Genomic DNA, 57671 nt, shown 5'->3' with positions numbered 1-57671 from the left:
GGTCGTCGTGTCCGTAGAGCCGAGCCGGACCGGCGTGGTTGGTACGGTGTTGTTTCGCGGCATGTGAGATGGTTTCATCTCTCGACCGGACGCCGAGATCTTGACGAGGGTCGCCGTCGCCGGCGCGACCTGCTCAAACACCACAACATCATCGAGCACCATCGGACCGTCCCCTGGTGATCGAGGAATTGCCTTATCGGAGGATGCTATGAGAGAGGCACCGATCTTGTCGGGTAGTGTCAGGGCTATGCTGCTCACGGCCGTGATGCTCGGTACAGCCGGCAGCGGCTGCGGCTCGAGCAGCGACGACAACTCGGGAGGCGGCGGCAGCGGCGGCGATAGCGCGACGACGACGACCACGACGACGACGACGGCTGGTAGCTCAACCACGAGCGGCCCCGGAGGCACCGGGGGGAGCGCGTCCGGCACGGGCGGCGCGGGCGGCGACGGCACAGGCGGCAGCGGCGGCACAGGCGGCAGCGGCGGCACAGGCGGCAGCGGCGGCGCAGGCGGCAGCGGCGGCGCAGGCGGCGAGGGGGCCGGCGGCACGGGCGGCGGCGGCGGCGAAGGTGCAGGCGGCAGCGGCGGCTCCGGCGGCACGGGCGGCAGCGGCGGCTCAGGCGGCGAGGGGGCCGGCGGCAGCGGCGGCTCAGGCGGCAGCGGCGAAGGTGCAGGCGGCAGCGGCGGCGCAGGCGGCGGCGGGCCCGATCCGTCGCTCGTCGTGCACTACATGTTCGACGAAGGGGCCGATCTCGTGGCCCACGACGCGTCCGGCAACGGGAATGACGCCACGCTCGTCGGGAGCGCTGGATGGACGTCGACGGGGCGAATCGGCGGCGCGCTCAGCCTGCAGGGCGCCGACCCCCACGTCGATCTCCCCGCCGGGCTCACCGACGACCTCGACGATCTCACCATCGCGACCTGGGTCAACCTGAGCAGCGTCGACATGTGGGCGCGCATCATCGATGTCGGCGGCAGCACCGGATTCATGTACCTCACCCCGCGCGAGGCTTCCGGCGTCCTGCGCTTCTCGGTCTACGCGGGCAACGAGGCGACCGTGCTGGGCGCGAGCTCGCTCCCCCCCAATGTCTGGAAGCACGTGGCCGTCACGATCTCGAGCGGCACGTACCAGATATGGGTCGACGGTATCTCCGTCGGGTCGGCCACTCCGGCGCCTCCGCACGACGTGAAGCCGTCCCAGATTGCGCCCACGGCGACCAACTACATCGGCAAGTCGCGATTCGACGATCCCTTGCTCAAGGGCTCTATCGACGACTTCCGGATCTACGACCGTGCTCTCTCGGCGGAAGAGATCGCGGCCCTCGCCGCGCCGTAGGAGCGAGGACGCGCCGGGGCCGCGATCGGTCAGGATCCCCGCGGGCCTCCGCAGGCAACCCTCCGGGGCGAAGGTCAGCCGGCACCCTCATCGCGGCGTCGAGGTGCTCGAGCACCTCGACGCCGGCGCCGGGCTCGACCATCGCCCGGATCGCCGAGTCCACCAGCCCGGGGGGACGTCTCGGCATAGGCCAGTATGCCTATGCCCTCGATCCACCGGTGTCGGGTATGAACTGGTTGTGGTCACCCCGGTGGGGTGATGCGAGGAGCGCTGACCCATGATGAACGCACGAACGAGTTTGCCAATGCAGATCCTGCTGTCAGGAGCGCTCGGTATCGCCCTCCTGGGCTGCGGCGGCGACGGCGACGGGTCCTCCGGCGGCGGCAGCGGCGGCTCCGGCGCCGATACAAGCGCGGGGGTCACCTCGGGCAGCACGGGTAGCTCCACGCCAGGGACCACGACGGGCTCAGCCGGCGGTGATGGCACCACGACGAGCACCACCACGACGAGCGGCACGGGGGACAGCGGCACCACGACGAGCGGCACCGGGGGCAGCGGCACCGGTGGAGACCCCACCGGGGGCGCGGGCACCGGGGGCAGCGACACGGGCGGCGGCGGTACCATCACCTGCCCGTCGACAGCGCTGCGGGCCGGCGACACGAACCAGACGGTCATGGTGGGCTCCAGGAGCCGCAGCTACGTCTTGCACGTCCCCCCCGCGTACGACGGCAGCAAGCCGGTGCCGCTCGTGCTGGACTTCCACGGCCTCGGCGGCTCTGGCCCGTCGCAGCGATCGGGATCGCCGTATCCGGCGCAGACCGACCCGGAAGGGGTGATCATGGCCTTTCCGAGCGGTCTGAACGGCCCGTCGGGCCCCGCCTGGAACGTGGGGCCGTGCTGCGTGGCCGACACCGACGATGTCGCCGTCGCCAAGGCGATCGTGGCCCAGATCCAGGAGACCGCCTGCATCGACCCGAAGCGCATCTATGCCGTTGGCTTCTCCATGGGGGGTGGGATGTCCCACTACCTCGCTTGCCAGGCGGCCGACGTGTTCGCGGCGGTGGCGCCCGCCGCCTTCGATCTCCTCGAGGAGAACGTCGGCGGCTGCAACCCGTCGCGGCCCATCTCCGTGATCACCTTCCGCGGCACCTCGGACCCGATCGTGCCCTACGCGGGCGGATATTCCTCGGTCGTGCCGGGCATGCCGATCACGTTCCTCGGCGCGAAGAAGGGCTTCGAGGCGTGGGCCGACATCAATGGATGCACCGGCTCGCCCTCGGCCGAGAACGGCGACGGCTGCTCGACCTATTCGGCGTGCCAGGACGGCGTCGAGGTCACCCTGTGCACGAAGCAGGGCGGCAGCCACGAGGCCGGCAACGCCAGGGTCGGCTGGCCCGCGCTGAAGCGGCACACGCTGCCCTGAGCCCACGCCTCTCTGCCAACCTGCCTGTCGGGCGCCGACACGCAACGCAGCGTACATCTGGCGCCGTTGCAAATATCTGGTCCTGACGCACCCGTGTCGTCGTCATCGCGGCTTCCGCCGGCGAGCGAGCGCGCGCGTTGACCGATGGCGCCCTGATCGTCCATACTGGCGAGCAATCCTTTGCAATTCTGCTTCTGCGCGACCTCATCGCGCCGTGGCGGGGGTTGACTCGCTCCTTCATGAAAGTCAGCGGCACCACAATCCTGACGCGGAAGGCATTGGTGAGTCGAAGGTTCGGCTCGGAGGCGTGGCGCGGCCTCTTTCGCGACGTGGCGACGACCAATCCGTGGTTTCGCCAGCCGATCACCGCCAGCAGCCTGGTCCCGCTGCCCGATTTCCTCGCGTTTCATGACGAGCTGGTCCGGAGGTTCTATCCGGAGGGCAAGGACGCGCTCCTCGAGCTCGGGGCCGAGTCGGCGCGCTGGGCGCTCGTCGACGGCCCGCTGAAGCGCTTCGTCCAGGATCCGGAGATCACGTCGCTGGTCGCGACCGTTCAGAACCTCTGGCACCGGTACTTCGCCGAGACGAGCAGCCGCTCCGAGGCGTCGCTGGGCGAATCGGGGGTCGAGTTTCGCGTCCGTGGCCTCCCGACCTGGCACCCGTACCTCGAGTATTTCGTGATCGGATACACGAAGGAGGTGCTCGAGATCCATTGCGCCAACCCGGTCTGGGCGCATCGCGTCACGGAGGGACACGGGACGGCGTATGACTACCTGCTCTCCACCGATCCTGTCCCGACCCACCCTCGGATCAGCGAGCACGCCGGCGCCGGGCGCGGCCGGCTCCTGCGGGCGCGCAAGGCGCTCACGGCGCGCGAGCTCGAGGTCCTGCGGCTCGTCGGCGCCGGCAAGACGAACCGCGAGATCGGGTGCGTCCTGCGCATCTCGGAGAAGACCGTGCAGCATCACGTCGCCCACGCCTACGACAAGCTCGGCCTCTACAGCCGCGCCGGCGCGACGCTGTGGCTGGCCGAGCAGGGGCTCCTCGGCTGACACGCCTCCCGCTGGCACGTCGCTCGCGCCCGCTGCCGCGAGCGCAGGAGCGGTGTCCCGGAATACCTGACAGGAGATGTCAGGATCCCCGTGCGACCCTCGCGCGTGCTGGCCAAGGAGGATCGATCATGAGCGGAGCACTTCAGGGAAAGGTGGCGCTGGTCGCGGGCGCGACGCGCGGGGCGGGCAGGGGGATCGCGGTCGCGCTGGGCGAGGCGGGAGCGACCGTGTACGTCACGGGCCGCACCACGCGCGCGCAGCGCTCGGAGATGGATCGGCCCGAGACGATCGAGGAGACCGCCGAGCGGGTCACCCGGGCCGGGGGCAGGGGGATCGCGGTGCAGGTGGACCACCTGGAGCGCGAGCAGGTCCAGGCGCTCGTGGCGCGGATCGAGCGGGAACAGGGGCGGCTCGACGTGCTGGTCAACGACATCTGGGGCGGCGAGCACCTGTTCGCCTGGGACAAGCCGCTGTGGGAGCACTCGCTGGACAGCGGGATGCGGCTGCTGCGGCTGGCCATCGATACGCACATCATCACGAGCCACTGCGCCCTGCCGCTGCTCATCAGGAGGCCGGGCGGCCTCGTCGTCGAGATCACGGACGGCACGGCCGAGTACAACGCGGGGCACTACCGCGTCTCGTTCTTCTACGACCTGGCCAAGACCGCGGTCCTCCGCATGGCGTTCGCCCAGGCCGAGGAGCTGCGGGCCCACGGCGGCACCGCCGTCGCGCTGACGCCGGGGTGGCTGCGCTCGGAGATCATGCTCGGGCACTACGGGGTCACCGAGGAGCGCTGGCGCGACGCGCTCGCGAAGCAGCCGCACTTCGCGATCTCCGAGACCCCCGCGTACGTGGGCCGCGCGGTGGCTGCGCTCGCGGCCGACCCGGAGGTGGCCCGCTGGTCCGGGAAGTCGCTGTCGAGCGGCCAGCTCGCGAAGGTGTACGGCTTCACCGACGTGGACGGCTCCCGGCCCGACGCCTGGCGGTACCTCGTCGAGGTCCAGGACGCCGGCAAGCCCGCCGACGTCACCGGCTACCGGTAGCCGCCGCCCGGGCGAGCGCTTCGCCGATCCAGATCGGCGCCCTCAGCCCGCGGCGCCCTGGCCGAGGAGCAGCACCCGGCCTTCCGCCCCGTCCACGACGATCTCCTGGCCGTCCGCGATCCGCTCGGTCGCCCCGGCGGCCCCCAGGACCGCGGGGATCCCGTACTCGCGCGCGACGATGGCCGCGTGCGACGCCGCGCCGCCGGCGTCCGTCACGACGCCCGCGGCGAGGGTGAAGAGCGGCGTCCAGGCGGGGTTCGTGTAGGGGCAGACAAGGATCTCCCCCGCCTTCAGCCGCTCGAACTCGCGCTCGTCGCGCACGATGCGCGCCTTGCCGCGCACCACCCCGGACGACGCCCCGCTGCCGCGGAGCTCGCTGCCCGAGCCCCCCGCGGCCGCCCGGAACGCCCGCTTCTGCCACCTGCCGTTGACCACCCCGTACGTCGCGCGCCGGCGTCGGACGAGCCGCTTCACCTCGTCGAGCGGCGGCGCCTCCCCGCGGATCCAGGCCCGGACCTCGGCGTCGGTCAGGTAGAAGATGTCATCGGGGCCCGGCAGGCGCCCGCGCTCCTGGAGGCGACGCGCGAGCTCGGCCACGATCGCCTGGAGCGCCGAGAACGAGCGCACCAGATCGAAGTGCGAGCGCTCCCGGAAGAGGATCGCGCGGCGCAGCCGCTCGAGGGTGCGGCGGAACGCGTCGGGCAGCCCCGGCACGAGGCGAAGCTTCCGGGTGACCTCCTCGAGCGCCGCCCGATAGCGCCTCATCCCGGCCTCCTCGGACGGCGGCTCGGCGGCGTCGAGCAGGCCGCGGAGGAGCCCCCACATCGGCGCGGGATCCTGCCGCCACGTCGGCGCCGAGAGGTAGAGGCCCTTGCTCTCCCGGTACCCGTGCTCGTCCAGGAAGGCCTCGACCTCGGCGAGGTAAACCCGCCCGGCCTCCGATCCCCGGAGCTCCTCCAGGCGCCCCTCGCGGACGGCGCGGGCCACCTCCGGCCCGGCGCTCGCCGCCCGGCGCGCGAGCTGGAAGAGCGCGACGTTGACGTCGGACGTCCGGGTGTGGAGGCCCGAGACGAGGTCGCCCAGGACGGCATCGGCCCGCTTCCTCCCCACGGCGAGGGTGACGGGGACCCGCAGCGCGACCGCGGCGAGCTGGCTGACGCTCCGCTCGAACCGCTCGCCGAGGACGTCCGTCGTGGTCTCCACGATCCGGTCGGCGCGGCGGAGGAGGGCGGCGTCGTCCATCGCGCGGAGATCGGCCGGCGCGCAGACCTCCTGGATCCGCGGGAACGCCTCGCCCTCCCACCACGCCAGCCCGTCGTCGCGCAGGCTGGCCGCGACCTTCTGCGGCAGCCCGAGCAGCCGGAGGGTGGGTCGCACCGGCGGCAGGACGAGGAGCTCACGCCACACCTGGTCGACCAGCGCGCGCTCTTCGGCCTCGTCCACGTGGAGCCCGAGGAAGCGCACCGCGCGGACGAGCGCGGGAATGGATATGCGGAAGCCCCATTGATCGAGCGGCCTGGGGGCGACCGGGAACCGATCGCTGTCGTTCGCTTCAGCCATCCTCCGCTGGAGGCGCGTGAGCGCCGGGAGCGGAGGGAGCGGCTCGATCTCGGCCGCGCCGAGCGTGGTGATCGGGCGCGACTGGAGGAGGTGGATCGAGCCGTCCGCGACGGCGAACTCCACGTCCTGCGGGCAGCCGAAGTGGGACTCCAGGCGGAGCCCGAGCCGGCCGAGCTCGAGCACCACGGCGTCGCTCGGCGCGGGGCGGCCGGCCTCCCGGAGGTCGCGGTCCTCGATCGCGAGGTCGCTCGCCCCGGGGTCCGGGGCGCCGTCCGGCCCGTCCGGGCGGAGCTCCGCGGGCCCGGCGAACGGCGCGCGCCGCAGGCGGTACACGTCGCCGGTCGTGTGGCCCGAGACGATGGCCTCGCCGAGGCCCGGCGCGACCTCCAGGAGCATGCGGTCGGCGCGCTGGGCGACCGGGTCGACCGTGAACAGGACCCCGGCGAAATCGGCCGGCACCATGCGCTGCACGACGACCGCGATGTGGACCCCGAGGTGATCCATGCCGCGCACCGCGCGGTAGCGGAGGGCCCTCGGGCTCCAGAGGGACGCCCAGCACCGCCGCAGCGCGAGGAGGAGCGCGTCCTCTCCGGTCACGTCGAGGTACGTCTCGTGCTGGCCGGCGAACGAGGCGTCGGCGAGATCCTCCGCCGTCGCCGAGGAGCGCACCGCGACCGCCGGCGCGTCGAGATCGCGGTAGGCGTCGCGGACCGCGGCCTCGATGTCGGGCAGCAGCTCGCCGCTCTCGAAGAGCTCCGCCACCTCCGAGGCCGCGGCCTTCCAGCCGCTCCTGGCGAGGTGCGCCGAGAGCCGCACGCCGAGCCCCCACGCGCGCGCTTGCTCCGCGTACGCCGCGGCGCTCACCACGAACCCGGGCGGCACCGGGAGCCCGAGCCGGACCAGCTCACCGAGGTTCGCGCCCTTGCCGCCGGCCGAGGAGAGATCGGCTCGGGACAGCTCGCTCAAGCGATGGACCAGCATCAACAAGCGTCTCCTTCGGACAGATAAGGTTGCTTCAGCGGCGCCCGCGCCGCGCGCGCCGGGCTCATGAACGGCTCTCCATCGACACGATAGGCACCGACCGCGTCCTCGTCAGCAGGGCGCCCATGGCGGCGCGTTTCAGCGCGCCGTGCCCGCGTCGGCGCGTCTGCCCACGACGATGTACTGATCGGGCAGGTCCTCCGCGACGACCTCGGGCGAGAGGCCCCCGGCGCGGAGCTCGGCGGCGACCGCCTCGGCGGCGATGCGGTGCTCCTTCGGGGGGCCGTGGGGCGCGGTGTCGGTGAAGTCGACGACGACCACCGCCCCGTCCGGGCGGAGCGCTGCGCGCAGCTTCGCCGCGTAGGCGGGGCGATCGGGGATGTGGTGCCAGGTGTTGACCACGAGGATGCGGTCGACCGAGCCGGGGTCGAGCCCGGGATCCGCGGGGCCGACCTGGCGCGCGGTGACGTTGGCGAGGCGCTCGCGGGCGGCGCGCTCGGTCATGTAGCGGACCATGTCCCGCTCGATGTCCAGGCCGACGACCGCGCCGGTCGGCCCGACGGCGCGCGACAGGTGCGGCAGGAAGTAGCCCGTGCCGGCCCCGAGATCGGCGACCCGCATGCCGGGCGCGATCCGCATCGCGGCGATGACGTCCGCGGGCTTCTGCCAGGCGTCGCGCTCGGGGCCCTCGAACTCGGGCACCCAGTCCTCGGCCCGCTCGAAGCGGTGCACGAGCGGCCCTGCGCCGTGGGCGTCCCCGCCGTGGTGGCCGGCGTGCGCTCCGTGGTGGCTGGCGTGGCCGGCGTGCCCTCCGTGGTCGCTGGCGTGGCCGGCGTGGCCGGCGTGCCCTCCGCTGCCCGGCGCGGCGGCGTCGGGCGTGGCGCTGCAGCTGGTGAGGAGCGCGGCGAGGGCGGCGCCGGAGGCGAAGGGGCGAGGGCGGCGGTGCATCCGCGCTCCCTACCACGATCGGCGAGCCGGAGTCCCCTGCGGGGCGCTGTCGCGCAGATTGCGCAACCTCCCGCCCAGTTGAGCAAGCGTCTGCCCGATCCGGGCGGCCCGGGCGCCGCGGAGCGGCGCGCGCGCCGCGAAAACCGCGTGGCCCGACTCCTGCCAAGGGGACTACGCCTCCGCAACACAGCGACGGACGCCTCGATGCCTCGTCGCCGAGGCGCCCTCGACGCGGCGATCGCCGCGTCGGTCATCGCCGCGGAGGAAGGTGCTCGTGCATTGTCATCGCCCCGCCGGGAGCGGCGAGGCGACATGGAGAGACATCATGAACGTTCAGGATCTCATCAAGAACCATCGTATCGCTTCCGCTCTCTGGCTCGCGCTCTCGATGGCCCCGTTCGCCGCGGGCTGTCAGGTGGAGGTGGCCGACGGCGACGCCGAGCCGGTCGTCTCCGAGGCGCAGGAGGTGAGGGGAGACATCAGGCTCCCCGGCGCCGTCTGCGGCGGCTTCGCCGGCCTCGCCTGCAAGCCCGGCTTCTTCTGTGATTACGAGATCGAGGCCATGTGCGGCGCGGCCGATCAGACGGGCATCTGCGCGCCCATCCCGGTGGCGTGCACGAAGCAGTACGACCCGGTCTGCGGCTGTGACGGCAAGACGTACGGCAACGAGTGCTCCGCGAACGCGGCGGGCGTGTCGGTGGCGTCGCGCGGCGCGTGCGAGACGCCCCGGGACGAGGCGTGCGGCGGCATCGCCGGCCTCGCGTGCGAGCGCGGGTATTTCTGCGACTACAGCCCGAAAGCGAGCTGCGGCGCGGGCGATCAGATGGGCACCTGCGAGGTCATCCCGGAGGCGTGCCTGCACATCTATGATCCGGTCTGCGGCTGCGACGGCAAGACGTACAGCAACGCGTGCTCCGCGAATGCGGCGGGCGTGTCGGTGGCGTCGTCCGGCGCGTGCGCCGAGCGCCTCTGAGAGAGCGCCTCGGGGCCCTCTGCCGCGCTGGCGGCGGAGCGGAATCATGCAATCGAGGCGGAAGGCGGAGGCGCGCGCGAGCGCCTCGTGAGCCCGCGTGTCGGCCCCTCGAACACCTCGCCATCGAGGGGCCGACCGCGCCTCGAACACCGCGGCGCGCGGCGCGGCGTTCGTCCACAGCGTGCGCATTTTGTGACCCAGCCGTTGCACGATCGTCATAATATCGCTCCCGGACTGCCGAGCTTAGGAGCGATCCATGAAAGTACGAATCCTGCATTATCTGTTGCCGTTCGCGGCGTTGGCTGCGGTGCCCCTCGCGGGCTGCGGCGACTCCACGCCCAGCTCGCCCTCCGGGACGACGGGCGGCGGCGCGGGCACCACGGGTCCGGGCGGCACGGGCGGCGGCGGCATGGGCCCGGGCGGCACGGGCGGCGGCGGCGGTGAGGACAATACTGTAAGGGAACAGCCCGATTACGCGCTCGCGTTCCCGCAGGACCGGGTTCCCCGCATCGACATCACCATCGCGCCCGAGCGGTGGCAGGAGATGCTCGACGACATGACGTCGATGATCGGCGAGTTCGGCGCGCAGGCCGGGGGGCCCGGCGGATTCGAGCCGCCGCAGGAGTGGGTCGAGGCCTGCAATGGGCTCGTGGTCGGCGACGACTGCACGATCGATCTCTTCGGCTCCCCCGCCGAGGGGACCTGCTCGGAGCTCCCCGGCGGCCTGACATGCCAGCCGAAGCCGCAGGATCCCGGCGATTTCGAGCCGCCGCAGGACTGGATCGACGCCTGCACCGGGCTCGCGGCGTCCGACCCCTGCACGATCGACATCTTCGGTACCGAGACCCAGGGGACATGCACCGAGCAAGAGGCCGGCCTGGCCTGCATGCCCGCCGGGCCGGGCGGGCCGGGCGGCGGCGATATCGGGCTCATCAGCAGCGTCGACCATTTCCCGCGCTCGCCGATGTACGTCGAGTGCGACGTCGCCACCGAAAACCAGAAGTGGCAGCACGTCGGCCTCCGCTTCAGGGGCAACGTCAGCCTGCTCACGCCCTGGATGACGGGTGTCTGGAAATTGCCGCTGCGACTCAATTTCGACAAATACGAGGACACCTACCCCGAGATCAAGAACCAGCGTTTCTACGGCTTCGAGGGGGTGGCGTTCACCAGCAGCTACCTGGATCCGTCGCTCCTGCGCGAGAAGCTCGGCACCGACATCTTCGCCAAGGCGGGGATCCCGGCGCCCGCGACCGCGTTCTACCGGGTCTTCATCGATCACGGGGAGGGGCCGATCTATTTCGGGCTGTACACAGGGATCGAGGTCCCGTCGGACGAGTCGTTCCTCGACAAGCATTTCGGCGGCCACAAGGGCAATCTCTACAAGCCTGACGGCACCGGCGCGCGGTGGGAGACCTGGGACCCCGAGTCCCTCGTCAAGGAGAACCACGAGGAAGAGGCCGACTTCTCGGACGCGCGCGCGCTCTTCGACGCGCTGCACGCCGACCGGACCGACGCCGCCGCCTGGCGCGCGGGGCTCGAGGCGCGCCTCGACGTCGACGGCTTCCTGCACTGGCTGGCGCTGAACGCGGTGATCGAGGACTGGGACGTGTACGGCCGCCTGCCGCACAACTACTACATGTACTCGGACCCGAACAAGAACGGGCAATTCACGTGGATCCCGTGGGACCACACGTTCGCGTTCATCGATGGCGACGCGGCCGGAGCGACCCCGATGCCGGCGCTGCCCCTCTCGATGGACGATGTGAACGAGCACTGGCCGCTCATCCGCTACCTGCTGGATGATCCGGTGTACCTCGAGAAGTACCGAGGCTACGTGAAGCAGGCAGCGGAGCAGGAGTACGAGCCGGCCGCCGCCGAGGCGTGGTTCAAGGCGGCGCACGACCTGATCGCGCCGTACGTCGTCGGGCCGGAGGGCGAGATCGAGGGGCACACCCACCTCGCGTCGCCCGAGGACTTCGACAAGGGCCTCGAGGCGCTGATCGCTCACGCCAAGGGGCGTCCGGCGGACGTGGCCGCGTACCTCGGCCAGTGACGCGGGCGCGCGGCGCGACGGCGGCCTGACCGGGCCGCCGCGCGGCGCTGCGTGTCACCGGTGGGCGGCGCTGACGACCTGGGGTTGCCAGGCCGCCCCCGTCTTGTTCGCGCAGAACCCGAACGAGGTCGACGCGCCGGGGTCGAGCTGGCCGTTGTAGGGCAGGCTCGCGGCGGTCATCTCGCTCCCGTCAACGGCGACGTCGGCGGACCAGCTCGAGATCACGGCCGACTGCCGTAGATCAATGACGGCCTACCAGGCGCCGATATCGAACCTGCGGCGATTGGTGACGTCGACGCTGGCGCAGTAGCCCGTATCCCAGCTCGAGTTCACCGTGACGCTCGCCGTGACGGCCCCCGGGTTGGCTGGGACCTCGGGGATGTCGGTGCGCCAGGTCGTGTCGTTGCCGAAGTAGCGCGTGATCGGCGCCCAGTTGTGGGTGAGCATCGGCGCCGGCTGCCCTGCCGGGACGGGCCGCGTCGCGAACTCGGCCAGCGTGTTGAAGAAGGTGAGCTCGCTGTCGGTGAGATCGCGGCCGTGCGCTTCCAGGATGAACGCGACCTTCGATCGAGGACGTGGAGCCAGGTCATGTTCGTCATCTCCGGATCTCGCCATGTCGCGCTGCGCTCGCGCGCAGCAGAGCGGGATACTGCGCGATGTAGGTCGCAGCCGCGCCTGCGTCGCCGGCGCACCGGTGGCGGAGCGAGCGCTGGCCTGCCATGACCCTGCGATGGCCTTGACGGCGCGTGGCCCCTCATGCGAGCGTCCGACATGCAGGCCGAGGCGCCGTTTCCGCATGCGCACGGCGCGCAGCGCGCCGCTCAGCGCAGCCGGTCCTGCCGGGTAAGGCGCGCGTCGGCGAGATCCGAGGAGCGTTCATGAAGGCGCCGGCCGATCATCCCCCTCCGTCGCCCTCGCCGCTGTCGAGGGATCCCGCTGCGTTCGTGGGCGCGCTCGGCGGCGTCTGCGCCGTGGCCGCGCTGCTCGTCAGCCGGGATGTCGACGTCACGCCGCTCGCGCTGGACGCTCTCTTTGTCCTCGCTCTCCTCGGCATCGCCGCCGCCGCTCGCAAACAGGCGCTGCGCGACGCGCTCCCGCTCGGCGTCCTCCCGCTCGCGGCCCTCGTCGTCGTGGGGACCCAGGCCGCCATCGGGCGCTCCTTCGTCGACGGTGCCGGGCCTCTGCTGATCGGTGTGTGGGTCGGCCTCATCATCTTCGGGGGCCTGATCTTGAGCGGCATCGCGGGTCCCCCCGGGGCGTGGCTGTTCGCGGTCCTGGTGAGGCCCATGGCCCGCGTCGGTTCGCGCGTCCTACCGGTGCTGAGCGGCATCCTCCTCGCGTCGGCCACCCTCCTCGTCGCCGTCTCGCTCGCTCGCGCCGTGCGAATGCCCAGCCCGGACGGTTATATAGCGTCCCTCCCGAGCATCGGTGTCATTCCGCCTGTCACGGGGGAGCCCTCGATGATCGAGAAGGGCCCGACGCACCCGTCCGGAACGCCGATGTTGACGCGCATCCACGACATGAAGCTCGGCGAGGTAGGCATTCGCCGGCTATGTCCCAGCCTCGTCCAGAGGTGCTTTCTCGAGGTAAAGCCTCCCGGGAGACCCTTTGATGTCCAGTATGTGACATGGCTTGCTGAGAGCAATCACTTCATCCACGGGGGTCGTTCCTCGCGGGATATGGGAGATCGCATGTGGGTCGATCCCGGCGCATCCATCGTCGTCCGCCGGGCGTCTCTCGTCGAGCGCGGCGCGTATCCTTCCAGTCCCGAGAGCGAGCGTTACCAGGTGCTCGTGCTCGATGGAGAGATCTACCGCACGTCGCGCTACCGCGAGCCGGGCGTGGCCGTCCTCCAGGAGCCGTGGTTCCAGACGATAGGCATGAGCATGCGCTCCATCGCCGGCGCGATCTCCGCGCCCAGGGGCTGGATCGCGATCGCCGCGTGCGGGGTGCTCCTCACCGCGGCGCTCCTGGTCCACCGCGCCCGCGTCCTCCGCGGGCTCTCCCGCATCGAGAAGGCCAGGCCCGCGGTGCTCGAGGAGAGCGGCTGGCTCACCTTCGCGGACGGCTCGCCTCCCGTGCGTGCCGGCGACCGCGGGTTGCCGGTCGGGCCGGTCCTGGTCCTGGAGCCGCGATCTGCGGGCGCCTACCGGGGCGCCGCTTCGCCTGGAGGCGAGCTCCTCGCCGGCGAGCAGCAAGAGCTCCTCGAGCGGGGGCGCGACCTTGTCGCGCAGCTCGACGTCACCGCGTTTGCCGTCGCGGCGCTCGCCCCGCTGCCGCTCCTGACCGCGGTGCTCGCGCTGCAGCTCTGGTAGGGCGCGCGGCCCGGGGGCGGAGCCCTACAGCTCGAGCTCCGCCTTGCAGCTCGAATCCTCCATATCGCGGGTCAGCCGGAACCCGAGCTTCTTCGACACGCGCTGCATCTCCACGTTCTCGGCCATGATATCGGCGCTGATCCGCGAGAGCCCCTCGTCGCGCGCGATCTGGACGAGGAGGCCCAGGAGCCGCGAGCCGAGCCCCTGCCGCTGGTGCTCGTCGCTGATCAGCAGCGCGAACTCCGAGTCGTTCGTGCCCGGCAGCTTGCTCAGCCGGCCGACGCCGATGATCTCGCGCTCGGCGCCGCCCGCCGGCGGCTTCTCGACGACGAGCGCCATCTCGCGGTCGTAGTCCGCGAAGCAGACCCGCGTCAGCCGCTCGTGCGCGGTGCGCCGGTCGAGCTGCATCGGGTAGAAATACCGCAGCCGCACGGTCCGCTCCGAGAGCTTCTGGTGGAACTTGACCATCAGCGGCTCGTCCTCCGGGCGGATCGGGCGGATCGTGAACGCCTGCCCGTCCCGGCTCTTCAGCTCCGTCACGTACTGCGTGGGATACTCGCGGATCGCCGACCGAGGGAGCGCCGATTCCGGCGTGTCCGGCGGGTGCAGGACCACGCGCGCGTCGAGGGCGATCATGCTGTCGGCGCTCACGGCCAGCGGGTTGATGTCGATCTCGCGGATCCACCGCTGCTCGACCACCATCTGCGAGAACCGCACGAGCAGGTGCCCGAGCGCCTCCAGGTCCACCGGCTTGCGGCCGCGCACGCCCTTGAGGGCGGTGTAGATCTTCGTCTGCTCCATCATGCGGGAGGCGAGCGTCGCGTTGAGCGGCGGCAGGCCGAGCGCGCGGTCCTTGAAGACCTCCACGAGCTGCCCGCCGGCCCCGAACAGGAGCACCGGGCCGAACTGCGGATCGATCGAGCTGCCGAGGATGATCTCGTAAGCGTCCTTCAGCGCGACCATCGGCTGGACCGTCACGCCCTGGAAATGCTCTGCGCCGGCCTTCAGCGCGACGCTCTCCTGGATCTCCGCGAACGCCCGGCGGACGGCGGCGTCGTCGGCCAGGTCGAGCTTCACGCCGCCCACGTCGGTCTTGTGCGTGATCGTCGCGCTGTACAGCTTGAGGACGGCCGGATACCCCATCTCCCTGGCCATGGCGGACGCCTCATCCACGCTCCGGGCGACGCCCGTCTGCACCGTCGGGATGCCATACGCCGCCATGAGCTGCTTCGACTCGAACTCATCCATCAGCGTCCTGCCGGCCGCGCGGACGCCCGCGATCAGCGCGCTTGCCCTGTCGCGATCGACGTTCCGCGCCCGCTCATCGAGGCTCGGCGTCTCGTACAGGGAACGCAGGTTGTCCGAGTAGCGGAACATGGAACAGAACGCGCGCGCGGCGATGTCGGGGTACTCGAACGTCGGGACCCCGGCGCGGTTCAGGATCGACTTGCCGGCCTCCACCTCCACGCCGCCCATCCAGCTCGCCAGGACCGGCTTGCCGTCGACGTGCGCGTGCTTGCGCAGCGCCTCGGCGGTCTGGGTGGATTCGGTCATGTCCTGCGGCGTGAGGATGACGAGCACGCCGTCGTTGTGCGGGTCCTTCGCGCAGATCTCCAGGGCCCTGGCGTAGCGGTCGGCGCCGGCGTCGCCGAGCACGTCCACGGGGTTGTTGCGGCTCCAGGCGGCGGGGAGGAAGCTGTTCAGCTCGCCCAGGATCTCCGGCGAGATCGGCGCCAGCTCGCCGCCGTGCGCGACGAGCGCGTCGGTGGCCAGCACGCCCGGGCCGCCGGCGTTCGTGACGATGCACAGCCGGTTGCCGCGCGGGCGCGGCTGCTTGGCCAGCGTCTCGGCCATGGAGAACAGGTCCGCGATGTCGTTCACGCGCAGCACGCCCACGCGCCGGAACGCCGCCTCGAGCACCTCGTCCGAGCCGGTCAGCGAGCCCGTGTGCGAGGCCGCCGCCTTCGCCGCCGCCTCGCTGCGGCCCGGCTTGATCACGATGATCGGCTTGTTCAGCGCCACCTCGCGGGCGGCCGACAGGAACGATCGCGCGTCGCCGATCGACTCCATGTAGATGAGGATGCTGCTCGTCTTGGGGTCGTTGCCGAAGTAGTCGATGAGATCGCCCCACCCGACGTCGAGCATCGAGCCGATGCTGACGAAGCCGCTGAAGCCGACCTGCTCCTGCAGGCTCCAGTCGAGCACCGCCGTGCAGAGCGCGCCGGACTGGCTGATGAACGCCACGTTGCCCGGCCGCGCCTGCCCCTTCGCGAACGTGGCGTTGAGCCCGCCGATCGGGTTCATGACGCCAAGGCAGTTGGGCCCGATGATGCGCATCTTCCCGCGGGCGCGCGCCATGATCTGCTGCTCGAGCTGGATGCCCGGAGGGCCCATCTCCTTGAAGCCGGCCGAGATGATGATCGCGCCGCGCACCCCGGCGTCGACGCACTCGCCGAGGAGCCCCGGCACCGTCGCCGCGGGCGTGACGATCACCGCGAGGTCCACCTTCGCGGGCACGGCCGCGATGTTCGGGTAGGCCTTGATGCCGAGCACGCTGGACCGCTTGGGGTTCACCGGAAACACGGTTCCGCCGAACGGATTGCTGATCAGGTTCCACAGGAGCGTGCGGCCGACGGCGCCGCTGTTCTCCGTCGCGCCGATGACGGCGACGTTGCGCGGCTTGAAGATCGGGTCGAGGCTCTGAAACTCCTGACGAAGCACGTCGTGGGCGCGGTCCGTCGTGGGCAGCGAGTCAACCATGAGGCTCCTTTGGAGGGGGTTCGGCGGGAGGTTCTGGGGCCGTCGTGCGGAGACCGCAATGGCCGTCTCGCCGCCCCGCTGGCCGGTTGCGTGGGATGCTTCCGCGGGAGGACCTACGCCGAACCGTGGATGTTCGCAAGTTTCGTACCTGGCGACGGCGGCCTGCTCGGCTGGCGGACTCGGCCATCGAATCTCCACGGTCGCGCCCTCGGTCGCCAGCGATCGCGCGTGGGCGCTGGCCTTCAGCGCACGGGGAGCGGGCGTCGCTTGACGACCCCTGGTCTGGTTGATAGACAAGTCAATCAACGCCTCGGGGGGAGCGTTCATGTGTCCTCGCAGCGCCGAGCAGTTCGAGCAGATCAAGGACGAGCGGCGCCGAGCGCTGCTTCGGGCGGCGCGCGCCGTTTTCGGCCGCAAGGGGTTCGCGGCGGCGAAGATCGCCGACATCGCCGCGCAGGCCGGGATCAGCCACGGGCTCGTCTATCACTACTACCCCGAGAAAGAGTCGCTGTTCGCGGCCACCGTGGAGGCCTCGGCGGAGGGGTGGGAGGTGCTCATGGCGCTGGCGCGGGCGCGCGAGGGGACGCCGTGGGAGCGGCTCGTCTATGTGTGCGGGCAGATGATCGCCGGCCTGCGCGAGGAGCCGGAGCACCTCTTGATGACGGTGCATGTCGTCGCCGAGGACGCGTCGCCGGCCCTGAGCGACCTGCTGAGGCGCTTCCGCCTGCGGGTCATCGCTGATCTCGAGGCGATGATCCAGGAAGGTCAGCGCGCGGGCGAGGTCGCACAGGGCCCCTCCGCGGCGCTGACGCGCGCCCTGGTCGCCATCATCCAGGGGCTCGCCATCAATCGACTCGTGGAGCCCGACGCCGCGCTGCCGCCGCTGGACGTGGTGCTCCGTATCCTGAAATCATGAGCAGAGACGAGGGAGGGACGCATGAAGATCGTGGTGGATGAAGAGCGCTGTGAAGCCAACGGCGTCTGCGTGCGTGCGGCGCCCGAGGCGTTTCGCGTCGACGACGACGACCGCCTGCACCTGCTCGTCACGGACGTGACGCCCGAGCTCCGCGACAAGGTGGAGAGGGCGGTGCGCGATTGCCCGCGCGGCGCGCTGTCGCTCGTCGAGCGCTGAAGCGGGGAGGAGAAGGGTCGACCGAACGCAGGACCGAAGGCAAGGAGAGGTGCTCACATGATCCAGGAGAGTTCACGTCCCACGGTGGAGTTCAATCCGTTCGCGCCCGGGTACACGGAGGATCCATACCCCGTTTACGCCCGGCTGCGCGAGGCGCCCATCCGCTACTGGCCCGAGGGCCACGGCTGGATCGCCAGCCGACACAACGAGATCCAGGCCATCCTGCGCGACAGCCGCTTCACGGCCGATCGCGCGGCGTGGGCGCACGCGCCCGAATTCGCCAAGATCACCGTCCCCGAGGTCGAGGAGATGAACCGGCACGGGCTCTTCTCGCTGCCGGACAGGGATCACGCCCGGGTGCGCAGGCTCGTGAGCCCGGCGCTCACGCCGCGCGCCGTCGAGCGCCTGCGCCCCCGGGTCCAGGCCATCGTCGACGAGCGGCTCGACGCCATCGCGGGCAAGGGCGTCATCGACGTGGTCCACGACTTCTCCGAGCACATCCCGGTCCGCGTGATCAGCGAGATGCTACATATCCCGCCGCAGCACGACGCGGCGTTCCACCGCTTCGCGGACTCGGCGGTGAAGCAGCTCTTCATGATGCTCCTGTCGCCCGAGGAGCTCGAGCGCATGGTCGTCGGCATCCGCGAGGGGATGGCGATGCTGGGCGACGTGATCGAGGACCGCCGCAAGAGCCCGATCGAGGGCGACATGTTGACGGCCCTCATCCAGGCCGAGGAGCAGGGCGACCGCCTGAGCAAGCCGGAGCTCGTGTCGCTTGTCTCGGCGCTGCTCGTGGGGGGCTCCGAGACCACGGTGCACCTCATCGCGTTCATGGTGCTGAACCTGCTGAAGCGCCCCGAGGTGCTGGCCGAGGTCCAGCGGGACCCCGAGCTCATGAAGGGGGTCGTCGACGAGGTGCTCCGCTTCGACAACTTCGGCAAGCTCGGCACGTTCCGCTACGCGACCGAGGACGTCGAGATCGGCGGCACGCGCATCGCGAAGGGGGAGATGGTCGTCCTCTTCTTCGCGGCGGCGCTGCGCGACGGGGCCGCCTACGCGAACCCGGATCAGTTCGATCCGCGGCGCGACGCGGTCGGGAGCGTCGCGTTCGGCGGCGGCGCCCACTACTGTATCGGCGCGAACCTGGCGCGCCTGGAGGCGCAGGTCGCGGTGAGCTCGCTCCTCCGCAGGTTCCCCGACATGAAGCTCGAGTCGCCGCCGACATTCGGCCCGCACCCGGCGATCCGCAAGATGGATTCGTTCAAGGTCCGCCTCGGCGCCTGACAGCTCCGCCCGCCAGCAGTCCTGTCAGTCAGGCACAGGCGCTCCATACCCGCCGCCCCCGGGCGTCTCGATCACGAACACATCGCCTCTGCCCATCTCGACCGATCCGATGTGCGACAGCACCTCGATCGATCCATCCGCGCGCTCGACCTCGTTGCGCCCCGGCGCCCCGGCGCCCCCGCCGGCCAGGCCGAACGCGGCCGTCGAGCGCCCGTTCGACAGGATCGACGCCGTCATCGGCTCCAGGAAGCGCACCGCGCGCGTGCCGCCGTTCCCGCCCGGGAAGCGCCCGGCCCCGCCCGAGCCCGCGCGGATCTCGTAGCGCTCCAGCCGGACGGGGAAGCGGTGCTCCAGCACCTCCGGGTCGGTCAGGCGCGAGTTCGTCATGTGCGTCTGCACCACGCTCGTGCCCGGAAAGCCGCGCGCGCCGCCCGCGCCGATCTCGATGCCTCCGCCCGACCCGCCCGAGATCGTCTCGTAGTACTGGAGCCTGTCGTTGCCGAACGTGAAGTTGTTCATGGTCGGCTGGCTGCTCGCCAGCACGCCGAGCGCCCCGTACAGCGCGTTGGTCACGCAGGTCGACACCTCCACGTTGCCCGCCACCACCGCGGCCGGCGGGCGCGGGTTGAGCATCGATCCCTCGGGGACGATGACCTCGATCGGCTTCAGGCACCCCGCGTTGAGCGGGATGTCGTCGTCCACCAGCGTGCGGAACACGTAGAGCACCGCGGCCATGGTCACCGCCCGCGGCGCGTTGAAGTTGTTGTCCATCTGCGCGGACGTGCCGGTGAAGTCCACCACCGCAGAGCGCGCCTCGCGGTCGATCCGGACGGCCACCTCGATCCTCGACCCGTTGTCGAGCGGCACCGCGAACCGGCCGCCGCGCACGAGCGCCGGGTCGAGCCGGGCGATCGCGAGGCGCACGCTCTCCTCGGCGTTGTCCTGCACGTGCTTCATGTAGGCCTGCACCATGGCGAGCCCGAACTGGGCCACCATCGCGCGCAGCTCCTGCGCGCCCTTCTCGTTCGCCGCGATCTGCGCGCGCAGGTCGGCCAGGTTCTGCTGCGGGCTCCTCGCCGGGTACGGGCCGCCGCCGAGCAGCGCCAGGATCTCCGCCTCGCGCAGCCGCCCGCCCTCGACCAGCTTCACGTTGTCGAGCATCACGCCCTCCTCCGCGATGGTCCGCGAGAACGGCGGCATCGAGCCCGGGGTGACGCCGCCGATGTCGGCGTGGTGCCCGCGCGAGGCCACGTGGAACAGCACGCGGGCGCCCGCCTCGTCCCACACCGGCGTGACCACGGTCACGTCGGGGAGGTGGGTGCCGCCGTGGTACGGGTCGTTGAGCACGTGGACGTCGCCCGGCTTCATCCCCGGGTTGCGCGCGATCACGGTCCGGATCGACTCGCCCATCGAGCCGAGGTGCACCGGCATGTGCGGCGCGTTCGCGATCAGGTTGCCCTCGGCGTCGAACAGCGCGCAGGAGAAGTCGAGCCGCTCCTTGATGTTCACCGAGTGGGCGGTGTTCTGCAGGCGCAGGCCCATCTGCTCGGCGATGTTCATGAACAGGTTATTGAAGACCTCCAGCATCACCGGGTCGACCTCGGTGCCCACCGCGCGGCGCTCGGGGCGCGGCGCCACCCGGGTGAGCACCAGGTGGTCGAGCGCGGTGATCTCGGCCTGCCAGCCCGGCTCGATCACGGTCGTGGCGTTGGCCTCGGCGACGATCGCCGGCCCGTCGATCACCGCGCCGCGCTCGAGGCGCTCGCGCCGGTGCAGCGCCGCGTCGCGGAAGGCCCCCTCGCAGAACATCTGCGCCCGCGCGTCGGCCTCGGGGCGATGCGGGCGCGCTCCCGCGGGGCGCTCCTCGGCGGCCTCGCCCGGCCCGATCGCCTCCACGGAGACGCTCTCCAGGACCAGCGCCCTCTCGGGCATCAGGAACGCGAACCGCGCCCGGTAGGCCGCCTCGAACGCCGCGCGGATCGCCTCCGCGCTGCCGTGCGGCACGACCAGCGCGGTGTCGGTGCCGTCGTAGCGCACGTGCACGCGCCGGAGCGTCCGCACGCGCCCGGGCGCGAAGCCTTGCCCGACGATCTCGGCCTCGGCCTCGGCGCCGATCCGGTCGAGCGCCTCGGCCGCCGCGGCCAGGCCGGCCTCGTCGAGGCGCCGCTCCACGGCGGCCTCGCGCATCGCGTTCTGGTCCGACAGGCCCATGCCGTAGGCGGAAAGGACGCCGGCGAGCGGGTGCACGAGGACGCGGCGCATCCCGAGCGCGTCGGCCACCGCGCAGGCGTGCTGGCCGCCGGCGCCGCCGAAGCACTGCAGCGTGTACCGGGTGACGTCGTAGCCGCGCGCGACCGAGATCTTCTTCACCGCGTTGGCCATGTTGGCGACCGCGATCTGCAGGAAGCCCTCGGCGAGCTCTTCCGGCGTGATGGGGCGCCCCGTCTCGCGGCGCACCTCGTCGGCCAGGGCCTGGAAGCGCCGCGCGACGACCTCGCGGTCGAGCGGCTCGTCCGCGCCGGGGCCGAACACGCGCGGGAAGAGCTCCGGCTGGATCTTGCCGAGCATCACGTTGGCGTCGGTGATCGCCAGCTCCCCGCCCCGGCGGTAGCACGCAGGTCCCGGGTTCGCGCCGGCCGACTCCGGCCCGACGCGCAGCCGCGCGCCGTCGAAGGTGAGGAGCGAGCCGCCCCCGGCCGCCACGGTGTGGATGCTCATCATGGGCGCGCGCATGCGCACGCCGGCCACCTGCGTCTCGAAGGCGCGCTCGAGCTCGCCGGCGTAGTGCGACACGTCGGTCGAGGTGCCGCCCATGTCGAAGCCGATCACCCTCTCGAACCCGCCCGCGAGCGCGGTGCGCACCATGCCGACGATGCCGCCGGCCGGCCCGCTCAGGATCGCGTCCTTGCCCTGGAACCGGTCGGCCCGCGTGAGCCCGCCGCTCGACTGCATGAAGTAGAGCGGCACGCCGGGCATCTGGCGGGCCACCTGCTCGACGTAGCGGCGCAGGATCGGCGAGAGGTACGCGTCGACGACGGTGGTGTCGCCGCGCGAGACGAGCTTCATCAGCGGGCTGACCTCGTGCGAGGCGGAGACCTGGGTGAAGCCGACCGCGCGCGCGATGGCCGCCGCCTCCCGCTCGTGCGCGGCGTACCGGTAGCCGTGCATGAACACGACGGCGCACGCGCGGATGCCGTCCCGGAACGCCTCCTCCAGCGCGCGGCGCAGCGCCGCGCCGTCCAGCGGCTCGACCACCTCGCCGCGCGCGCCGACGCGCTCGCGGGCCTCGATCACGCGCTCGTAGAGCAGGTCGTGCAGCACGATGTGGCGGTCGAACAGGCGCGGGCGGTTCTGGTAGCCGATGCGCAGGGCGTCGCGGAAGCCGCGCGTGGTGACCAGCGCCGTGCGGTCGCCCTTGCGCTCGAGCAGCGCGTTGGTGGCCACCGTGGTCCCCATCTTCACGCACTCGACCTGGGCGGGCGAGATGACCTCGCCGGGCGCGAGGCCGAGCAGGCGGCGGATGCCCTCGACCGCCGCATCCGCGTACTGCTCGGGGTTCTCCGACAGCAGCTTGGCGGTGGTGAGCGAACCGTCCGGCCGCCTGGCCACGACGTCCGTGAACGTGCCGCCGCGGTCGATCCAGAACTGCCACGCGCGTGAGGTCGAGGTCATGGGTCCACTCCTTACATCGAGGACAGCGAGGCGGCCCCGGAAGTATCCATGGTTCAGGGTTCAGCGCGTCGTGACCAGGCGCGCGGACCGGACAGGCAGCGTCGGGGCACCTCGCCAGCGTCTTTGCGCCTGGTCGCCTGTGCGCAACAAGCACCCAGCGCGCCGACAGGCCGCGACGGCTGCGAGCCGCCTCAGGCTGACGTGGACTGCAAAGGGCCGTCGGCGTCTTGCTCCTCGTAGACGAGCGTCGTCATGTACAGGCCCGAGGCGACCGAAGCGGCCGCCTGGGGGGGCCTCCGTCGCACGAGCTCGAAGACAGCGACGGGCGCGCCGTGCTGGGGGATGCGCTGGTCCTCCTGGACCTCGAGCTCGAACTGCGCGTGCGCGTCCTCGGCAACACGGCCAGTGACGAGGATCTGATCCTTTCGCGCGAGCAACTCCAGATGAGCCGCAGCTCCCACGATCTCGCCGAGGACCGTGTAATCGAGTCGCCCGAAAGCCCTTGAGCCGATCTCGCCCGAGATCATCGGCCCCGTGTCTATCCCGATGGTGACGCCGTAGGCGAAGGGCGAGCCCTCTCCGGTGCGAAGGGCGAGGGCGCGGAGCTGGTCGCGCACGGCGATACACGCCTCGAGCGCGCGCACGAGGTGCCCCGCGCCACGGAAGACGGCCATCAGCGCGTCACCGAGGAACTTGTCGACGACGCCGCCCCGCGCGGTGATCTCGGGGACCATCACCTCGAAATTCGCGTTGAGCGCCCGGATCGCGCCGTCGGCCGGCGCCTCGCCTGCGGCGGCGCGGAAACCGGCGAGATCGATGAACGCCACTGTCCCTTGCCACTCCTGGCTCTGTCCACCGTCCAGCGCGGCGCCGCGGATCCGCTCGACCAGGCTCGGGCTCACGAACATCCGCAGCGCGTCGTTCTCCTCGGTCGAACGCGCTGTCTTGCGCAGCTCGGTCACGCGCCGGATACTCTTCTGAATCGTCGCCTCGAGGTCCTCGAAGTCGATCGGCTTGACCAGAAAATCGAACGCGCCTCGGTTCATGGCGGTGCGGATGTTCGTCATGTCCCCGTATGCGGAGACCATCACCGTCTGCACCATCGGGTTGATCTCGGCGACGCGTGACAGGAACGTGAGCCCGTCCATGCCGGGCATGCTGATGTCGGAGAGGACGACATCCACGTCGGGGTGCTTGCGGAGCTGCTCGATGGCGGCCTCACCGTCGGTCGCGAAGATGAAATCGTAAACCGATTTGCGGATCTGCTGGCGGAAGCGCTTCCGGACGAGCAGCGGCACGTCCGGCTCGTCGTCGATGACGAGGATCTTCGCGGGGCCCCGGTCCGTCGGCCCTGACAGCGCGGCGAATGCGGCGGCCATCTCGCGCGCAGACGAGAAGCGCTGGGCCGGGTTCTTCGCCAGGGCACGCTCGAAGAACCTGTCGACCTCCGGCGAGAGGTCCGGCGCGAGGCTCGATGGCGGCGGGAACGGAGCGATGGCGATATTCATGATCGTGGACACCAGCTCTTGCGCCTCGAAGGGAGGTGAGCCGGTGAGCGCGTGGTAGGCGACGACGGCGAGCGACCAGAGGTCGCTGCGGTGGTCGATCTGCGAGCAGCGGACCTGCTCCGGGCTCATGTAGAGCGGAGTTCCCACGAGGACCTCGCTCGAGGCGATGGCATCCCCGAGCATCGACGCCACGCCGAAATCGAGGACCTTGACCACCTCTCCTGCGTCGGTACGGGCGAGGAAGAGGTTCGCCGGCTTGAGATCACGGTGTACGATGCCGACCGCGTGCGCGGCCGAGAGGCCCCGGCTCGCCTGGTTCACGATCGAGATGACTGCAGAGAGCGGCAGGTGTCCGGCGCGCCTGAGCCGGCCCTCGAGGTCCTCGCCATCGAGCAGCTCCATCACGATGTAGGGGGCGTCTTCATCGAACCCGTAGTCGTGGATCTGGACCACGTGTTGATTGCAGAGCTTGGCGATCGCCATCGCCTCCAGCTCGAAGCGGCTGCGCGACCTCTCGGAGGTAGCGTGCGCTGGGGCCATGAGTTTCAGCGCCACCGACCGCCGCAGGTGCCGGTCAAGCGCCTTCCAGATGTGGCCCATGGCGCCCTCGCCGATCGCCGTGTGAAGCTCGTATCTGTTGGCGATGACGCGCTTCGGAACAGCCATGGTAGCATGTTACCGGATGGCGACCTTCTCCGTCAATGACGCACGGCCCCTCACGCGCTCCCCGAGCGTCGCAGGTCGTGGTCGAGCGCCTTGGATTCTAGTAAAGGTGAACTCGAGTCAGCATGTCCGACCAGCAACCCAGACCGCATCAGCTCGGTGATACGCAGACGCTCGCCGACGGCCCCGCGTCCCCGCTGCTCACCGACGCGGGGCGCAGCGTCGCGCTGCTCGTGCAGCACACGGGAGGCGTGCAAAGCGCCCTGCTCACGCCCGACGCGCCCCTGACCATCGGGCGCACGGCGCCCGCGAGCCTGCGCATCGCGGATCCGACGCTGTCGCGCGAGCACGCGCGCTTCTCGCTCGCCGGCGGGCGGGTGCGGGTCGAGGACCTCGGATCGCGCAACGGCACGCGCGTCGCGGGCCGCCGCGTGAAGGAAGCCGAGCTCGACGTCGGGGACGTGGTGTTCCTCGGCGGTCTTGTCGTGCGGATTCAGGCCCTCGGAACGACGGGTGAGCCGCTCGGCATCGAGGGCGAGGACAGGCTCCGGCGCCGCGTCGACGAGGAGCTTGCTCGAGCTGAGCAGTTCCGCCGCCCCTTCACACTCCTCTTCGTACGAGCCGTGCATTCGGTATCGGTGGGGACGGACGAAAGTCCCTGGATCGAGGTGCTGCGCGCGCGGCTGCGCCCGGTGGATCGGATCGCGCTTTATGGTCTTGACGCGGCGCAGGTGCTTCTGCCCGAGACCGGGGCGGACGACGCCGGGCGCATCGCCCGCGCGATCGCGGCCCCGGCCCAGGGCGGCATGGTCCTCCTCGTCGGCGGCGCGGTCCATCCGGACGCCGGCAGCACGGCGGAGGCGCTCGTCGAGCGCGCGCGCGACGCTGCGCGCCGGGCGTCGCCCGCCCGTCCGATCGAGCTCGTCGCGAGCTCGTCCTGGGCCGTGGAGGGGACGGGGGACGGCGCGCTCGTCGCGGGAGCCGCGATGCGCGACCTGCTCGCGACGATCGAGCGCGTGGCCGCCTCGCGCATTCCGGTCGTCCTGTGCGGCGAGACGGGCACGGGCAAGGAGGTGCTGGCGCGCCTCATCCACGATCGCGGCCCGCGCAGGGCGCAGCGCATGGTGCGCGTCAATTGCGGCGCCATCCCGAAGGATCTCGTCGAGAGCACGCTGTTCGGGCACGAGCGCGGCGCGTTCACGGGCGCGCTGCAGCAGCAGAAGGGCGTCTTCGAGGACGCCGACGGGGGGACAGTGTTTCTCGACGAGATCGGCGAGCTGCCCCCGGCCGCACAGGCAGCCTTGTTGCGGGTGCTGGAGACAGGCAGCTTCAGCCGGGTCGGCTCGCCGCGCGAGATCGACACCGACGTGCGTATCGTGGCAGCGACGCACCGCGACCTGGAGGCGATGAGCGAGTCGGGCGCGTTCCGCGCGGATCTCTATTATCGTCTTGGCGGCGTGGTGATCGACATCCCGCCGCTCCGGGCGCGCAAGGACGAGATCGAGCCGCTCGCGCGGCGCTTCCTGCGTGTGGCGAACGAGGCCAACGGGCGGAGCGTGCAGGGCATCGCCAGCGAGGCAGTCGAGCTGTTGAAGGGCTACAACTGGCCCGGCAACGTGCGCGAGCTCCGCAATGCGATCGAGCGCGCGGTGGTGGTGGCGCGGGGCGCGCTCGTCGGGCCGGAGGACTTGCCGGCGCGCGTGCGGGCGGCCCGCGCCGAGGGGGAGCGAGCCTTCGATCCTGGACGGGCGTCGGAGCTCGGGCGCGCTTCGCCTCCGGAGATCGGGGCGGACGCTACGCTGCCCTCGCTAGGGTCTCGCGGAGTCGAGGGGGCGCCGGTGCGGGGGAAGTTGCAGCAATACGAGGCACAGATCCTCCGCGATACCCTCGAGGCGGCGGGGTGGAACCGGAACGAGGCCGCCAGGCGGCTCGGGATCCCGGTGCGCACCCTGTCGTACCGGATGAAGGTGCTGGGGGTCACGAAGCCTGGCACATAGCGGGCGCTGACAGCCCGCCGGCAACGTTTTGCCGGCAAGGTGTTGCCGGCAACGCGTTGCGTACTGGCGAGGGTTCCCTGGCAACTACGCTGGGGCGCGAGGGAGCGCGGCGGTCTTCGCCACCTCGGCGGCATGACCGGTCATGGCATGCCTGCTGCAATGACGGCTCCACGTCAGGCGCGCGGCCAGCCGCCGTTGGGGCGCCGGGGCGGGGTCGCTCCGGAGCCGCTCGTCCCGACATTCAAGACGAGCGATTTCGAGAATACACGATACCACGCCTCCGGCGCGCGCACAGCCTGCGTCAGGCTCGACGCCCGGAGACAGGGGTTCCGCAGCGTTCGCTGTTCGGACCGTAGGAGACAACATGAGCACACACGAAGCGTTCTTGAAGTTTCTCGACAAGGCCGATGACCGGGCGTTCACGAAGGAGTTCAACAAGAATCCGCAGAAGAAGATGCATGAATGCGGGCTCAATGAAGATGAGGCGTGCGCGGTAGACGCGGCAGGTCGTCACAGGGGGAAGGGCAAGAAGGCGCAGACAGATGCGATAAAGAAGATGTTCAAGGACCTGGGTCTCGATCCCGAAGAGCACAAGAACCTCATCGACAAGCTCGTCGACAACTACGAGGCCGCCTGGTGAGGCGGCGCGGGGGGAGCTCGCGCTCCAGTACGTTATGATGGACCTGACACTCGAACAGATCTTCGGCCGCATCCGCTCCCGCGTGCCTGCTGCCCTCGTGACGCCGGCCGCCTGGGAGAGCGTCCTTCGAGCGGCGCGGCGCCTCCCGCCGGCCGTCTCCTGCACGTACCTCGAGTGCCGCCTCGGCCGCGACGCAGCCGAGGTCGATCTCGGCGCTTCCATCACCGCGGCGGAGGGGCGCTCGATCCTCCAGGCCGCATCGCCTGCGGGGTCGCGATTCTGCGGAGACGAGGCCGCGATCTGGGGTCGAGTGCAGGAACTCGCGCGCGTCTGGGCAGACCCGGCGTCCCCCCTTCATGACCGGGTGCCCGTGATGTGGCTCGAGCTCGACAGCGGCGAGCTCAACCGGGATCGGCTCATGCCCTCGGTGCTCCTGTGCGTGGATCCTTCGCTGGCGAGAGGGGGAGCCTCGCCAGACGCGATTGGCCACGGTCTCGACGACTGCGCGCCGTCGCTGCAGGCGGCGCTCTCGGCGCTGCTGAGCGAGCCCATCGCGCCCCAGGCGCGCGCGGCCCTCCATCGCTGCTTCGAGGCGCTCCCGGCGGGCGGGAGGATCGTTCACGTGGGCTTCATGGTGACGCGCCAGCCTGCGGTGCTGAAGCTCTTCGTCGCGCTCGAGCGGGAGCAGGTGCTCGGCTACCTGCGGGCGATCCGCTGGCCCGGCTCCCTCGCCGAGGCGTTCTCGATGCTCGCCACGTTCGGCGCGGGGCCCGACGCGTTCCGGTTGGACCTGACGATCGGGGCAGGATTGCTGCCGAGCCTCGGGCTCGAGTTCGCGTCGAGGCGCGGCCGCGATCCCGACCGACGCGCCTTGATCGACCGTTGCGTCGATCAGGGCCTGTGCACGCCGGAGAAACGCGATGCGCTGATCTCATGGCCCGGGACGACAGACGAGGCGATCCCCGGGTACGCCCGGCCGGCGCGCCTCAGCCGCTGGATCGACATGAAGATCGTTCATCGACCTCCGGAACCGCTCCAGGCCAAGGCGTACCTGGGCTTTATGATCCACTTCTCACTCCTTTGAAGCCATGCAAAACAGAAATCAAAAACTGAACGTTACGAACCTCTCTCTCCTGCTCGGGGTCATCGTGTCGTGCGGGACTGCCTCGTGTATCAAGGTGATTTTGTACCCTGACGCGACGTCCGCTGGCGCCCTGGTACCCGAGGAAACGGCCTACCTGTATTGCCCGCACGATGACAATCCGATGCATTTCGTCGATGCATTGATGGCGGGCACGATCCTGCCCACCAAGCTCACGCCATGCCTGCCTCTCGATATCAACGCGAGCTTGAGGAACAACCTCGAGAAGCCCGAGTCGGACGAGGCGATTCGCCAGCTCGACGCGTTCGGCTGGCAGACGTTCATCGCGCTGAACTGGCCGGTCGAGCAGCACGGGGACAACCTGCGCCTCGCTCCGAGCCTCGCGGGGCCCGGCGAGCCACGCTGGTACACGTGGAACACGACGGACGAGGTCTTCACGAAAGGGGCGCCGCTGAAGTGGCACTCCATCTCCGACCAGACGTTCGAGTATTCTCTCCGGATCTCGGAGAAGAATCCCGAGCAGCGCATCTGGGATCAGCACGGCCGGCCGGTGCAGTTCGAGATCATGATGAACCGGACTGCATATGAAAATATCATGGATAATGAGCTTTATACGGCCGAGGGGCAGAGCAAGACCATCGGGACGAATCTGTTCGGGTGGGGCAAGGCGGACAACGGGACCTGGGGCGCCACGGTCATCAAACTTGCGTGGAAGCAGCTAGACGAGCAAGATCAGGCAGGACGATTCTTCCGGCGGACGGTCAAGGCACAGTCCGGCGGCGCGAAGCCGCGCCTGTTCGGGCTGGTAGGCATGCACATCGCGTACAAGGTGTCCTTCCTCGGTGACTGGGTGTGGAGTACCTTCGAGCACATCGACAACGTGGACGACAAGGACGAGCCCACCTGCGCTGCTCCGGCGCCGCAGCCGCTCGCGCAGCCGCTCTTCTACGACAAGGAGTGCGAGCCGGAGGTCTGCCCAGAGAATGATCCGGCGAGCAAGAACCCAAAGCAAGGCCCGGATGGGTGGGCAACCCAGATCGTCCGCAAGGTCCCGATCCGGGGCGAGACGGCTGCCTTCAACTGCAAGGTCCGGGCGCTCCTCCACAAAAGTGCGCCGCAGTCACCGGCGCAGTACTACAAGCTGGTCGCCGCGCAGGCCGCCGTTTCAGTCGAAGAGGGCAAGGAGCAGTACGTCCCGAGCTTCGCCATGAACACGGTATTGGAGACGTACGAACAAACGAGCGGGGGAGGATGCGCGCAGTGTCACCGCAAAGCGCCGATCAAGCGGAAGCACGAAGGCGCCTACGTCGATGTCGAATTCAAAGGGGACTCCATGTTCATGCTCACGCGAAGGCTCCGTCAGTAGCGGCGCGTGGCGACAGCGCGAACGAGGCACCATGCGCAACGTTCCCGGTTATCAGACGACGAGCATCCTCCACGAAGGCCCCCGGTTCCTCACCTACCGGGGCGTGCGGGCGAGCGATCGAGCGCCTGTCCTGCTCAAGATGGCAGCGGCAGAGTACCCCTCCGTGGAGGACACCGCCCGGCTCCGGCACGAGCATCGCCTGTGCAGCGCCCTCTCCCTCCCGGGCATCCTCGCTCCCCACGCGCTCGAGAGCTACCAGGGCCGCCTGGTGCTGGTGCAGGAGGACTTCGGAGGCCTGCCGCTCTCCGCGTTCGCCCACGGCGCGATCGACATCGACGCGCTGCTGCGCCTGGCGATCCAGATCGCGGACACCCTCGGCGAGCTCCACAAGCAGAGGATCGTCCACAAGGATATCCATGCAGGCAGCATCTACTTCGAGCCGCGCACCGGCGCTGCCAAGCTGACCAACTTCGGGGTCGCCTCGCAGCCGTTGCGCCAGAGCCAGGCCGAGTTCAGTCCAGCTTCGGTCGAGGGGCTGCTCGCGTACATGTCGCCGGAGCAGACGGGACGGATGAACCGCGCGATCGATCATCGCTCGGACTTCTATTCGCTGGGCATCTGCCTCTACGAGCGGCTCGTCGGGCGGCTCCCCTTCGCTTCGACGGATCCGATGGAGCTCGTCCACTCCCATATCGCGAGGAGGCCCGCCCCTCCGCACACGGTGAGCGCCACGGCGCCCGAGGGGCTGTCCCGGATGGTGATGAAGCTCCTCGCCAAGACCGCGGAGGAGCGTTACCAGACCGGGCGCGGGCTGCGTCGGGATCTGGAGCGCTGCCTCGAGCAGTGGAGGAGCGGGGGCGGTGTCGCGCCGTTCGAGCTCGGGCGCGACGACACGGCGTCGACGCTCCAGCCCCCCCAGAAGCTCTACGGGCGCGGGGCGGAGCGGGAAGCCCTGCTCGCCGCCTTCGAGCGCGCCAGCGAGGGCAGCTCGGAGATGGTCGTCGTGGAGGGGTATGCGGGGATCGGCAAGTCGACGCTGGTCCATGAGATCCAGAAGCCCGTCGTCGAGCGGCGCGGCTACTTCATCTCCGGCAAGTTCGATCAGCTCGAGCGCGAGCTGCCGTACTCGTCGCTCCTCCAGGCGTTCCAGAGCCTCGCTCGCCAGGTCCTGACCGAGGACGAGGCGCGGGTCGCCCGGTGGAGAGAGCAGCTCCGCGAGGCGCTGGGGGGGGTCGGCCAGGTCATCATCGACCTGATCCCGGAGGTGGGGGTCATCATGGGCCCTCAATCCCCGGTGCCGGCGCTCGGGCCCGCGGAGTCGCAGAACCGACTGAGGCTCGCCTTCCATCAGTTCATCGGGGTCTTCGCGCAGAAGGAGCATCCGCTCGCCGTCTTCCTGGACGACCTCCAGTGGGCGGACTCGGCCTCGCTGAGCTTGCTCCAGGATATGATGCTGGAGCGGCACAACCAGTACATCTTGCTCATCGGCGCCTACCGCGACAACGAGGTCGAGGCAGATCACGCCCTGTCGCTGCTCCTGGAGAAGCTCGAGAAGGCCGGAAAGCCGCTCACCCGCCTGTCGCTCCGGCCGCTCTCGCCCGCCGAGCTGACCGGGCTCCTGTCCGACACCCTTGCCCGCCCGGAGGCGCGCGTCGCCCCGCTCGCGGATCTTCTCCACGGCAAGACGGAGGGCAACCCGTTCTTCGTGCGCGAGCTGCTGAAGGAGCTGCACGACGCCGGACTGCTGGTCTTCAACCCCGAGGCCTCCGTCGATCGGCCGGACGAGGACCCGTGGACGTGGCGGATCGAGGACATCCGGGCCGCGCCCGTCGCGGACAACGTCGTCAACCTCATGATCCGCAAGATCCAGAAGCTGCGGCCCGAGACCGAGGAGATGGTGAAGCTCGCGGCGTGCCTCGGCGACCGCTTCGATCTCAACCTGGTCGCCCTGGCCGGCGACAAGACGCCCGGGGAGGCCGCGGCCCTGCTCTGGGAGGCGGTGGACGAGGGGCTCATCATGCCGGAGGGCAGCGCCTATCTCCTGCTCCAGGACGCCGGACCGGAGGACGCCGCCGCGCTGGAGGACGTGCGGGTGCCCTACGCCTTCGTCCACGACCGGGTGCGGCAGGCTGCCTACTCCCTGCTGGACGCGAGGAGGCGCGAGGAGATCCACGCCCGCGTTGGGCGGCTCATGCTCCGACGCTACGGCGCCGAGCGCAGGGAGGAGAGCCTGTTCGAGATGGTCAGCCACCTCAACGCGGGCGCGGCGCACGTGGTCGACGCCGAGGAACGGCGCGAGCTCGCGTCGCTGAACCTGTCGGCCGGGCGCAGGGCGAAGGCGTCGAGCGCGTACGAGGCGGCCCTGCGCTTCCTGATCGCGGGGACAGCGCTGCTCGACGAGGACGCCTGGACCACCGATTACGATCGGATGTTCGCGCTCCAGCTCCAGCGGGCCGAGTGCGAGTACTTGACCGCGCGCCTCACGGAAGCAGGACGGCGCTTCGACACCCTCAAGGAGCGCGCCCGGACGCGCATGGATCGGGTCACCCTCCACACGACCCACATGACGCTCCTCCTGCACCTGGGCGAGCAGGACAAGGCGATCGACGCCGGGCTCACCGCGCTCCGGCTGCTCGGCTTCGAGCTGCCGGCCGAGCCGAGCGCGGCCCAGGTGGGGCTGGAGCTCGCGAAGGTGCAGTGGGGTCTCGCCGGCAAGAGCGTCGAGAGCCTCGCGGCGCTGCCGGATCGCATGAACCCGGAGACCCGGGCGGCGATGCGGCTGCTCACCAATCTCTGGTTTCCGGTGTACCTGCAGAAGCGCGAGAAGCTGGTGGCCCTCTTGATGCTCAAGACCGTCCACCTCTCGCTGCTCTACGGCAATACGTCGACGTCCTCGTTCGGGTACGCGTTCTACGGCGTCATCCAGAGCTCGATGTTCCGCCGGCCACGCGCCGGCGCTGCGTTCGGGAAGCTCGCCCTGGATCTGACCCGGCGCTTCGACGACCCCGCGGTGACGAGCAAGACGCTGTTCATCATCGCGTGCTTCCTGTCCCATTTCACGACGCGCGCGCGGGCGAGTATCGACCATCTGGAGCAGGGCGTGAAATGCGGCCTGGAGGCGGGCGACATCATCCAGGCGGGCTTCTGCGCGAACGTGCGGCTCACGATGATGTCTCTCCTCGGCACGCCCTTGCCCGAGATCGCGCTGGAGGCGCGGCGCCTCCTCGACTTCGGGGTGCGCATCGGAGCCCCGGGGACGATCCAGAACGCCAAGGCGGTGCAGCGCTGGTCCTCCCTCCTCCGGGAGGCCGAGCCGTCTGCCGTGAGCGATGCCGAGTTCGTGTGCGATCTGACGGGGAGAGTCCAGGGGCCGGACACGTTCTACGCGCTGCACCTGCAGGCCGCCTACCTGCTCGATCGCTACGATCTGGCGGTCGCGATGGCCGAGACGCTCCTGAGGGAGCACCCGCACTACATCGGGCCGAGCCTCTATGCCGCCGCGTATCACGCGTTCTTCCACGCGCTCGCCGTCGCCGCAGCCTACCCCACCGCCCCCAGGAGCAAGCGGAAGAGCCACCTCGAGGTCCTGAAGCGCGCGCGGAGCACGCTCAAGCGGTGGGCCGTCCATAGCCCTCAGACAGCGTCGTTCAAGCATGCGCTGGTCGAGGCGGAGGCGGCCCGCCTCGAGGGCGACGCGGCCCGCGCATCGAAGCTCTATGATCAGGCGATCGCGCAAGCGCAGGAGCACGGCTTCGTTCAGCACGCGGCGCTGGCGAACGAGCGCGCGGCCCGCTTCTACCGCGCGCGCGGGCAGAACCGCGTCGCCCAGGGTTACCTGGAGGAGGCTCGCTACCTGTATCTCTCCTGGGGGGCGACGACGAAGGTCGCGCACCTCGACCAGCAACACGGCGACCTGCTGGCGCGGCCCGCCGGCAGGAGCGCGGAGAAGCATCCTTCCGAGCAGATCGAGATCCCGCATTCGATGCGCCTGGACCTCACCTCCGTGTTCAAGGCCTCCCAGATCCTGTCGGGCGCGCTCGTCCTGAGCGAGCTGCTGCGGCAGGTCATGCAGATCGTCGTCGAGAACGCCGGCGCGCAGCGCGGGTTCCTCATCCTGATCGACGGCGAGCGGCTCGTCGTCGAGGCCGCGGGCGCGACGGACCAGGCCGAGGTCGTCGTGCTGCAGTCGATGCCGGTCGAGCGCTGCCCGGATCTCGCGCTGTCCGTGGTGCACTACGTTCATCGCACCATGCGGGACGTCGTCCTCGACGACGCGTCCCAAGAGGGCCTGTTTACCCGAGATCCGTACGTCCTCCGGCAACAACCGAAGTCGATCCTGTGCACCCCGTTGGGCCGGCAGGGGCAGCTCGGCCTGCTCTACCTCGAGAACAACCTGACGACCGGCGCCTTCACGCCGGAGCGGATCGAGGTGCTGCGCCTCCTGTCGTCGCAGGTCGCGATCTCGATCGAGAACGCGCGCCTCTACACCAACCTGGAGCAGAAGGTCGCACAACGGACGGACGAGCTCCGGCAGAAGAACCTCGACCTGGAAGACACGCTGAAGCACCTCCGCGCCGCCCAGACGCAGCTCGTGCACCAGGAGAAGCTGGCCGCCCTCGGGAAGCTCACCGCCGGGATCGCGCACGAGATCAAGAACCCGCTCAACTTCATCAACAACTTCAGCGAGCTCGCCAGCGAGCTGTGCGACGAGCTGCTCGACGACGCCGCCGATCCCGAGCTCCGCGTCGCGGAGGTGAGCGAGACGTTGAACGACCTGCGCACGAGCACGCAGAAGATCCTCGAGCACGGCAAGCGGGCGGACGGCATCGTGCGTTCGATGCTCGAGCTCTCGCGTGTCCGTACGGGCGAGCGGAAGCCGGTGGAGCTGAACGCGCTGATCGAGGAGTACGTCAAGCTCTCGCTGCCCGGGCTACGCGGCCTCGGCGACGAGCCGGAGGTCCACCTCCAGCGCGATTACGACGAGGCGGTCGGGCTGGTAGAGCTCGTCGCGCCGGAGATCGGGCAGGTGGTGCTGAACCTGCTGAGCAACGCCCTCTACGCGGTCCGCCAGAGGCGCATCGCCGAGGGGCGCTCCTACGTGCCCAGGGTGACCGTGCGCACGCGCTCCCGCGGGAACCTCGTGGAGATCTGCGTAGAGGACAACGGGCCGGGCGTGCCGCGCGAGCACCGCGACAAGCTCTTCGAGCCGTTCTTCACGACGAAGCCCGCCGGACAGGGTACCGGCCTCGGCCTGTCGCTGTCCTACGATATCGTCGTGCAGGGCCACCGCGGGCAGATGACGGTGGAGAGCGAGGAGCGACGTTCAACCACCTTCTGCATCTCGCTTCCGCGCGTGAGCGCGTACGGCGAAGCGGCCCGCGGACCTCGTTAGCGTAGAATGGGCTCCGGGTTTCCCTCGAGGCGCTTCGTCGGCTTGGTGCGAGTGGGCGCAACGCGCGCGCGGACGTAGGCAATGTTCTTCATCAAGGATCGCACGATCGGCGGGAGGTACGCGCTGAAGCGCGAGATCGGCCGCGGCGGCATGGGCGTCGTCTGGGAGGCGTTCGATCAGATGCTGCGCCGGCCGGTGGCCGTGAAGCTGATGATGCCCGAGAACGCCGTCTCCTATGCGGCGCGACGCAGCTTCGAGCAGGAGGCGACCACGGTCGCCCGCCTCCGGAACGAGCACATCGTCCAGGTCCACGATTACGGCATCGACGGAGGATCGCCGTACATCGTCATGGAGTTGCTCGAAGGGGAGGACCTCGAGAGCAGGCTGGATCGCGAGGGGCGGCTCCCGGCGGCGTCCGTGCTGTCGATGATCCGGCAGATCAGCGCGGGCCTCGAGGCCGCGAGCGCGGAGGGCATCGTCCACTGCGATCTCAAGCCGGCGAACGTCTTCCTCGCGCGGGGCACGTCGGGCGAGACGGTGAAGATCCTCGATTTCGGCGTGGGATGGAGGCTGTTCGAGGGGCGGGACTGGCCCGGATCGCGCTTCGCAACACCGCCGTACATGAGCCCGGAGCAGGTCCGGGGCGCGGTGCCCCACCCCCTGGGCGATCTATGGTCGCTCGGCGTCATCGCTTACCGCGCCCTCACCGGTCACCTCCCGTTCTCTTCGGAGGACCAGGTACGGCTCCTCATCCGCATCTGCACCGACGCGTTCCCGCCGCCGTCATCGCTCGACGCCGCCCTTCTCCCCGGCTTCGACGGCTTCTTCGAGCGCGCCCTGGCGAAGGATCGGACCCGGAGGTTCCAGTCGTCCCGCGAGCTCTGCGCGGCGTTCGCCGCGGTGTGCGACGCGGGAAGGAGGCGCGCCAAGATCCTCGTCGTCGATGACGAGCCCGACGTCCAGCTCCTGCTGGAGCTGCACTTCCGGCGACACAAGAGAGGCGCAGCATACCAGCTCATCTTTGCCGACAACGGGGAGCTCGCGCTCGACGCGCTCCGGCGACACCCGGACGTCGATGTCGTCGTCGCGGACATCAACATGCCCGTCATGGACGGGCTCACCCTGCTCGAGCACATCCCTGAGGTGAATCCGCTCGCGAGGACGGTGATCGTGTCCGCGTACGGCGACATGGCCAACATCCGTCGGGCCATGAACCGGGGCGCGTTCGATTTCCTCTGCAAGCCGATCGACTTCGATGACCTGGAGATGACGTTCGAGAAGACCCTGCGCTCCGTGGAGCAGCAGCGGCAGAAGGCCCGGGCGAACGAGGAGAACGACGTGCTGCGGAAGTTCACGAACGCGACCCTCGTCGAGCGGCTCCGGACGCTCGGACCTGCGGGCGCGGCCGCGAGCGAGGCGCTGGAGGCGACCGTCGCGTTCATCGATGTATTCCGGTTCACCCGCGTCACGCAGGAGAAGCCGCCGGCGGAGGCGACGCGGCTGCTCAACGCCAATTTCGAGGTGATCGTCCCGGAGCTCCTGGCGCAAGGCGGCGTCGTCGACAAGTTCGTTGGTGACGCCGTGATGGCGGTGTTCCACGGGCCGGAGCACCTCGAGCGGGCGCTCAGGGCCTGCACGGCCGTGCGTGAGCAGCTCGCGACGATCGCTCGGCGTACGGGCAAGGACTCGCCCTACGCTCAAGGGGTGTGCACCGGTATCTCGACGGGCAGCGTCCTCGCCGCGGAGATCGGCTCGCACGCATGCGCCCGGCTCGGGTACACAGTGCTTGGTGAGGCCGTGAACGCCGCCTCGCACCTCGCCCGTGCGGCGCTGCCCGGAGAGATCCTCGTGGATGAGGCGGTCTGCCGGGCTGCGCGTGGGGAGTTCACGTTCGACGGCGCCGGCGCGCGAAGCATCTGGCCGAGGGCGGAGACGACCGCGGTCTACACGCTGGGGGCGCGCGAGTCGGCGCGACCTCTGCTCGGCGACGAGCCGACGGTCGAGATGACCCCGGAGTCCCCGCCGGCATAGGTCCGGTGTCGCGGTCCGGCACCGCAACTTCGCCCCTGAACGACGTGCCACGCGGTCGTGCGCATTCGACGCATGGCGCAATCACGGCGGCGTAAACACCTCGTCGAGCAGAAATCGACGTCCTGGACACATCTTGTGTATGCTCGCCTCGATGGAGGTCCTTGCCCTGGGCCCGCTCCCGGTCGCCTCGCTGCTGTGGCAGCCGCGCCCGGATGCGTGGATGCTCACGTTCGCCTGCAAGACCACGTTCGCGCTGCGGCCGGGCGAGTCGCCGCTCGCGCCCGAGCAGGAGCCGCTGCGCGAGGCCGACGCGCACTGGCGCGACGATCCGGCCTTCAGCCTGTACGCCTCGACCGACATCGTCCCGATCCGCCCGCGCGCGGACGTCGTGCTCGTGGGCCACGCCTTCGCGCCGGGTCAGGCGCCCGTCCGCTCGCTCGTCGCGCGGCTCTCGGTCGGCGAGATCGACAAGCCGATCGAGGTCTTCTGCGACCGGACCTTCACCAAGGAGGGCGCGCTCCGCGAGGGGCAGCCGTTCGCGCGGATGCCGCTCCTCTGGGAGCGCGCCGCCCGGGGCGCCGACGCGGCGAACGCCGTCGGGATCGCCCCCGGCGCGCGCGACGCCTACGGCGCGCACCGGCTCCCGAACCTCGTGCCGCCGGGCACCGTGATCTCCGGCCCGGAGGACGTCATCGAGCCGGTCGGCTTCGGCCCGATCGCCCCGTCCTGGCCGGCGCGGCGGTCCAGGCTGGGGCGCCACGCCGCGGCGTTCGCGTCGGGCGAGTGGCAGCGCAGCCCGCTCCCGGCCGACCTCGACGCGTCGTACTTCAACGCGGCGCCGCCCGACCAGCAGGTCGCCGCGCTGCGCGGCGACGAGCGCATCGTGCTCGAGAACCTCCACCCCGAGCTCCCCCGCCTCACCACGCGCCTCGCCGGCGAGCGCCCGCAGGCGTTCGTGGAGCGCCCGGGGCAGGCCGCGCAGCCGGTGGCGCTGCGGCCGGATCTCCTGTGGATCCACACGGATCGCGCCCTCTGCGCGCTCACCTGGCGCGGGCAGATCCCGCTCGCGCACCCGCACGAGGCGGGCGCGGTGCGCGTCAGCCTGGTGAGCGCGCCGGTGAGCGCCCTGTTCAACGCGCCGAGCGCGCCGGTGCGGCGCGACAGCGATCCGGGGGAGGGGCGCGAGGCGCCTTCCTCGCCCGCGCCGAGCAGCGCCGGCGCCCGGTCCGCGCGCCGCGGCGACCGCGTCGGCCGCACGGACATGCCCGCGAGCGGGCTGGGGGAGACGGTGCCGACCACCGGGGCCGGCGGCGTGGCGCTCCCGTTCGTCGTCGCGGCGAGCGCCCCGCCGCCGTCCTCGCAGGCCGCGTCCCTGCGCCTCGCCGGCATGCCGTTCGTCGCCGCGCCCGCGCCGCCGCCCGCCCGTCGCGACGCCGCCGCCGACCGCACCGCGCTCCCGTCCCAGCCCGCCGCGCCCGTGATCACCTCCGCGCCGCCCGTCGCGACGCCGCCCGCAGTCGCGGCCGCGCCCGCGGCGGCCCCGCCCGCCGCCGCGCCGCCCGCTGTCGCGCCAGCCTCGGTCCCGCCGCCCGCGGTCGTCCCGCGGCCCGCCGTCGTCGCTCCGCCGCCCGTCGAGAGCCCCTGGGCGGCTGGCGCCGCGCACGCCGCCGCCGCGCCCCCGTCCACGATCGGCTCCTCCGCGGTCGCCGCGGCGTCGCGGCCTGATCCGGCGCCCGCCGCGCCGGCCCCCGCTTCGGCGCCGGCCCGGACGCCGGCCGCGCGAGGCGCCGCCGCGGCGCGCTCCGGCCTTCCCGAGATCGTCCACCTGATCTGGTTCGACCCGGAGAGCGTCCCGCGCGTCCGCCGGCAGCCCGCCTTCCGCCCGCTGCTCGAGGAGCTCGACGAGCGCCCGCTCGATCGCGAGGCGGACGAGCCGGCGCTCGCGAAGGATCCGATGGCGGTCGAGGATCACCGCGAGGTCTTCGAGATCATCGCCCGCGCCGGCGCGACGGACGCCGACGGCGCGCAGGACGCCGTCATCGAGGCGGTGCGCGACGGCGGCAAGTTCGTCCCGCCGGTCTGCCTCGTCGCCGGCGAGCTGATCTTCGGCTTCGACGAGCTCGAGACCCTGAAGGCTACGGTCACCGCGGCGACGCCGCTCGTGGGCAGCGACGAGCAGCTCAGGGCCGCTGTCGCGCCCGCGCAGGAGTTCCTCAAGCTGCCGGAGCTCCGCACCTCCCCGGCGGTCGCCGAGGGCCTGACGACGCGGATCAAGGAGGCCTTCGAGGGCAAGCGCGTCGCCCCCGCCGGCTACCTCAAGGCGCAGACCGAGCGCGCGCTCCTCGATCAGCGGCAGTACCAGCGGCGCCCCGTCTTCGGCGGCCCGCACCTGCGCGCGCTCCTCCAGGCACCCGGCTCATCGCAGCCGATCCCGGCCTATCTCCCCGAGGCCCTGGCGCAGCAGCTCCCGCTGTACCAGCGCTTCCGGGCCCGGATCCTCGCCGAGCTGCACCTCCAGGTGGACCAGCACGAGTCTCACCCCATCGCCCTGCGCGTGCTCGCGCTGGCCCGCGTGGCGCCGCTGCCTTCGCGCCGCTGAACGATGACGAACGAACGACGAACCATCACCTGAGGATCCGCGCATGCCGCACCTGGAGCTCTCGTTCGCGTGCGGAGAGGACTCGCTCTCCGTCCATCGGTTCCGCGTCCACGAGGCGATCTCCACGCTGTTCACCGTCTCCGTCGTCGCCCGGTCGGAGAGCCACTCGCTCGATCTCCAGGCCATCGTCGGGCAGCCCGCGTCGCTGCGCGCCGCGAGCGGCGTCCGCTCCGTCCTCGGCGGGGGCGCGCGCCTCTGGGCGGGCATCGTCAGCAACATCGAGCAGGCCCAGGGCGTCGAGACGACGGGCAGCGCCCTCGAGGTATCGACGTACCACCTGCGCATCGTCCCCGCGCTGTGGCTGCTCACCCAGCGCCGCAACCATCGAATCTACCAGCACCTCACGATACCGGACATCGTCGACAGGCTCCTCGCCGAGTGGTCGATCGAGCCTGTCTGGAAGATCAACCGCGGCCAGTACCCGAAGCTCGAGTACAAGGTGCAGTACGGCGAGACCGACCACGCCTTCCTGAGCCGCCTCCTCGAGGAGGCGGGCATCGCGTTCGTGTTCGCGAACGACGAGGCCGGCGGCTCCGCGCTCACGCTCGTGGACCGTCCCCACGCCGAGGCGCCGCGCGCCGGCGGCCCGCTGCGCTTCGTGGACAGCCCGAACCAGGTCACCGAGACGGAGTTCGTCACCCGCGTGCGCCTCGCCCACGAGGTCCGGCCCGGCGCGCTCACGCTCCGCGACCACGACTTCCGCAACCCGGCCTATCCGCTCTTCGGCGAGGCGCCGCGATCGCCGGAGCCGGAGAGCCGGCTGGAGCAGTACCGGTACGAGCCCGGGGCGTTCCTCGTCGAGACGGGCAAGGGCGGCGGCACCCCGGTCGCGGACGACAGGGGTGTGGCGCGGTACGACCAGGCGTTTGGCAAGGCGCGCGCCGAGCGGCTCCTGCTGGGCGCGCGCGCCGGCAAGCGGCTCGTGTCGTTCGAGACGAACGCGATCGATCTCCTGCCGGGGTCGATCTGCTCGTTCGAGAACCACCCCCACGCCGAGCTCAACGAGGCGGCGACGCTGCTCGTCAGCGAGTGCGCGGTGGAGGGCGACCCGACGCGGGAGTGGCGGATGTCCGCGCAGGCCGTGTTCACGGACGTGCCGTATCTGCCCCCGCAGCGGACGCCGAAGCCGCGCGTGGAGGGCGTGCAGAGCGCGACCGTGGTCGGCCCCGCCGGCCAGGAGATCCACGTCGACGAGTTCGGCCGCGTCCGCGTGCAGTTCCCCTGGGATCGCGAGGGCCGGCTCGACGACGGCAGCTCCTCGTGGATCCGCGCCAGCCAGGGCTGGGCGGGCACCGGATACGGCATGATCGTGATCCCGCGCATCGGCCAGGAGGTCCTCGTCGGCTTCCTCGACGGCGATCCGGATCAGCCCGTCATCGTCGGCTGCGTGTTCAACGCCACGCAGAAGGTGCCGTACAAGCTGCCTGATCACAAGACCCGGAGCACGTGGAAGAGCGACTCGTCGCCGGGCTCGAACGGCTTCAACGAGATCATGTTCGAGGACCTGGAGGGCAGGGAGCTCGTCTATCTGCAGGCCCAGAAGAACCTCCGCAAGCTCGTGAAGAACGACGAGGCGATCACGGTGGGCCACGACCGGCAGAAGCTCGTCGTGCGCAACGAGACCGAGACCACCGGGGCGAACCGCACCGAGGTCACCGGCGTGAACCGCACCGAGATCACCGGCGTGAACCGGGTCACCGTGGTCGGCGGATCGCACGAGAAGCTCGTGATCGGCGACGAGATCGAGCGCACGGACGGCGGCGTCGCGATCCTCGTCGGCGAGGATCAGGACATCGTGATCCGGCAGGTGAAGCGCGAGCGCGTCGAGGGCGACTGCCACCTCCGCGTGCAGGGCAAGCGCAACGAGCAGATCGACGGCAAGCAGTCGCTGACCGTCGGGAAGGACCGGCACGAGAAGATCGCGAAGAATCACGCGCTCGAGGCGGGCAAGCAGATCCACCTCAAGGCGGGCACGGCGCTCGTGATCGAGGCGGCGAAGGATCTCACGCTGAAGGGCCCGGGCGGGTTCATCCGCATCGACGCCCAGGGGGTGACGATCCAGGGCGATCTCGTGAAGATCAACAGCGGTGGATCGGCCGGGTCCGGCGCGGGCGCGCAGCCCGAGGCCCCGGAGGAGGCGAAGGAGGCGGTGGTGGTCGCGCCGGTGAAGCCGGAGCCCGAGGACGTCGCGATCACGGGGATCGCGCAGTAAGGTGCCTGTGCAGCGCGCGATCATCGAGGTCCGTCACGGGCCGATGAAGGGGCAGAAGGCGGCGATCGCGCCGGGCGGGCGGCTGCGCGTCGGCCGCGTCGACCGGGCGGATCTCGCGATCCCGGGGGACGCGCAGATGTCGGCGCTCCATTTCGAGGTGCGCTGGGACGGCGCCGTGCTCCGCCTGAGGGACCTCGGCAGCGCGCGGGGGACGCTGGTCGGCGGCGAGCCCGTGGCCGAGGCGGAGCTCGAGAACGGCGCCTGGATCCGCGCGGGCGGGACCGATCTCATGGCGTACCTCGAGGCGGCGACCCCGCCCGACGGCGAGGACGAGGACGAGATCGACCCGGACGCGCCGGACGCGCCGTTCGACGCGCCATTCCGGCGGCAGCTCGCGGCGCGCGCCGCGGAGCAGCGCGCGTACTGCCGGCGGGTCGCGAAGGACCGGCTGCGCCGCGCGCCGGGGCCGCTCTACGCGGTGCTCGACGCGGCGCGGAGCGCGCGGATCCTCGTGCTCCTGCGCGAGTCGGTGGCGCCGTACCGGTCGCTGTACGAGGGCCTCGAGGGCGAGTCGCTCGCGGACGTGGCCCCGTACCTCGTCCGGCTGTCGCCGATCGAGGTCGACGGCGGCGACGGCGGCCTCCTCGAGCGGCTCGTCGACGAGGGCTGGGGCAAGCGATGGGGGATCTTCCTCTCGTGCCCGCTGCCCTTCCGCGAGGTGCGGCGCCACCTCCGCCGCTTCTTGATGGTCGAGGAGGACGAGACAGGCGACCGGCTCTATTTCCGCTTCTACGACCCCGGCGTCCTCCGCGCCTTCGTGCCGACGTGCACGCCGCTCCAGAAGGGCGATCTCTTCGGCGAGATCCGCGAGATCTTCATGGAGAGCGAGGATCTGGACGTCCTGCGCCACGCGCGCCCCGGGGGTAAGCCATGTTGAAGGTGAAGCGCCGCCAGCGGAGCGAGGCCGGGGATCCCGCGTTCGTGGACCGGACGGTGGGGCATCTCCGGCGCTTTCACGGGGTCGCGACCGAGCGCCTGTCGGACGACGAGCTGCGCTTTCGCGTCCGGCACGGGCTCGCGCGCGGGCGCGGCCACGGGCTCACGTGGGAGTCGAGCCTCACGGTCTTCGTGGCGCACATGATCGAGATCTGCCCGGCGTTCGACGAGCACCCGGCCGCGGCGCGCGTCCTCGCGGACGCCTCGATCCCGCCGGACGAGCGGGTGGAGGCCCTCCTCGCGCACCTCACCGAGGACGAGTGGGAGGAGGCCGCGCGGATGTGCGACCCCGTCGCGTACTGGGCGCGCGCGCACGCCGACGAGGCGGACGGCGGCGGTGGGCAGGGCTGAGGTTCTGGAGGGCGCATGAAGGGCAAGAGCATCGATGCCAACGAGCCGCTGAGCGGCGGCACCCCGGCGCAGACCAAGGCGAGCTACAACCAGATGTGCGCGAGCGCGCTCCCGAACGAGCCCCCGTCCGGCACCGAGCGCTGCCCGGCGGGGCGCATCCGGATCGGCGTGTTCTTCGACGGCACCGGCAACAACATGTTCGTCGACTGGGCCCGGAAGAACCCGACGAACGTCGCCAAGCTCTTCAAGCTGTACAAGCGCCAGGGCACGGTGCAGACGTCCGCGTACCACATCGGCGTCGGCTCCGAGGTGAAGTCCGGCGCGCTCGGCCAGAAGGCCGAGGACATCCTCGGCGGCGGCATGGGCCTCGGCGGCCGCAAGCGCATCGACTGGGGCCGAGAGCAGCTCAACGAGTTCTTCAACCGCGGGAAGAACCACCTCGCCGTCGAGAAGATCATCGACGTCTACGGCTTCAGCCGCGGCGCCGCGCTGGCGCGCGATTTTGTCAATAATGTCAAGAAGTTCCGCGTGAACAACACGCACGCGACGCCCCGCACCGACTACATCGCGATGGGGAACTCGGTGTCGGGGACGGTGCTCGTGCCGGTGAAGGTCTATCCGCCGCTCGGCGGCCTCAAGGTGTGGTTCCTCGGTGTCTTCGACACGGTCGGATCCTTCACGGTGGCGGGCAAGGACCTGGACGTCGAGTACGACTTCAACGTCGACGCGGGCTGGGTCGCGTGGACGACCCATTACATCGCGGAGGACGAGCGGCGGAGCTTCTTCTCGGTCCAGTCGATCAAGGGCAAGAGCGCATGGCGGCGGCTCGTCAACGCCGTCGGCGGCGAGGAGCCGCTGCCGAAGAACATGGAGGAGATCCCGTATCCGGGGGCGCATGCCGACGTGGGCGGCGGCTACGGGCCGGGCGAGCAGGGCAAGCTGGTGCACCTCGCGCACATCCCGCTCGAGGACATGCACAGGCGGAGCTTGCAGAAGGGGGTCCCGCTCTCGGCGCTCTCGGGCCTGCCCGCGGCGTTCACCGTCGTCCCGGGGGATCTGCGGACTGCCTACAACCGGTACCGCGCCGACCGCAAGCCGATCCTGGGCGACAGGTACATCCAGGCGCTGGCGAACGACGAGTACAAGGAGCTCTCGGTGACGCGGGCGATGCTGAAGTCGTGGATGTACCTCAAGGCGAAGTACATCCACGATCAGCTCGACGAGTTCGGGCCGACGACGTTCCTCGACCGGCCGATGGACAAGCTCAACAAGCTGAACGACTGGCTGGAGAACCCGATCGACAACCTGGTCGACTGGTACGAGGGCCGCCCGAGGCCGCCGGTGCGCCAGCGGAGCGTCTATTTCAATGCCTCGCGCAAGTGACGCCGCGCCCCGGCCGCCGGGGTCCCAGGGAGGTCCGCCGATGCCCGTCCTCGAGCTCACGTTCGATCGCCTCGATCCGTCGCTCTCGGTGCGCCGCTTCGCCGTCGAGGAGGCGATATCGACGCTCTTCAGCGCGACCGTCTGGGCGCGGAGCCCCGACCCGTCGATCGACCTCTCGGCCATCGTGGGCGCGCCCGCGGCGTTCCTCGCCGACCCGGGCCACGCGTTCTCCAGCGCGGCGCGGCGCTTCTCGGGCATCGTGCGCCACATGGAGCTCGTGGAGGTCGAGCCCGGCGGCCTGTCGCTCTACGCGATTCACCTCGTCCCCGCGCTGTGGCTCCTCACGCAGCGCACGAACAACCGCATCTTCCAGCACCTCGCGATCCCGGACATCATCGATGCTCTGCTCGGCGAATGGGGCATCGATCACGCCTGGGAGATCGACCGCGGGCGGTATCCGCGGCTCGAGGCGAAGGTGCAGTATGGCGAGTCCGACTTCGACTTCTTCAGCCGGCTGCTCGAGGAGGCGGGGATCGCCTATGCGTTCCCGGAGGACGAGGGCGGCTCGCGGCTCTTGCTGAGCGATCGGCTGAACGACCAGGCGGCGCGGCCGGCGTCGATCCCGTTCCTGAACAGCCCGAGCGCGCCGCTGGAGCTGGAGCGCATGTTCGGCGTCTCGCTGGTCCACGAGGTGCGTCCGGGGGCGTACACGCTCCGCGATTTCGATTTCCGGAACCCCGGCCTGCCTGTCACCGGCGAGGCGCCGGCGGCCGGCTCACCGGAGGACCGGTACGAGCAGTATCGCTATCTGCCGGGCGGCGCGCTCGTGGAGACGGGCAAGCCTGGCGGGACGCCCGTGGCCGACGCGAAGGGGTTCGCGCGCCACGACGTCGCGTACGCGCAGGGCCGCGCGGCGCGCGCGCTCGAGGGCGAGCGCGCGGGGCGGCTCGCGGTCGGCTTCTCGACGAACACGCCGGACCTGCGGCCGGGGACGGTGTTCACGATGAGCGGCCACCCGCACCCGGACCTCGCGGGTGCGCCGAGGCTGCTCGTGACCGCGCTCTCGATGGAGGGCACCCACGACGATGTCTGGCAGATGACCGGCCGCGCTGTCTTCGCCGACGCGCCCTATGCGCCGGCGCTCCGCGCGCCGAAGCCGCGGATTCACGGCCTGCAGAGCGCGCGGGTGGTCGGCCCGCCGGGGCAGGAGATCCACACCGACGAGCACGGCCGGGTGCGGGTGCACTTCCCGTGGGACCGGGAGGGGGTGAGGGACCCCGAAGCGTCGATGTGGATCCGCGTGAGCCAGGGCTGGGCCGGGAGCGGTCATGGCATGTTCCTGCTGCCGCGCGTCGGCCAGGAGGTGCTCGTCACGTTCCTGGAGGGTGATCCGGATCAACCGGTGATCCTGGGCCGGGCGTACAACGCGATCGAGCCGGTGCCCTACGCGCTGCCGGCGAGCAAGACGATCAGCATCTGGAAGAGCGAGTCCTCGCCGGGGGGCGGCGGGTTCAACGAGATCAAGCTCGACGACGCGCGCGGAGACGAGCTGTTCTATCTGCAGGCGGAGAAGAACCTCCGCGCGCTCGTGAAGAACGACGAGACGATCACGGTGGGCCGCGATCGAAGAAAGCAGGTGCTGGGGAGCGAGACCGACACCACGGGGGTGAACCGGACCGAGGTGACGGGGCTGAACCGCGTGGAGGTGACCGGGGCCAACCGGGCGCTCCTCGTGGGCGCCCAGCGCGCGCACTGGGTCAGGAAGGCGGAGATCGAGCGGACCGAGGGGCTCCACGAGCGGCTCGTCGGCAAGGATGTCGACGAGGTCGTGAAGGGGAAGCGGCGCGAGCGCGTGGAGGAGGCCCTGCACACCCACGTGAAGAAGGACCGCCGGCAGCGGGTCGACGGCGCGCAGTCGCTGACGGTGCTGGAGGATCAGCACGAGAAGGTGGGCGGCACGCATGCGCTGGCCGCGGGCAAGGCGGTCACCCTGGTCGCTGGCGAGGACATGGTGGGGGAGGGGGGCCAGGGCGTGACGGTGAAGGGACCCGGGGGGTTCCTGCAGATCGACGGCGCCGGCGTGACCATCAAGGGGACGCTCGTGAAGATCAACGCGGGCGGGTCGGCCGGCAAGGGCGAGGGCCCGAAGGCCGAGGCGCCGGAGGAGCCCGTGGAGGCCGTGGTGCGGGTGCCGCCCGTGGGGTAGTTCCGCCCGCCCGAAGTCCTGCCAGGAATGGCCGAGGAAGAATTTCAACGCAAAGGCGCAAAGGCGCAAAGGCGCAAAGGCGCAAAGGCGCAAAGGCGCAAAGGCGCAAGAAACAATTTTATGCATTTTTGCGTCTTTGCGCTCTTTGCGTCTTTGCGCTCTTTGCGTTGAAATCTCTCTTCGCTCGCGAGGCAGATCCCTGGCAGGATTTCTGACGCGCGGAAGTAGGGGAGTAACACTTCGCGATCGCGCCGCGTACTCCCTGCGCCCTGCGCCGTAGGGGGCGCGAGGGCAGGGGGCGCCGGGCGTCAGGCCTTCTTCGCGGCGCCGGGCGCGCCTGGCACGGTGATCTGGTAGGCCTGCGGTAGCACGGCCTGCAGCGCGCGCGCCCGGTCACAGGCCTCCTTCGCGCAGCCGGCGATGAGGTCGCCGACGATCGCCCCGTAGTCGTCGCGCGTCACGAACCCGTCGCCGTCCCTGTCCAGGCCCGAGCTGCGCTTGTAGACGGCGCGCTGGCGCCTCGTGACGCGGATCTCCTCGCCGCCCCTCATCGCCGTGTAATAGGTCGCCTTCTCGTCGACGCCGAGGAGCTGGCCGTCGTGCGCGCGGAGGGTCTGGCCGGTCGCTTCCTTCCGGTGCGCCTTGAAATGAGCGATCATGTCGTCGGAGATCTCGACTCGCCCCGCGCGGGGATCATCGAAGAAGGGGCCATCGCAGATCGCGGCGGAGACACCCAGGATCGGCTGGGCCGGATCGAGGCCGGCCGGCTCCAGGACGGCGAGCGCGACGTCGCGGGCCTCCCGGAAGTCGGCCCCTGGACAGGCCTGCTTCCGCGCCTCGAAGTACGCCTCGGCGACCTCGATCTGCTCGATCCGGCACATATCCGCGAGCGCCTCGGCGGAGGTGCCGAGCTCCGCGGCGGTGCCCGGCGTGAGCTGGAGGAGCCCCACGGCGTTCGATCCAGGGTTCCTGACGCGCGGCGAGGTGGTGTGGCCCGTCGCGAGGTGGATGACGCCCAGGAACGCCGCCGCGTCGCCGTCGAGGCGCCGGGCCATCTCGGCGACGGCGAGGAGGACGTTGTGATCGTTGTCGAGGCAGTCGTCGTGACGCGCGCACAGCTCGCACGTCCCCTTGCGCGCGGGCCTGAGCACGCTGGGCGTCCCGGGCGACACCGCGTTCGCGCCGGCCTTCTTCGCCTTCCTGACCAGCGCAGCGCAGAGCGGCGGCGTCGCGGGGAGCGCCGCCACGACCTCGACCGCGCGGGCGGCTTCCCCGCCGTCGGGGAGCGTCTCCCTCGCCGCCGGCGCTACCTCGCCCTTGTGGGCCGCCTCCAGCGCCGCCCTCGTGTCGTCGTCGGCATGACCGGTCGCCGGGAGGCCGAAGTCCTCCTGGAACCGCCGCAGCGCGCGCAGCGCCGCCTGCAACGCCGGCTCGAGCTCCGGATCTGCCACATACCCGAGGTTCCTGAGCCGCTCGACGATCCCGGAGTACCCCTCGTCGGGCGTGTTCGCGATCGGGTTCAGGTGAGCGATGTCGAGCTCCCAGCGGTACCTGTCCACGTCGAGCCTCGCCCTGGCCGCGTCGGCCGGGATCTCGCGGACGAGCGCCCCCGCGGCGTCGGTGGTCCCGGTCAGCGTCTCACCCCCGACCTCCAGCGAGAACGCCCGCCGCGCGAGCGGCTGACCCTGCGCGTCGCGGAGGATGAGGTGGAGCTTCCTCGTCGGCGACGGGGCCTCGATGGTCTCGAGCGCGGGCGAGAGCACGCCCTTCCTCTCGCCTGCTTCGGGCGCTGTCGCGCCGCGCTCGGGGATCACGACAACGTCGCCCGGATAGAGCACGTTGGCGTCGCCGCCGCGCCGGTCGTGGAGCTCCTTGTTGGCCGCGTCGGCCCAGAGGACCATGGGATCGGCGAAGCCGTATCGCTTCGCGATCGACGACAGGCACTCTCCCTGATGGACGATGTGGCTGCGCATGACGCTCCGGGGCTCCTCGCGCTCGGGGGCTATCCTCGCCGCTCTTGCCGTGCTTCGCGCTCCTTGCGCTTGCGCTCGCACTCCTCGCAGAACGGCTCATCGGTCTTCAGGGTCTCCGCCTGCGCCGACGATCCGATGATCACGGTCGGGCACCCCGCCACGATCACGCCGCCGTGGCTCGTGGGGTCGCCCATCCGCGCCGCGGGCTTGTTGCCGATGAGGACGCTCTTCTCCCCCTGCGACACGGAGTCCGGCGGTCCGACGCAGGTGAGCTTGTCGCCGACGCGGGCCGCGGGTTGAAACCCGATCTGCACCGTGGGCTCCCCGAGGATGACGGGGCCGCCGACGTGCGGCACGGGGCCCGGCTCGACCTTGGGGCAGGTGTGCATGTCGGTGATCCGTGCGGCAGGGGGCATGGCGTCTCGTCTCCGTCGCGGCCGTCGCGTCCGTCCGGGGCGATGATAGTACGGATCGCGCCGCCCTGGGGAGAGACGCGCGGATCGCGCCGCGGGGACACCGTCGCCGCGCCGATCGCGCCCGGACGCCGCCGGGATCCCTGGGCTTCTTTCACGCGGGGCGGCCGGGTAGAATCAGGCGGAGAGCCGCATGGCGCACAACTTCCACGACATCAACGGCTGGCTCCTGGTGGGCATCGAGATGCACCAGGGGTTTCACATCTTCCCGCCGCTGCCGATGAAGTTCTGGAAGCTGACGCTCGTTCACCCGTTCACGCTCGGGGACAAGCAGCAGCCCACGGTGCTCTTCAATGGAGTGCCGTCGGTCACGCACGGGCACGAGCCCATGTTTCTCTGGCCCCACCTCGGGATCATCCCCGATCCGCTGGACGCGCTGACGCCGCTCCACATCCTGCTCGGATCGCACAAATGCTGGCTGCCCCGCGGGGCGGTCGAGATCTGCGGTGAGAAGTCCACGTGCTGTGTCATCGGCGGGCCGCTGTCGCTCAACGCCGATTGCTGGGACACGGGCAAATGGCCGACGTCGCTCGTGCTCAACCCGGGCACGGTGCAGACGACGCCGACCTTCGGCGACTTCGCGATGGGCGCGGTGACGCTCGCGATCGACCTGCTCATCGATCTCGCGTTCGAGGGCGCGTTCAAGCTCGGCGGCGCGCTCCTCATGAAGCTCGGGGGCAAGCTGCTGAAGCCGGCGTTCAAGAAGGGCAAGGAGCTCCTCGAGCGGGGCCTCCGGGCGGCGACCCGGGGGGCCGACGACGCGGGCGACGCCGCGCGGAAGGGCGCGACGCGCAGCGCGACAAGCGCCTCGTCGCCGCCGCGCAGCAAGTGCACGACGGCCGGGCACCCGGTGGACGTCGCCTCGGGGCGCGTCGTCGACGCCCTGGTGGATCTCTCCCTTCCCGGGCCGATCCCGCTCGTGTGGGAGCGCCACTATTCCTCGTCCCGCGCGCTGGAGCGCACGTCGCTCGGCCGCGGCGGGTGGGTGCACAGCTTCGAGCAGTGGGTCGAGCGGACGGACGACGGGCTCACGCTCCGCGATCAGGAGGGCCGGGACATCTTCCTGCCGCCCGTCGAGCCGGGCCAGCGGGCCTTCCGCCGCGCGGATCGGCTCACGATCGGCGCCCTCGCGGACGGCGCGTTCACCGTCCACAGCCACGACACCCGCCTCACGCGCCGCTTCGCGCCGGCCGCGCCGGGCGGCAGGGCGCTGCTGCGGTCGATCTCCGATCCTCACGGCAACGCGATCGTCCTGGAGTATGTCGGCGAGCGGCTCCATCGGATCATCGACACGGCCGGCCGCGAGGTGCGGGTCAAGGCGACCCACGGCGGCCGGATCGCGCGCCTGGAGGTCTGGGTCGAGGGCAACCTCGAGCAGTGGGTCGATTACGCCTACACGAAGATGGGCGAGCTCGCGAGCGCCACCGACGCGCTCGGCCATGCCGACAAGTATGGCTACGACGAGGATCACCGCATGGTGAAGACCACGCTGAAGAACGGCGTGAGCTTCTATTACGCCTACGATCCCGAGACCGGCTGGTGCAAGAAGACATGGGGCGACGGCGGGCTGCACACGGTCGAGCTCCGGGTCGACCTCGAGCGGCGGATCACGCGGCTGACGGGCAACGAGGAGCCGCGCGTCCTCCACTGGAACGAGGACGGGCTCGTCGTGCGGGAGGAGACGCCGGAAGGGCTCTTGCTCAGGACGCTGGAGTACGATGTCGACCAGTACGTCGTCGCCGAGGGCAACGGCGCGGGCGAGATCACGCGGTACGAGCACGACGAGCGAGGGCGCAAGATCCGGGAGATCGACCCCGCCGGGAACGTGACCGCGTGGTCGTACGACGGCGACAACCCCGTGCTGCGGGTCGACCCCGGCGGCCTCGCCACCCGGTACGATCACGACGCGCGCGGCTCGCTCGTCGGGGTCATCTACCCGTCACGGCACCATGTTCGCCTCGAGTACGACGAGCGCGGCCACCTGCGCGCGATCCACGGGGAGGAAGGGCGAGTCGCGTCGTTCACGGTCGACGCCGCGCACAACCTCGTCGAGAAGATCGACGCGCGCGGCGAGCGGACCCGGTACGAGTACGACCCCCTCGGAGAGCCCGTCGCGCGGACCGATGCGCTGGGGCGGCGCACCACCGTCCAGTACGACAGGCTCCGGCAACCGGTGCTCATCCAGCGGCCGGATGGGACCCTCACGCGATCCGAGTACGATCCGCTCGGCAACCCGAGCCGCGTCCTCGACGCGCTCGGGCAGACAACCACGCTCATCTACGGCGGGACGGGCTCGCTGCGCGCGCTCGAGCAGGCCGACGGGCGCGTGTGGCGCTTCAAGTACACCACCCGCGAGAGGCTCCGCGCCGTCGAGAATCCCCGGGGCGAGACGTACGAGTTCACGTACGACAGCGCGGGTCGCGTCGTCCGCGAGACCACCTTCGACGGCCGCGTCCTCGACTACCGCCATGCGCCGAGCGGCCGCGTGTCGCGCATCGACTATCCGGACGGGAGCTTCCGCGCGTTCTCGCACGATCCGCTGGGCAACATCGTCGAGGAGACCTCCTCCGACGGCGCCATCCGCTTCGACCGCGACCGCACCGGCCGGCTGCTCGGCGCGGCGCTCGAGCACGCCGGGCAGCGCATCGTCACGCGCTTCGATCGCGACGCGCTGGGGCGGGTGATCGCGGAGACGCAGGACGACCGCACCCTGCGGTACGCGTACGACGCGCGCGGGCGCCGCACCTCGCGCACGATGCCGGACGGCGCGACGACGCGCTACCGCTACGACGGGCGCGGCCAGCTCGCCGGCGTGGAGCACGACGGCTTCCAGCTCGTGCTGGAGCGCGACGCGCTCGGGCGGGAGGAGGCGCGCGGGGACGCCGCGGGGCGCTTCTCGATCCGCACCGCGTACGACGCGATGGACCGGATGATCGAGCAGCGGATGGACGTGCGCGCCCCGGGCGGCGGCGCGCCCGCGATGGCCGTGCGGCGGCTCTGGCGGCGGGACGCGCTCGGGCGGGTCAGCGGGATCGCGGAGAGCCGCTGGGGGGCGACCGCGTACGGCTACGATCCGATCGGCCAGCTCCTCGAAGCGCAGCGCGGTGCGGACCGGGAGGTCTTCTCGTACGACGCGGCCGGCTACGTCGAGCGGCTCGTCCAGGGGCTGGACCACGCCCCCGCCGAGGCGGAGGACCCGGCGTGGGAGATCGACAAGGGCGACGTCCTCCTGCGCACCGATCGCGCGCGCTACGCCTACGACGGCCGGCGGCGGCGCGTCCTGAAGACGGTGGGGGCCGGGCCGGAGGCGGAGCGCACGCAGTACACGTGGGATTGCCGGGACCAGCTCCGCGAGGTGAAGCTGCCCTCGGGGGAGCGGGTGGCCTTCACCTACGACGCCTTCGGGCGGCGCGTGCGCAAGGAGCTGTTCGACGCGCGCGGGGACGCGCAGCACGCGGTGGAGTTCCTCTGGGACCGGGACGTGCTCGCGGCCGACGTCGACTCGCGCCACGGCGCGCGCTGCTTCGTCCACGCGCCGGGCACCTTCGTGCCGCTGCTCCAGGCCGAGCAGGGCGAGGTGTTCAGTTACATCAACGACCATGTCGGCGCGCCGAAGGAGCTCGTCGACGCGCGCGGGGAGGTGGCGTGGTCGGCGGCGCACGCGGCGTGGGGGCAGGTGGCCGAGGCGTTCGTCGATCCGGCGCGGAGATCCGGGAGCGGACGGGCGGTGTCCTCGCCGTTCCGCCTGATGGGGCAGTACGCGGACGAGGAGACGGGGCTGCACAGCACGCGCTTCCGGACCTGGGACGCGGAGGTGGCGCGGTGGTGCAGCCCGGATCCGCTCGGGATCCGCGCCGGCGGGCACCTCTTCGGGTTCGACGGCAGCCCGACATCGCGGGTCGACCCGCTCGGGCTCGTCGGGCTGGATGAGCCGGGCTACCTCGTCTATGGCCTCTTTCGCGAGGGGGAGGACGAGCCGTTCTACATCGGCTACACGAACGACTTCGACGAGCGCCAGAGCGCGCACAGTTCGCCAGGACAGCGCCTCGCGACGGAAGGAGGAGAGATGCGTCGGATCCAGGACAACCTCACCTTCCGGCAGGCGCGCGGCAACGAGCAGGCGTACATGGAGTGGTACGGGACGCGCCCCGCCGATCAGATCGGCGAGTTTCCCGGCAACGTCTACAACAGCTTCCGGCACGAGCGCGCCCTCGACGCCAGCGACCTGCGGGGACAGGCGTTCGAGGCGGAGTACCAGGCGAGGATGCGGCGGCTCGAGGAGATACGGCCGTCGCGCGCGAGGCAAGGATGCACGTAGCGCGGGCAGGGGCCTCGCGCGATGTCGACAGGATATCCATGGCGAAAGCAAAGACGACCGCGAAGCACAGCAAGGTGCCTGACTACCCGAGCATGGTGCCGGCAGGGAGCGTGATCGGGATCCCGATCGGGGACGAGCGGTGGGCGTTCGGCCGTGTCCTCAGCGTCCACCGGAGCGGCACCATGGTGGTCGAGGTCTTCCGCAAGGCGGGGCGCCGGGAGGAGTTCGACGCCTCCGTGCTCGAATCCGGCTTCGCCGTGCCTCCGTTCGTTCACACGGTGGGGGCGGTGATCCAGGGCCTGTGGCCCGTCGTGTACCGCGACGAGCGGTTCGAGCTCGCGCCGCCCGAGAGCGAGTTCCAGTTCGTGTACGGTGTCTGGCCGTTCTGGCACGCCCAGAACGTGCGGCAGGAGACGACGCAGGAGGAGATCCCCGGCGACGAGGCGGCGCGACGGCTCCCCACCGGCGTGCGCGGCGACGAGGATCGCGCGGCGCGCGTCGCCCAGGCCATCCGCGAGGGGGCGACCTGGACGCCGGGCGAGCCGGACCCCGCATGGGCGGAGTCCGTCCGGCGGAGCCTGGAGAAGGCCAAGCAGCACGCGAAGGGGTGATGGGCCGATGGGGACGTGGGGATCGGGAAACTTCGACAGCGACGGCGCGCTGGACGCTTATGCCGGGCTCGTCCACGGCATCGCCGAGCAGATCGACGAGGGCCTCGGCGAGGGCGACGTCCAGTTCGAGGACGTCGACGGGGAGATCGCGCTGATGGAGGTGCTCGCGGTGATCGGCGAGCGCTGCCGCGCGCTCCACCTCCCGCTCGCGCAGGTGGAGTCGTGGGCGCGGCGCGTGCTCGCGGCCTACGACGCGCAGATCGACGCGCTCGGCGCGACCGAGTCCTTCAAGGCGGAGCGACGCGCCGTCCTGGAGAGCACGTTCGACCGGCTGCGCGCCGCGGTTCGCGCCGTTCGTCGAACGTAGGCGCCGCGCCCCTGCGGCGTGCTCCAGATCTCCAAAGAAAACAGCCGGGCCCGCAACGGCGGCGCCCGGCTGTCGTTCCCTCGATCGCTCGACTCAGCGGATCCAGCGATTGACGATGTTCTCGTACAGCTCTTGCTGGCCGCTCGTGAGCTTGACCTCGCCGCCGGCGTTGCCGATCTCGGCGAGCTGCTCCAGCGTCAGCTTGCCCTGCTCGAAGTCCGCGCCCTTGCCGTTGTCGAACGACGCGTAACGCGCCTTGCGCATCGACTCGAGCGGCGACTTGCGGATCAGGTCGTCGGCGATGAGGAGCGAACGCGCGAACACATCCATGCCGCCGATGTGCCCGTGGAAGGTGTCGACCAGATCCGTCGAGTTACGACGACGCTTGGCGTCGAAGTTGACGCCGCCGCCCTGGAACCCGCCACAGCGGAGCAGGATGAGCATCATCTCCACCGTCTCGTTGATGTTGTAGGGGAACTGGTCGGTGTCCCACGCGTTCTGGTAGTCGCCGCGGTTGGCGTCGATGCTGCCGAGCATGCCGTTGTCCGCGGCCACCTGCATCTCGTGATCCATGGTGTGGCCAGCGAGCGTCGCGTGGTTCGTCTCCAGGTTGAGCTTGAAGTCCTTGTCCAGGCCGTGCTCGCGCAGGAACCCGATCACCGTCTCCGCGTCGAAGTCGTACTGGTGCTTGGAGGGCTCCATCGGCTTGGGCTCGATGAAGAAGGTGCCCTTGAACCCGCGCGAGCGCGCGTAGTCGCGCGCGATGGTCAGGAAGCGAGCGAAGTGGGCCTTCTCGCGCTTCATGTCCGTGTTCAGCAGGCTCATGTAGCCTTCGCGGCCGCCCCAGAACACGTAGTTCTCGCCGTTCAACGCGATGGTGGCGTCGAGCGCGTCCTTGAGCTGGGCGCCCGCGTAGGCCACCACGGAGAAATCCGGGTTCGTGGAGGCGCCGTTCATGTAGCGCGGGTTGGAGAACAGGTTCGCCGTGCCCCACAGCAGCTTGACGCCCGACTGCGCCTGCTTCTGCTTGGCGTACTCGACGATGCTCTGAAGGCGACGCGACGTCTCGGCGCGGCTGTCGCCCTCTTCGACCAGGTCGATGTCATGGAAGCAGTAGTGCGTCGCGCCCAGCTTGGTGATGAACTCGAAGTTCGCGTCCATCTTCATGCGGGCGCGGGCCAGCGCGTCCTTGCCGTCGTCCCAGGGGAAGTGGATCGTCCCCGGACCGAACGGATCGTGCCCACGACCGCAGAACGTGTGCCAGTAACACACGGCAAACTTGAAGTGATCCTTCATGGCCTTGCCGGCGACGACGCGGTTGGCGTCGTACCACTTGAAGGCGAGGGGGTTGTCGGACTCGGGACCCTCGTAGGGGATCTTGCCGACGCCGGGGAAGTACTCTTTGTCGCCAGTCACAACGGTCATAGCGGATCTCCAGCTCGTGGTTTGCGTGTGTCTTATATCAGAGGGCGCCTTCGACGACAGCGCCCGCGTTCGAGCAGGTCTGCGGCGGCGGCGGTATCTTTACAACAATGTGGTACTTCGGCGCTTGGTGTCGCACCGCCGATGTGGGCGACATCGCAAGCGGGACCGAGCCCTGCGCGTCCGTCGCCTCAGCGCGGCAAGAGCTCACCCGACCCTCGCCGCCAGCCGCGGTCGCGCCGACTCTCCACCTACTACCAGAGCGACGCGGCTTTGGCAATACTATTTACTAACTGTGTAAGGGTGACTACGCGTGCCCGCCTTTCGCGCTGATCAGACTGCTTTCCTCGGCCTCTTCACAGCGCGGAGCTTGCCCGTCGCCGGATCGCCGCACCACAGGCGGCCGCTCGAGTCCGCCTCGACGCCGGAGAGGCTCACGCCGTCCGGGAGCGCGAGCCGGTCCAGGACCTCGCCGCGCTGCGCGTCGACGCGGCGGAGCTCCGATGGCGGGCCGCCCTCCTCGCGCATCGCGCCGTGCCAGAGATCGCCGTCCGCCCACGTGACGCCGGTGACGAGCCGGTCGGACACGAGCGTGCGGAGGACGGTCCCGCGCTCGGGGTCGATCTTGAGGATCTTCCTCTGCCGGTAGACGCCCGCGTAGAGCGCGCCGTCGGCCCAGGCGAGCCCGGTCACCGGCGTCGCGTCGAAGCCCGGGACCTCCCCCACCGCGGCCCCCGTCCCGGGATCGACCTTGCGGATCTTGCCGCCCCCGACGACCCACAGGTGGCTCCCGTCGAACGCCACGCCGGCGTGGGCGGGGGCCTTCAGGCGACGCAGCACCCGGCCCGTCTCCGGCTCCACGGACAAGAGGTCTCCGCGGTTCCCGTGCGCGAACCACACCGCCTGCCCGTCGAACGCGACCCCATGAATCGAGTCGACCCCGTCGAACGTACGTTCCGCGACGAGCTCGGCCTGTCGTGTGTCGTCCATGACCCCAAACCTCCTTCACCCCGGCCCTTAGCCGGGGAGCGCCAGCCCGAGCAGCAACATCTGTGACGCGATCGACAGCGCCGCTCGGGGCCTCGCGTAGCGCCGCGAGGGGCCGCCGCCGGTGACCTCGACCGCCCCCGCGAGCGCCAGGTCCGCGAGCGCGCGCTGCACGGTGCGCGTGCTCTTGCCGAGGGCGGCGCCGATCGCCGCGGCGCTCCACGCGGCGCCGTCTGCCAGGAGCGCGCAGATGGCGCCGGCGTCGCCCGCCTCGAGCGGCGCGAGCAGGACGAGCTCCACCCCGCCGCCGAGCTCCCAGCGGTACGCGTTCCCGAGCGCCTTCACCGCCCCGACGCCGCCGAGCGCGGCCCGCAGGCGCCCCACCTCGACGCGCAGCCGGCGCCGGTGAGACTCGTTGACCGCGCGCGCGCCGAACGCCGCGCGCGCGAGATCGGCGGTCGCGACGGCGGCCGGGTGGGCGC

The 57671-nt window shown here is 70.7% G+C and carries 38 protein-coding genes (2 of these 38 only partly in view); 26 read left to right on the top strand and 12 right to left on the bottom strand.

Annotated features, from left to right (window positions below):
• The 5 genes from WME96_RS21540 to WME96_RS21520 all read left to right on the top strand — a co-directional run.
• Positions 1 to 67: the 3' end of a PEGA domain-containing protein gene (locus WME96_RS21540; RefSeq protein WP_437291970.1), read on the top strand. 845 nt of this gene lie to the left of the window's left edge; the window shows 67 of its 912 coding nt (coding positions 846-912); the start codon falls outside the window, past its left edge; the stop codon is at positions 65 to 67.
• A gap of 198 nt (positions 68 to 265) precedes the next feature.
• Positions 266 to 1336 carry a LamG domain-containing protein gene (locus WME96_RS21535; RefSeq protein ID WP_437292339.1) on the top strand — a complete coding sequence of 357 codons (1071 nt, stop codon included), beginning with the start codon at positions 266 to 268 and terminating at the stop codon, positions 1334 to 1336.
• 304 nt (positions 1337 to 1640) lie between these two features.
• Positions 1641 to 2759 (top strand): alpha/beta hydrolase family esterase, encoded by a 1119-nt coding sequence (locus tag WME96_RS21530; RefSeq protein WP_437291969.1) that lies wholly within the window; start codon positions 1641 to 1643, stop codon positions 2757 to 2759.
• A gap of 281 nt (positions 2760 to 3040) precedes the next feature.
• A complete protein-coding gene (locus WME96_RS21525; protein WP_437291968.1) occupies positions 3041 to 3811 on the top strand; it encodes a response regulator transcription factor in 771 nt (256 codons plus the stop codon).
• 128 nt (positions 3812 to 3939) lie between these two features.
• Positions 3940 to 4854, top strand: a complete 915-nt coding sequence (locus tag WME96_RS21520) for an SDR family oxidoreductase (protein WP_437291967.1) — start codon at positions 3940 to 3942, stop codon at positions 4852 to 4854.
• Positions 4855 to 4896: 42 nt separating this feature from the next.
• Here the strand turns inward: WME96_RS21520 and WME96_RS21515 are convergent, their stop codons facing one another.
• Together WME96_RS21515 and WME96_RS21510 are read right to left on the bottom strand one after the other, a co-directional pair.
• Positions 4897 to 7395 carry a PEP/pyruvate-binding domain-containing protein gene (locus tag WME96_RS21515; RefSeq protein ID WP_437291966.1) on the bottom strand — a complete coding sequence of 833 codons (2499 nt, stop codon included), beginning with the start codon at positions 7393 to 7395 and terminating at the stop codon, positions 4897 to 4899.
• A gap of 138 nt (positions 7396 to 7533) precedes the next feature.
• A complete protein-coding gene (locus WME96_RS21510; RefSeq protein WP_437291965.1) occupies positions 7534 to 8343 on the bottom strand; it encodes a class I SAM-dependent methyltransferase in 810 nt (269 codons plus the stop codon).
• Positions 8344 to 8668: 325 nt separating this feature from the next.
• Here WME96_RS21510 and WME96_RS21505 point away from each other — a divergent pair, with 325 nt between their 5' ends.
• The gene (locus WME96_RS21505; RefSeq protein WP_437291964.1) at positions 8669 to 9316 is read left to right on the top strand and encodes a Kazal-type serine protease inhibitor family protein; all 648 of its coding nucleotides are present in this window, start codon (positions 8669 to 8671) and stop codon (positions 9314 to 9316) included.
• A 256-nt stretch (positions 9317 to 9572) separates the two neighbouring features.
• Positions 9573 to 11369 (top strand): CotH kinase family protein, encoded by a 1797-nt coding sequence (locus tag WME96_RS21500; protein WP_437291963.1) that lies wholly within the window; start codon positions 9573 to 9575, stop codon positions 11367 to 11369.
• Positions 11370 to 11423: 54 nt separating this feature from the next.
• Here WME96_RS21500 and WME96_RS21495 read toward each other — a convergent pair whose 3' ends face one another.
• Together WME96_RS21495 and WME96_RS21490 are read right to left on the bottom strand one after the other, a co-directional pair.
• Positions 11424 to 11594, bottom strand: coding sequence for a cellulose binding domain-containing protein (locus tag WME96_RS21495; RefSeq protein WP_437291962.1), 171 nt, complete (start codon positions 11592 to 11594; stop codon positions 11424 to 11426).
• Between the two features lie 27 nt (positions 11595 to 11621).
• Positions 11622 to 11984, bottom strand: a complete 363-nt coding sequence (locus tag WME96_RS21490; protein ID WP_437291961.1) for a hypothetical protein — start codon at positions 11982 to 11984, stop codon at positions 11622 to 11624.
• A 263-nt stretch (positions 11985 to 12247) separates the two neighbouring features.
• On the opposite strand from WME96_RS21490, the gene WME96_RS21485 reads away from it, so the two are divergent.
• Positions 12248 to 13684, top strand: a complete 1437-nt coding sequence (locus WME96_RS21485; protein WP_437291960.1) for a hypothetical protein — start codon at positions 12248 to 12250, stop codon at positions 13682 to 13684.
• Positions 13685 to 13708: 24 nt separating this feature from the next.
• On the opposite strand, the gene WME96_RS21480 is transcribed toward WME96_RS21485, so the two are convergent.
• Positions 13709 to 16444, bottom strand: a complete 2736-nt coding sequence (locus tag WME96_RS21480) for a bifunctional acetate--CoA ligase family protein/GNAT family N-acetyltransferase (RefSeq protein WP_437291959.1) — start codon at positions 16442 to 16444, stop codon at positions 13709 to 13711.
• A gap of 325 nt (positions 16445 to 16769) precedes the next feature.
• Between WME96_RS21480 and WME96_RS21475 the strand changes: the two genes are divergently transcribed.
• Genes WME96_RS21475 through WME96_RS21465 form a run of 3 tightly spaced genes read left to right on the top strand, consistent with a single transcriptional unit; the run spans position 16770 to position 18860 of the window.
• On the top strand, positions 16770 to 17360 hold the full coding sequence (locus WME96_RS21475; protein ID WP_437291958.1) for a TetR/AcrR family transcriptional regulator: 591 nt from the start codon (positions 16770 to 16772) through the stop codon (positions 17358 to 17360).
• Between the two features lie 21 nt (positions 17361 to 17381).
• The gene (locus WME96_RS21470; protein WP_061610132.1) at positions 17382 to 17576 is read left to right on the top strand and encodes a ferredoxin; all 195 of its coding nucleotides are present in this window, start codon (positions 17382 to 17384) and stop codon (positions 17574 to 17576) included.
• A 57-nt stretch (positions 17577 to 17633) separates the two neighbouring features.
• The gene (locus WME96_RS21465; protein ID WP_437291957.1) at positions 17634 to 18860 is read left to right on the top strand and encodes a cytochrome P450; all 1227 of its coding nucleotides are present in this window, start codon (positions 17634 to 17636) and stop codon (positions 18858 to 18860) included.
• Positions 18861 to 18884: 24 nt separating this feature from the next.
• Here WME96_RS21465 and WME96_RS21460 read toward each other — a convergent pair whose 3' ends face one another.
• Together WME96_RS21460 and WME96_RS21455 are read right to left on the bottom strand one after the other, a co-directional pair.
• Entirely contained in the window at positions 18885 to 22532 is a 3648-nt protein-coding gene (locus WME96_RS21460; RefSeq protein ID WP_437291956.1) for a hydantoinase B/oxoprolinase family protein, read from the bottom strand.
• Between the two features lie 191 nt (positions 22533 to 22723).
• Positions 22724 to 24706, bottom strand: coding sequence for a protein kinase domain-containing protein (locus WME96_RS21455; RefSeq protein ID WP_437291955.1), 1983 nt, complete (start codon positions 24704 to 24706; stop codon positions 22724 to 22726).
• A 122-nt stretch (positions 24707 to 24828) separates the two neighbouring features.
• On the opposite strand from WME96_RS21455, the gene WME96_RS21450 reads away from it, so the two are divergent.
• The 12 genes from WME96_RS21450 to WME96_RS21395 all read left to right on the top strand — a co-directional run bounded on the left by WME96_RS21450 (position 24829) and on the right by WME96_RS21395 (position 47038).
• Positions 24829 to 26700 (top strand): sigma 54-interacting transcriptional regulator, encoded by a 1872-nt coding sequence (locus tag WME96_RS21450; RefSeq protein WP_437291954.1) that lies wholly within the window; start codon positions 24829 to 24831, stop codon positions 26698 to 26700.
• A gap of 364 nt (positions 26701 to 27064) precedes the next feature.
• Positions 27065 to 27340, top strand: coding sequence for a hypothetical protein (locus WME96_RS21445; RefSeq protein WP_437291953.1), 276 nt, complete (start codon positions 27065 to 27067; stop codon positions 27338 to 27340).
• A gap of 34 nt (positions 27341 to 27374) precedes the next feature.
• Positions 27375 to 28424, top strand: coding sequence for a hypothetical protein (locus WME96_RS21440; protein ID WP_437291952.1), 1050 nt, complete (start codon positions 27375 to 27377; stop codon positions 28422 to 28424).
• 4 nt (positions 28425 to 28428) lie between these two features.
• Entirely contained in the window at positions 28429 to 29808 is a 1380-nt protein-coding gene (locus WME96_RS21435) for a hypothetical protein (RefSeq protein ID WP_437291951.1), read from the top strand.
• A 31-nt stretch (positions 29809 to 29839) separates the two neighbouring features.
• Positions 29840 to 35200, top strand: a complete 5361-nt coding sequence (locus WME96_RS21430) for a trifunctional serine/threonine-protein kinase/ATP-binding protein/sensor histidine kinase (RefSeq protein ID WP_437291950.1) — start codon at positions 29840 to 29842, stop codon at positions 35198 to 35200.
• A gap of 81 nt (positions 35201 to 35281) precedes the next feature.
• Complete coding sequence (locus tag WME96_RS21425) at positions 35282 to 37231, top strand: protein kinase domain-containing protein (protein WP_437291949.1); 1950 nt, start codon at positions 35282 to 35284, stop codon at positions 37229 to 37231.
• A 151-nt stretch (positions 37232 to 37382) separates the two neighbouring features.
• Positions 37383 to 39830, top strand: a complete 2448-nt coding sequence (locus WME96_RS21420; protein WP_437291948.1) for a DUF2169 domain-containing protein — start codon at positions 37383 to 37385, stop codon at positions 39828 to 39830.
• Between the two features lie 43 nt (positions 39831 to 39873).
• The gene (locus WME96_RS21415; RefSeq protein ID WP_437291947.1) at positions 39874 to 42102 is read left to right on the top strand and encodes a type VI secretion system Vgr family protein; all 2229 of its coding nucleotides are present in this window, start codon (positions 39874 to 39876) and stop codon (positions 42100 to 42102) included.
• A 7-nt stretch (positions 42103 to 42109) separates the two neighbouring features.
• Positions 42110 to 43039 carry a DUF4123 domain-containing protein gene (locus WME96_RS21410; protein ID WP_437291946.1) on the top strand — a complete coding sequence of 310 codons (930 nt, stop codon included), beginning with the start codon at positions 42110 to 42112 and terminating at the stop codon, positions 43037 to 43039.
• Entirely contained in the window at positions 43033 to 43449 is a 417-nt protein-coding gene (locus WME96_RS21405) for a hypothetical protein (protein ID WP_437291945.1), read from the top strand. The genes WME96_RS21410 and WME96_RS21405 overlap by 7 nt, the downstream gene beginning before the upstream one ends.
• Before the next feature lie 15 nt (positions 43450 to 43464).
• Entirely contained in the window at positions 43465 to 44832 is a 1368-nt protein-coding gene (locus WME96_RS21400) for a phospholipase effector Tle1 domain-containing protein (protein WP_437291944.1), read from the top strand.
• Positions 44833 to 44872: 40 nt separating this feature from the next.
• On the top strand, positions 44873 to 47038 hold the full coding sequence (locus tag WME96_RS21395) for a type VI secretion system Vgr family protein (RefSeq protein ID WP_437291943.1): 2166 nt from the start codon (positions 44873 to 44875) through the stop codon (positions 47036 to 47038).
• Positions 47039 to 47346: 308 nt separating this feature from the next.
• Here WME96_RS21395 and WME96_RS21390 read toward each other — a convergent pair whose 3' ends face one another.
• Positions 47347 to 49011 carry a peptidoglycan-binding protein gene (locus WME96_RS21390; RefSeq protein ID WP_437291942.1) on the bottom strand — a complete coding sequence of 555 codons (1665 nt, stop codon included), beginning with the start codon at positions 49009 to 49011 and terminating at the stop codon, positions 47347 to 47349.
• 29 nt (positions 49012 to 49040) lie between these two features.
• A complete protein-coding gene (locus tag WME96_RS21385; protein ID WP_437291941.1) occupies positions 49041 to 49427 on the bottom strand; it encodes a PAAR domain-containing protein in 387 nt (128 codons plus the stop codon).
• 190 nt (positions 49428 to 49617) lie between these two features.
• On the opposite strand from WME96_RS21385, the gene WME96_RS21380 reads away from it, so the two are divergent.
• Genes WME96_RS21380 through WME96_RS21370 form a run of 3 tightly spaced genes read left to right on the top strand, consistent with a single transcriptional unit; the run spans position 49618 to position 54780 of the window.
• A complete protein-coding gene (locus WME96_RS21380) occupies positions 49618 to 53802 on the top strand; it encodes a DUF6531 domain-containing protein (protein ID WP_437291940.1) in 4185 nt (1394 codons plus the stop codon).
• Positions 53803 to 53840: 38 nt separating this feature from the next.
• Positions 53841 to 54413, top strand: a complete 573-nt coding sequence (locus WME96_RS21375; RefSeq protein ID WP_437291939.1) for an Imm26 family immunity protein — start codon at positions 53841 to 53843, stop codon at positions 54411 to 54413.
• A 7-nt stretch (positions 54414 to 54420) separates the two neighbouring features.
• Positions 54421 to 54780 carry a hypothetical protein gene (locus WME96_RS21370; RefSeq protein WP_437291938.1) on the top strand — a complete coding sequence of 120 codons (360 nt, stop codon included), beginning with the start codon at positions 54421 to 54423 and terminating at the stop codon, positions 54778 to 54780.
• Positions 54781 to 54873: 93 nt separating this feature from the next.
• On the opposite strand, the gene xylA is transcribed toward WME96_RS21370, so the two are convergent.
• The 3 genes from xylA to WME96_RS21355 form a co-directional block, all read right to left on the bottom strand.
• Positions 54874 to 56205 (bottom strand): xylose isomerase, encoded by a 1332-nt coding sequence (gene xylA, locus WME96_RS21365; protein ID WP_437291937.1) that lies wholly within the window; start codon positions 56203 to 56205, stop codon positions 54874 to 54876.
• Positions 56206 to 56535: 330 nt separating this feature from the next.
• Complete coding sequence (locus tag WME96_RS21360; protein WP_437291936.1) at positions 56536 to 57192, bottom strand: Vgb family protein; 657 nt, start codon at positions 57190 to 57192, stop codon at positions 56536 to 56538.
• 27 nt (positions 57193 to 57219) lie between these two features.
• Positions 57220 to 57671, bottom strand: partial view of a helix-turn-helix domain-containing protein gene (locus WME96_RS21355; protein WP_437291935.1) — the end only. It continues 814 nt past the right edge of the window; only the last 452 of its 1266 coding nucleotides appear in the window; its start codon lies off the right edge, out of view; the stop codon is at positions 57220 to 57222.

It is taken from the genome of Sorangium sp. So ce406, assembly GCF_051474675.1.
GTDB lineage: Bacteria > Myxococcota_A > Polyangia > Polyangiales > Polyangiaceae > Sorangium > Sorangium cellulosum_G.
Note: the sequence above shows the minus strand (reverse complement) of the source record. Positions and strands in the feature narration are given on the sequence as shown.

Excerpts from the sequence above, each read along its gene's own strand:
- WME96_RS21535 (WP_437292339.1), top strand. The coding sequence starts at position 266 with ATGCTCGGTACAGCCGGCAGCGGCTGCGGCTCGAGCAGCGACGACAAC.
- WME96_RS21530 (WP_437291969.1), top strand. The coding sequence starts at position 1,641 with ATGCAGATCCTGCTGTCAGGAGCGCTCGGTATCGCCCTCCTGGGCTGC.
- WME96_RS21520 (WP_437291967.1), top strand. The coding sequence starts at position 3,940 with ATGAGCGGAGCACTTCAGGGAAAGGTGGCGCTGGTCGCGGGCGCGACG.
- WME96_RS21515 (WP_437291966.1), bottom strand. The coding sequence starts at position 7,395 with ATGCTGGTCCATCGCTTGAGCGAGCTGTCCCGAGCCGATCTCTCCTCG.
- WME96_RS21510 (WP_437291965.1), bottom strand. The coding sequence starts at position 8,343 with ATGCACCGCCGCCCTCGCCCCTTCGCCTCCGGCGCCGCCCTCGCCGCG.
- WME96_RS21505 (WP_437291964.1), top strand. The coding sequence starts at position 8,669 with ATGAACGTTCAGGATCTCATCAAGAACCATCGTATCGCTTCCGCTCTC.
- WME96_RS21500 (WP_437291963.1), top strand. The coding sequence starts at position 9,573 with ATGAAAGTACGAATCCTGCATTATCTGTTGCCGTTCGCGGCGTTGGCT.
- WME96_RS21490 (WP_437291961.1), bottom strand. The coding sequence starts at position 11,984 with ATGGCGAGATCCGGAGATGACGAACATGACCTGGCTCCACGTCCTCGA.
- WME96_RS21485 (WP_437291960.1), top strand. The coding sequence starts at position 12,248 with ATGAAGGCGCCGGCCGATCATCCCCCTCCGTCGCCCTCGCCGCTGTCG.
- WME96_RS21480 (WP_437291959.1), bottom strand. The coding sequence starts at position 16,444 with ATGGTTGACTCGCTGCCCACGACGGACCGCGCCCACGACGTGCTTCGT.
- WME96_RS21475 (WP_437291958.1), top strand. The coding sequence starts at position 16,770 with ATGTGTCCTCGCAGCGCCGAGCAGTTCGAGCAGATCAAGGACGAGCGG.
- WME96_RS21470 (WP_061610132.1), top strand. The coding sequence starts at position 17,382 with ATGAAGATCGTGGTGGATGAAGAGCGCTGTGAAGCCAACGGCGTCTGC.
- WME96_RS21465 (WP_437291957.1), top strand. The coding sequence starts at position 17,634 with ATGATCCAGGAGAGTTCACGTCCCACGGTGGAGTTCAATCCGTTCGCG.
- WME96_RS21460 (WP_437291956.1), bottom strand. The coding sequence starts at position 22,532 with ATGACCTCGACCTCACGCGCGTGGCAGTTCTGGATCGACCGCGGCGGC.
- WME96_RS21455 (WP_437291955.1), bottom strand. The coding sequence starts at position 24,706 with ATGGCTGTTCCGAAGCGCGTCATCGCCAACAGATACGAGCTTCACACG.
- WME96_RS21450 (WP_437291954.1), top strand. The coding sequence starts at position 24,829 with ATGTCCGACCAGCAACCCAGACCGCATCAGCTCGGTGATACGCAGACG.
- WME96_RS21445 (WP_437291953.1), top strand. The coding sequence starts at position 27,065 with ATGAGCACACACGAAGCGTTCTTGAAGTTTCTCGACAAGGCCGATGAC.
- WME96_RS21440 (WP_437291952.1), top strand. The coding sequence starts at position 27,375 with ATGATGGACCTGACACTCGAACAGATCTTCGGCCGCATCCGCTCCCGC.
- WME96_RS21435 (WP_437291951.1), top strand. The coding sequence starts at position 28,429 with ATGCAAAACAGAAATCAAAAACTGAACGTTACGAACCTCTCTCTCCTG.
- WME96_RS21430 (WP_437291950.1), top strand. The coding sequence starts at position 29,840 with ATGCGCAACGTTCCCGGTTATCAGACGACGAGCATCCTCCACGAAGGC.
- WME96_RS21425 (WP_437291949.1), top strand. The coding sequence starts at position 35,282 with ATGTTCTTCATCAAGGATCGCACGATCGGCGGGAGGTACGCGCTGAAG.
- WME96_RS21420 (WP_437291948.1), top strand. The coding sequence starts at position 37,383 with ATGGAGGTCCTTGCCCTGGGCCCGCTCCCGGTCGCCTCGCTGCTGTGG.
- WME96_RS21415 (WP_437291947.1), top strand. The coding sequence starts at position 39,874 with ATGCCGCACCTGGAGCTCTCGTTCGCGTGCGGAGAGGACTCGCTCTCC.
- WME96_RS21405 (WP_437291945.1), top strand. The coding sequence starts at position 43,033 with ATGTTGAAGGTGAAGCGCCGCCAGCGGAGCGAGGCCGGGGATCCCGCG.
- WME96_RS21400 (WP_437291944.1), top strand. The coding sequence starts at position 43,465 with ATGAAGGGCAAGAGCATCGATGCCAACGAGCCGCTGAGCGGCGGCACC.
- WME96_RS21395 (WP_437291943.1), top strand. The coding sequence starts at position 44,873 with ATGCCCGTCCTCGAGCTCACGTTCGATCGCCTCGATCCGTCGCTCTCG.
- WME96_RS21390 (WP_437291942.1), bottom strand. The coding sequence starts at position 49,011 with ATGCGCAGCCACATCGTCCATCAGGGAGAGTGCCTGTCGTCGATCGCG.
- WME96_RS21385 (WP_437291941.1), bottom strand. The coding sequence starts at position 49,427 with ATGCCCCCTGCCGCACGGATCACCGACATGCACACCTGCCCCAAGGTC.
- WME96_RS21380 (WP_437291940.1), top strand. The coding sequence starts at position 49,618 with ATGGCGCACAACTTCCACGACATCAACGGCTGGCTCCTGGTGGGCATC.
- WME96_RS21375 (WP_437291939.1), top strand. The coding sequence starts at position 53,841 with ATGGCGAAAGCAAAGACGACCGCGAAGCACAGCAAGGTGCCTGACTAC.
- WME96_RS21370 (WP_437291938.1), top strand. The coding sequence starts at position 54,421 with ATGGGGACGTGGGGATCGGGAAACTTCGACAGCGACGGCGCGCTGGAC.
- xylA (WP_437291937.1), bottom strand. The coding sequence starts at position 56,205 with ATGACCGTTGTGACTGGCGACAAAGAGTACTTCCCCGGCGTCGGCAAG.
- WME96_RS21360 (WP_437291936.1), bottom strand. The coding sequence starts at position 57,192 with ATGGACGACACACGACAGGCCGAGCTCGTCGCGGAACGTACGTTCGAC.